59 protein-coding genes and 1 tRNA gene (1 of these 60 cut by a window edge) are annotated in these 55,051 nt (G+C 61.7%); 25 read left to right on the top strand and 35 right to left on the bottom strand.

What is annotated here, in order from left to right; genetic code table 11:
• Positions 1-735, top strand: the 3' portion of a protein-coding gene (locus LGQ03_RS13810; RefSeq protein ID WP_090158421.1) for a sulfite exporter TauE/SafE family protein. The gene continues 183 nt to the left of window position 1, outside the view; 735 of the gene's 918 nt are visible here — the last part of the coding sequence; its start codon lies beyond the left edge, outside the window; it ends in the stop codon at positions 733-735.
• On the top strand, positions 735-1,487 hold the full coding sequence (locus LGQ03_RS13805; protein WP_090158420.1) for a TIGR02186 family protein: 753 nt from the start codon (positions 735-737) through the stop codon (positions 1,485-1,487). Before LGQ03_RS13810 ends, LGQ03_RS13805 begins: the two co-directional genes overlap by 1 nt.
• Here LGQ03_RS13805 and LGQ03_RS13800 read toward each other — a convergent pair.
• The 3 genes from LGQ03_RS13800 to LGQ03_RS13790 form a co-directional block, all read right to left on the bottom strand.
• The gene (locus tag LGQ03_RS13800; protein WP_226748868.1) at positions 1,484-3,019 is read right to left on the bottom strand and encodes an ATP-dependent DNA helicase; all 1,536 of its coding nucleotides are present in this window, start codon (positions 3,017-3,019) and stop codon (positions 1,484-1,486) included. The two genes, LGQ03_RS13805 and LGQ03_RS13800, sit on opposite strands and share 4 nt — an antisense overlap.
• A 168-nt stretch (positions 3,020-3,187) precedes the next feature.
• A complete protein-coding gene (gene ccrA / locus LGQ03_RS13795; protein ID WP_056033191.1) occupies positions 3,188-4,468 on the bottom strand; it encodes a crotonyl-CoA carboxylase/reductase in 1,281 nt (426 codons plus the stop codon).
• Between the two features lie 116 nt (positions 4,469-4,584).
• The gene (locus tag LGQ03_RS13790) at positions 4,585-5,967 is read right to left on the bottom strand and encodes a 1-acyl-sn-glycerol-3-phosphate acyltransferase (RefSeq protein WP_226748867.1); all 1,383 of its coding nucleotides are present in this window, start codon (positions 5,965-5,967) and stop codon (positions 4,585-4,587) included.
• A 137-nt stretch (positions 5,968-6,104) separates the two neighbouring features.
• On the opposite strand from LGQ03_RS13790, the gene LGQ03_RS13785 reads away from it, so the two are divergent.
• Together LGQ03_RS13785 and LGQ03_RS13780 are read left to right on the top strand one after the other, a co-directional pair.
• Positions 6,105-8,072 carry a protein meaA gene (locus tag LGQ03_RS13785; RefSeq protein WP_226748866.1) on the top strand — a complete coding sequence of 656 codons (1,968 nt, stop codon included), beginning with the start codon at positions 6,105-6,107 and terminating at the stop codon, positions 8,070-8,072.
• An 84-nt stretch (positions 8,073-8,156) separates the two neighbouring features.
• On the top strand, positions 8,157-8,477 hold the full coding sequence (locus LGQ03_RS13780) for an H-NS histone family protein (RefSeq protein WP_090158417.1): 321 nt from the start codon (positions 8,157-8,159) through the stop codon (positions 8,475-8,477).
• 4 nt (positions 8,478-8,481) lie between these two features.
• Here the strand turns inward: LGQ03_RS13780 and LGQ03_RS13775 are convergent, their stop codons facing one another.
• The gene (locus tag LGQ03_RS13775) at positions 8,482-9,000 is read right to left on the bottom strand and encodes a DUF4329 domain-containing protein (protein ID WP_226748865.1); all 519 of its coding nucleotides are present in this window, start codon (positions 8,998-9,000) and stop codon (positions 8,482-8,484) included.
• 59 nt (positions 9,001-9,059) lie between these two features.
• On the opposite strand from LGQ03_RS13775, the gene deoD reads away from it, so the two are divergent.
• On the top strand, positions 9,060-9,764 hold the full coding sequence (gene deoD / locus LGQ03_RS13770; protein ID WP_090158415.1) for a purine-nucleoside phosphorylase: 705 nt from the start codon (positions 9,060-9,062) through the stop codon (positions 9,762-9,764).
• On the opposite strand, the gene LGQ03_RS13765 is transcribed toward deoD, so the two are convergent.
• The 10 genes from LGQ03_RS13765 to LGQ03_RS13720 form a co-directional block, all read right to left on the bottom strand.
• Positions 9,761-10,606, bottom strand: a complete 846-nt coding sequence (locus LGQ03_RS13765) for an urea carboxylase-associated family protein (protein ID WP_226748864.1) — start codon at positions 10,604-10,606, stop codon at positions 9,761-9,763. The two genes, deoD and LGQ03_RS13765, sit on opposite strands and share 4 nt — an antisense overlap.
• A gap of 89 nt (positions 10,607-10,695) precedes the next feature.
• The gene (locus tag LGQ03_RS13760; protein WP_056032330.1) at positions 10,696-11,475 is read right to left on the bottom strand and encodes a succinate dehydrogenase iron-sulfur subunit; all 780 of its coding nucleotides are present in this window, start codon (positions 11,473-11,475) and stop codon (positions 10,696-10,698) included.
• Between the two features lie 47 nt (positions 11,476-11,522).
• The gene (locus tag LGQ03_RS13755; protein ID WP_090158412.1) at positions 11,523-11,816 is read right to left on the bottom strand and encodes a hypothetical protein; all 294 of its coding nucleotides are present in this window, start codon (positions 11,814-11,816) and stop codon (positions 11,523-11,525) included.
• Positions 11,816-13,621 (bottom strand): succinate dehydrogenase flavoprotein subunit, encoded by a 1,806-nt coding sequence (gene sdhA, locus LGQ03_RS13750; RefSeq protein WP_226748863.1) that lies wholly within the window; start codon positions 13,619-13,621, stop codon positions 11,816-11,818. The genes LGQ03_RS13755 and sdhA overlap by 1 nt, the downstream gene beginning before the upstream one ends.
• 14 nt (positions 13,622-13,635) lie before the next feature.
• On the bottom strand, positions 13,636-14,007 hold the full coding sequence (gene sdhD, locus LGQ03_RS13745) for a succinate dehydrogenase, hydrophobic membrane anchor protein (protein WP_226748862.1): 372 nt from the start codon (positions 14,005-14,007) through the stop codon (positions 13,636-13,638).
• A 10-nt stretch (positions 14,008-14,017) separates the two neighbouring features.
• Positions 14,018-14,401, bottom strand: a complete 384-nt coding sequence (gene sdhC, locus LGQ03_RS13740) for a succinate dehydrogenase, cytochrome b556 subunit (RefSeq protein ID WP_090158409.1) — start codon at positions 14,399-14,401, stop codon at positions 14,018-14,020.
• 245 nt (positions 14,402-14,646) lie between these two features.
• Positions 14,647-15,672: a MaoC family dehydratase gene (locus LGQ03_RS13735; RefSeq protein WP_226748861.1), complete on the bottom strand. Its 1,026-nt coding sequence runs from the start codon at positions 15,670-15,672 to the stop codon at positions 14,647-14,649.
• Complete coding sequence (locus LGQ03_RS13730) at positions 15,669-15,875, bottom strand: DUF1737 domain-containing protein (RefSeq protein ID WP_090158407.1); 207 nt, start codon at positions 15,873-15,875, stop codon at positions 15,669-15,671. Before LGQ03_RS13730 ends, LGQ03_RS13735 begins: the two co-directional genes overlap by 4 nt.
• A gap of 3 nt (positions 15,876-15,878) precedes the next feature.
• A complete protein-coding gene (locus LGQ03_RS13725; RefSeq protein ID WP_226748860.1) occupies positions 15,879-16,439 on the bottom strand; it encodes an NnrU family protein in 561 nt (186 codons plus the stop codon).
• Positions 16,436-17,278, bottom strand: a complete 843-nt coding sequence (locus LGQ03_RS13720; RefSeq protein WP_090158405.1) for an HpcH/HpaI aldolase/citrate lyase family protein — start codon at positions 17,276-17,278, stop codon at positions 16,436-16,438. The genes LGQ03_RS13725 and LGQ03_RS13720 overlap by 4 nt, the downstream gene beginning before the upstream one ends.
• A gap of 242 nt (positions 17,279-17,520) precedes the next feature.
• Here LGQ03_RS13720 and LGQ03_RS13715 point away from each other — a divergent pair, with 242 nt between their 5' ends.
• Positions 17,521-18,183: a PRC-barrel domain-containing protein gene (locus tag LGQ03_RS13715; RefSeq protein WP_226748859.1), complete on the top strand. Its 663-nt coding sequence runs from the start codon at positions 17,521-17,523 to the stop codon at positions 18,181-18,183.
• 58 nt (positions 18,184-18,241) lie between these two features.
• On the opposite strand, the gene LGQ03_RS13710 is transcribed toward LGQ03_RS13715, so the two are convergent.
• Positions 18,242-18,997, bottom strand: coding sequence for a sulfite exporter TauE/SafE family protein (locus tag LGQ03_RS13710; protein ID WP_090158403.1), 756 nt, complete (start codon positions 18,995-18,997; stop codon positions 18,242-18,244).
• A gap of 136 nt (positions 18,998-19,133) precedes the next feature.
• Here LGQ03_RS13710 and mdh point away from each other — a divergent pair, with 136 nt between their 5' ends.
• From mdh to lpdA, 11 genes are all read left to right on the top strand, one after another.
• Complete coding sequence (mdh, locus tag LGQ03_RS13705; protein WP_090158402.1) at positions 19,134-20,096, top strand: malate dehydrogenase; 963 nt, start codon at positions 19,134-19,136, stop codon at positions 20,094-20,096.
• A gap of 213 nt (positions 20,097-20,309) precedes the next feature.
• Positions 20,310-21,503, top strand: coding sequence for an ADP-forming succinate--CoA ligase subunit beta (gene sucC, locus LGQ03_RS13700; RefSeq protein WP_226748858.1), 1,194 nt, complete (start codon positions 20,310-20,312; stop codon positions 21,501-21,503).
• 10 nt (positions 21,504-21,513) lie between these two features.
• Positions 21,514-22,461 (top strand): hypothetical protein, encoded by a 948-nt coding sequence (locus tag LGQ03_RS13695; RefSeq protein WP_226748857.1) that lies wholly within the window; start codon positions 21,514-21,516, stop codon positions 22,459-22,461.
• Positions 22,462-22,481: 20 nt separating this feature from the next.
• Positions 22,482-22,733, top strand: a complete 252-nt coding sequence (locus LGQ03_RS13690) for a hypothetical protein (RefSeq protein ID WP_090158399.1) — start codon at positions 22,482-22,484, stop codon at positions 22,731-22,733.
• Between the two features lie 55 nt (positions 22,734-22,788).
• Entirely contained in the window at positions 22,789-23,676 is an 888-nt protein-coding gene (sucD, locus tag LGQ03_RS13685) for a succinate--CoA ligase subunit alpha (protein WP_056032290.1), read from the top strand.
• A 74-nt stretch (positions 23,677-23,750) separates the two neighbouring features.
• On the top strand, positions 23,751-26,708 hold the full coding sequence (locus tag LGQ03_RS13680) for a 2-oxoglutarate dehydrogenase E1 component (RefSeq protein ID WP_226748856.1): 2,958 nt from the start codon (positions 23,751-23,753) through the stop codon (positions 26,706-26,708).
• The gene (gene odhB / locus LGQ03_RS13675; protein WP_226748855.1) at positions 26,708-27,949 is read left to right on the top strand and encodes a 2-oxoglutarate dehydrogenase complex dihydrolipoyllysine-residue succinyltransferase; all 1,242 of its coding nucleotides are present in this window, start codon (positions 26,708-26,710) and stop codon (positions 27,947-27,949) included. Before LGQ03_RS13680 ends, odhB begins: the two co-directional genes overlap by 1 nt.
• Before the next feature lie 42 nt (positions 27,950-27,991).
• A complete protein-coding gene (locus LGQ03_RS13670) occupies positions 27,992-28,234 on the top strand; it encodes a hypothetical protein (protein WP_226748854.1) in 243 nt (80 codons plus the stop codon).
• 10 nt (positions 28,235-28,244) lie between these two features.
• The gene (locus tag LGQ03_RS13665) at positions 28,245-28,622 is read left to right on the top strand and encodes an MAPEG family protein (RefSeq protein ID WP_226748853.1); all 378 of its coding nucleotides are present in this window, start codon (positions 28,245-28,247) and stop codon (positions 28,620-28,622) included.
• Complete coding sequence (locus LGQ03_RS13660; protein ID WP_226748852.1) at positions 28,619-29,032, top strand: MAPEG family protein; 414 nt, start codon at positions 28,619-28,621, stop codon at positions 29,030-29,032. Before LGQ03_RS13665 ends, LGQ03_RS13660 begins: the two co-directional genes overlap by 4 nt.
• A 30-nt stretch (positions 29,033-29,062) precedes the next feature.
• A complete protein-coding gene (gene lpdA / locus LGQ03_RS13655; protein ID WP_226748851.1) occupies positions 29,063-30,451 on the top strand; it encodes a dihydrolipoyl dehydrogenase in 1,389 nt (462 codons plus the stop codon).
• Between the two features lie 185 nt (positions 30,452-30,636).
• Here the strand turns inward: lpdA and LGQ03_RS13650 are convergent, their stop codons facing one another.
• A complete protein-coding gene (locus LGQ03_RS13650; RefSeq protein ID WP_226748850.1) occupies positions 30,637-31,284 on the bottom strand; it encodes a GntR family transcriptional regulator in 648 nt (215 codons plus the stop codon).
• Positions 31,281-31,970 (bottom strand): M48 family metallopeptidase, encoded by a 690-nt coding sequence (locus LGQ03_RS13645; protein WP_226748849.1) that lies wholly within the window; start codon positions 31,968-31,970, stop codon positions 31,281-31,283. Before LGQ03_RS13645 ends, LGQ03_RS13650 begins: the two co-directional genes overlap by 4 nt.
• Positions 31,971-32,079: 109 nt before the next feature.
• Between LGQ03_RS13645 and LGQ03_RS13640 the strand changes: the two genes are divergently transcribed.
• Together LGQ03_RS13640 and LGQ03_RS13635 are read left to right on the top strand one after the other, a co-directional pair.
• On the top strand, positions 32,080-32,406 hold the full coding sequence (locus LGQ03_RS13640; RefSeq protein ID WP_090158390.1) for a TIGR02300 family protein: 327 nt from the start codon (positions 32,080-32,082) through the stop codon (positions 32,404-32,406).
• Between the two features lie 68 nt (positions 32,407-32,474).
• Positions 32,475-32,550, top strand: a tRNA-Ala gene (locus LGQ03_RS13635).
• On the opposite strand, the gene LGQ03_RS13630 is transcribed toward LGQ03_RS13635, so the two are convergent.
• Positions 32,538-33,467: an MBL fold metallo-hydrolase gene (locus LGQ03_RS13630; protein ID WP_226748848.1), complete on the bottom strand. Its 930-nt coding sequence runs from the start codon at positions 33,465-33,467 to the stop codon at positions 32,538-32,540. The genes LGQ03_RS13635 and LGQ03_RS13630 overlap by 13 nt on opposite strands.
• A gap of 104 nt (positions 33,468-33,571) precedes the next feature.
• On the opposite strand from LGQ03_RS13630, the gene iolC reads away from it, so the two are divergent.
• Together iolC and LGQ03_RS13620 are read left to right on the top strand one after the other, a co-directional pair.
• Entirely contained in the window at positions 33,572-34,543 is a 972-nt protein-coding gene (iolC, locus tag LGQ03_RS13625) for a 5-dehydro-2-deoxygluconokinase (RefSeq protein WP_226748847.1), read from the top strand.
• A 90-nt stretch (positions 34,544-34,633) separates the two neighbouring features.
• A complete protein-coding gene (locus tag LGQ03_RS13620) occupies positions 34,634-35,866 on the top strand; it encodes a lytic murein transglycosylase (RefSeq protein WP_226748846.1) in 1,233 nt (410 codons plus the stop codon).
• A 36-nt stretch (positions 35,867-35,902) separates the two neighbouring features.
• Here LGQ03_RS13620 and LGQ03_RS13615 read toward each other — a convergent pair whose 3' ends face one another.
• Genes LGQ03_RS13615 through LGQ03_RS13585 form a run of 7 tightly spaced genes read right to left on the bottom strand, consistent with a single transcriptional unit; the run spans position 35,903 to position 42,251 of the window.
• Entirely contained in the window at positions 35,903-36,775 is an 873-nt protein-coding gene (locus tag LGQ03_RS13615) for an HpcH/HpaI aldolase/citrate lyase family protein (protein ID WP_226748845.1), read from the bottom strand.
• Positions 36,772-37,224 carry a MaoC family dehydratase gene (locus LGQ03_RS13610; protein ID WP_226748844.1) on the bottom strand — a complete coding sequence of 151 codons (453 nt, stop codon included), beginning with the start codon at positions 37,222-37,224 and terminating at the stop codon, positions 36,772-36,774. Before LGQ03_RS13610 ends, LGQ03_RS13615 begins: the two co-directional genes overlap by 4 nt.
• Positions 37,221-38,090, bottom strand: a complete 870-nt coding sequence (gene mmsB / locus LGQ03_RS13605; RefSeq protein WP_226748843.1) for a 3-hydroxyisobutyrate dehydrogenase — start codon at positions 38,088-38,090, stop codon at positions 37,221-37,223. Before mmsB ends, LGQ03_RS13610 begins: the two co-directional genes overlap by 4 nt.
• A 14-nt stretch (positions 38,091-38,104) precedes the next feature.
• A complete protein-coding gene (locus LGQ03_RS13600) occupies positions 38,105-39,136 on the bottom strand; it encodes an enoyl-CoA hydratase/isomerase family protein (RefSeq protein WP_226748842.1) in 1,032 nt (343 codons plus the stop codon).
• Positions 39,133-40,266 (bottom strand): acyl-CoA dehydrogenase family protein, encoded by a 1,134-nt coding sequence (locus tag LGQ03_RS13595; RefSeq protein ID WP_226748841.1) that lies wholly within the window; start codon positions 40,264-40,266, stop codon positions 39,133-39,135. The genes LGQ03_RS13600 and LGQ03_RS13595 overlap by 4 nt, the downstream gene beginning before the upstream one ends.
• A gap of 60 nt (positions 40,267-40,326) precedes the next feature.
• Positions 40,327-41,493, bottom strand: a complete 1,167-nt coding sequence (locus tag LGQ03_RS13590) for an acyl-CoA dehydrogenase family protein (RefSeq protein ID WP_226748840.1) — start codon at positions 41,491-41,493, stop codon at positions 40,327-40,329.
• Positions 41,490-42,251 carry an SDR family NAD(P)-dependent oxidoreductase gene (locus LGQ03_RS13585; RefSeq protein ID WP_226748839.1) on the bottom strand — a complete coding sequence of 254 codons (762 nt, stop codon included), beginning with the start codon at positions 42,249-42,251 and terminating at the stop codon, positions 41,490-41,492. Before LGQ03_RS13585 ends, LGQ03_RS13590 begins: the two co-directional genes overlap by 4 nt.
• A gap of 162 nt (positions 42,252-42,413) precedes the next feature.
• Between LGQ03_RS13585 and LGQ03_RS13580 the strand changes: the two genes are divergently transcribed.
• Together LGQ03_RS13580 and LGQ03_RS13575 are read left to right on the top strand one after the other, a co-directional pair.
• Complete coding sequence (locus tag LGQ03_RS13580) at positions 42,414-43,817, top strand: L-serine ammonia-lyase (protein ID WP_226748838.1); 1,404 nt, start codon at positions 42,414-42,416, stop codon at positions 43,815-43,817.
• 58 nt (positions 43,818-43,875) lie between these two features.
• Positions 43,876-45,063: an acetyl-CoA C-acyltransferase gene (locus LGQ03_RS13575; protein ID WP_226748837.1), complete on the top strand. Its 1,188-nt coding sequence runs from the start codon at positions 43,876-43,878 to the stop codon at positions 45,061-45,063.
• Here LGQ03_RS13575 and LGQ03_RS13570 read toward each other — a convergent pair.
• Genes LGQ03_RS13570 through LGQ03_RS13555 form a run of 4 tightly spaced genes read right to left on the bottom strand, consistent with a single transcriptional unit; the run spans position 45,060 to position 48,941 of the window.
• Positions 45,060-46,436: an NAD(P)/FAD-dependent oxidoreductase gene (locus LGQ03_RS13570; RefSeq protein WP_226748836.1), complete on the bottom strand. Its 1,377-nt coding sequence runs from the start codon at positions 46,434-46,436 to the stop codon at positions 45,060-45,062. The genes LGQ03_RS13575 and LGQ03_RS13570 overlap by 4 nt on opposite strands.
• Positions 46,433-47,191, bottom strand: coding sequence for a LamB/YcsF family protein (locus LGQ03_RS13565; protein WP_226748835.1), 759 nt, complete (start codon positions 47,189-47,191; stop codon positions 46,433-46,435). Before LGQ03_RS13565 ends, LGQ03_RS13570 begins: the two co-directional genes overlap by 4 nt.
• Positions 47,192-47,202: 11 nt before the next feature.
• Complete coding sequence (locus LGQ03_RS13560) at positions 47,203-48,225, bottom strand: 5-oxoprolinase subunit C family protein (protein ID WP_226748834.1); 1,023 nt, start codon at positions 48,223-48,225, stop codon at positions 47,203-47,205.
• On the bottom strand, positions 48,207-48,941 hold the full coding sequence (locus LGQ03_RS13555) for a 5-oxoprolinase subunit B family protein (RefSeq protein WP_226748833.1): 735 nt from the start codon (positions 48,939-48,941) through the stop codon (positions 48,207-48,209). Before LGQ03_RS13555 ends, LGQ03_RS13560 begins: the two co-directional genes overlap by 19 nt.
• A gap of 221 nt (positions 48,942-49,162) precedes the next feature.
• Here LGQ03_RS13555 and LGQ03_RS13550 point away from each other — a divergent pair, with 221 nt between their 5' ends.
• Together LGQ03_RS13550 and LGQ03_RS13545 are read left to right on the top strand one after the other, a co-directional pair.
• Complete coding sequence (locus LGQ03_RS13550) at positions 49,163-50,140, top strand: hypothetical protein (RefSeq protein ID WP_226748832.1); 978 nt, start codon at positions 49,163-49,165, stop codon at positions 50,138-50,140.
• Positions 50,140-50,919, top strand: coding sequence for a hypothetical protein (locus LGQ03_RS13545; protein WP_226748831.1), 780 nt, complete (start codon positions 50,140-50,142; stop codon positions 50,917-50,919). Before LGQ03_RS13550 ends, LGQ03_RS13545 begins: the two co-directional genes overlap by 1 nt.
• 95 nt (positions 50,920-51,014) lie before the next feature.
• Here the strand turns inward: LGQ03_RS13545 and LGQ03_RS13540 are convergent, their stop codons facing one another.
• The 6 genes from LGQ03_RS13540 to LGQ03_RS13515 form a co-directional block, all read right to left on the bottom strand.
• Positions 51,015-51,311, bottom strand: a complete 297-nt coding sequence (locus LGQ03_RS13540; RefSeq protein WP_056032227.1) for a 50S ribosomal protein L23 — start codon at positions 51,309-51,311, stop codon at positions 51,015-51,017.
• Positions 51,308-51,928: a 50S ribosomal protein L4 gene (gene rplD, locus LGQ03_RS13535; RefSeq protein ID WP_056032224.1), complete on the bottom strand. Its 621-nt coding sequence runs from the start codon at positions 51,926-51,928 to the stop codon at positions 51,308-51,310. Before rplD ends, LGQ03_RS13540 begins: the two co-directional genes overlap by 4 nt.
• A complete protein-coding gene (rplC, locus tag LGQ03_RS13530) occupies positions 51,918-52,784 on the bottom strand; it encodes a 50S ribosomal protein L3 (RefSeq protein WP_056032220.1) in 867 nt (288 codons plus the stop codon). Before rplC ends, rplD begins: the two co-directional genes overlap by 11 nt.
• A gap of 15 nt (positions 52,785-52,799) precedes the next feature.
• Positions 52,800-53,111 (bottom strand): 30S ribosomal protein S10, encoded by a 312-nt coding sequence (gene rpsJ / locus LGQ03_RS13525; protein ID WP_056032218.1) that lies wholly within the window; start codon positions 53,109-53,111, stop codon positions 52,800-52,802.
• Positions 53,112-53,310: 199 nt separating this feature from the next.
• Complete coding sequence (locus tag LGQ03_RS13520) at positions 53,311-54,225, bottom strand: nickel/cobalt transporter (protein WP_226748830.1); 915 nt, start codon at positions 54,223-54,225, stop codon at positions 53,311-53,313.
• Complete coding sequence (locus LGQ03_RS13515) at positions 54,213-54,860, bottom strand: DUF1007 family protein (protein WP_226748829.1); 648 nt, start codon at positions 54,858-54,860, stop codon at positions 54,213-54,215. The genes LGQ03_RS13520 and LGQ03_RS13515 overlap by 13 nt, the downstream gene beginning before the upstream one ends.
• Between the last annotated feature and the right edge of the window lie 191 nt (positions 54,861-55,051).

The raw sequence follows: 55,051 nt of genomic DNA, 5'->3' as shown, positions 1-55,051 counted from the left end.
GTTGCCTCCAGCTTTTCTGCGTTGCTGGCCCATGTGAAACGCAAGACGGTCGATTTCCGCATGGGCACCGTGCTGCTGATCGGCGGCCTGATCGGGTCGTCGCTGGGCCTGGTCGTGTTCAACTACCTGCGCGCACTAGGTCAGGTCGATCTGTTGGTGAACCTGTTCTACGTGGTATTTCTGGGCACCATCGGGTCGCTGATGATGATCGAGAGTCTGAACGCCATGCGCCGGGCGCGTAACCCGTCGGGTCCGCGTCGCGCACGTCGTCAGCACAACTGGGTGCACAAGCTGCCGCTGAAGGTCAAATTCCGGGTATCGGGGTTGTATATTTCGGTCGTGCCGCCGCTGCTGGTCGGCGTGTTCGTCGGCATTTTGTCCGCGATCATGGGCGTGGGTGGCGGTTTCGTGATGGTGCCTGCGATGATCTATCTGCTGGGCATGCCGACCAAGGTGGTGATCGGCACATCGCTATTCCAGATCATCTTCGTGACCTCCTACACGACCATGCTGCACGCCACGACAAACTATACCGTCGACATCGTGCTCGCCCTGCTCTTGATCATCGGCGGCGTGATCGGTGCGCAATTCGGGGCGATCCTGGGGCTTCGGCTCAAGGCCGAACAGCTGCGCATCCTGCTGGCGTTGCTGGTGCTGCTGGTCTGCGGGAAACTGGCGCTGGATTTGCTGCTGCAACCGGCCGAACTTTACTCCGTTAGCGCAGGAGGGGTCTGATGTTCCGCATCATCCTGATCTTGCTTATTTTGACCGGTGCTGCCCGTGCAGAAACCATCGTTCTGGGACTAAGCCAGGATTCCGTTTCGATCACCGCGACCTTTGACGGGGATGATATCCTGATCTTTGGTGCTGTCCGCCGCGACGCACCCGCCCCGACGGACGACGGTGATCTGGGCGTCATCGTCACCGTCGCCGGCCCTGACCAGCGCGTGTCGGTCTATCGCAAGGCCCGCCGCTATGGCATCTGGATCAACACCGACGAGGTCGAGGTCGACAATGCCCCCTCATTCTATGCAGTGGCGACATCCGGCCCCTTGCAAGAGGTGCTGCGAGACACGTCAGACCTGCGCCAAGAGATCACGATCCCTCGCGCGATCCGGTCGGTTGGCGCAACCGTGCAGGACAGCGCCGCATTCACCGAGGCACTGATCCGCATCCGCGAGGCTGATAACCTGTATCAGACCCAGATCAACGGCGTCGATCTGGAACAGGATACGCTGTTCATGGCGTCATTCGCCCTGCCTGCCAATCTGACCGAAGGCGATTATGTGGCGCGTATTTTCCTGACCCGCGACGGTCGCCCTATCGACGAGGCCAGCACCGTCATTCCCGTGCAAAAGGTTGGACTGGAACGATGGCTCTACAACCTCGCGCATTCCGATCCGCTGATCTACGGGATGCTGTCTCTGGTCCTGGCGGCGGCTGCGGGTTGGGCGGCATCGGCCGGATTTGCAGCACTGCGCCGCTAGCTGTCGTCGGTTTCGGCCTGCAAGACCAAAGGCGCAGGTCCGGGTTTCAGATCATCGACCCGCAAGACCGGTTCCGCCGGTTTGCCCAGACGGTTCCGCACGACCCAGCGCAACTGCGTTTCCGCCCGCGTGATGGCAACATAGGCCAGCCGTTTCCACAGCGGCTGGCCAGCCTCGACCCGGCCCATGCGGGACGCCATTTCGATATCGGGAGCAAAGACCTGCACCGTGTCCCACTGACTCCCTTGGGCCTTGTGGATGGTGACAGCGGCCCCGTGCAGGAAGGTCGCCCCCATCTTCGCGGCAAAGGGGATAAAGGGTTCGGCGTCGCCCTCGTGTTCGATCTTGACGATACTGGCCGCCGACATCTGCGGGTCCAGTGCGCCGATCAGGTGCAAACGGCTGAAACCGGGCCGCTTGCCCGGCCCGAGGTAGATGACCTGTGCGCCCTTGATCAGGCCGCGCGCCTCGAGGTCGAGCCGTTTCTTGCGGTGCTTCATCGGTAGTTCGATGCCGTCGCAGATCAGCGGCTCGCCTTCCAGCAGGCTGTCGGGCGGTGCATCAAAGGCCGCGCGAAAGGCGTGGATCAACCTAATGCGCGTCTTGTTCGTCCAGACCAGAACCGGCGACCGCGCCATCAGATCGGATTCGACCCTCTGGGCCATGACCACACGTTCGTCGCGCGCAGCGGCCTCTGCGATCATCCGCTCGAAATGATAGAAATCCAGCATCGGGTCTGCCAGCGCATGCGCCAGATCAAGGATCGGGTTGTCTGCGTCCTGACGATGGATACGGTTCAGCGTCTGCACCCGGCTCTCTGGTAGCGTCTCGAAAACCATGCCACCGCTGGACTGGACCGGCGGCAACTGGGCCGGATCACCGAACAACAGCAAGGTGGGAAAGATCTCGCGTAGATCTTCGAATTGTTTTTGATCCAGCATCGAGGATTCATCGACGAACCCGATATCCAGTGGTTCCTCGCGGCGTTTCCAGCCGGTGATGAAATCACTGCCGCGCAGACCGGCGGCGGCCAGTGCTGCGGGAATGGATTTGTGCAGTTCATAGGACGCGGCGGCGCGGTCCAGAGACAGGTCGGTCAGGCCCTCGATTTCAGGTCGTTCGCCCTGCCCTGCCAGCCATTCGGCCACCCGTTCGTATTCGGGATCATAGACGGGCGTGTACAGGATGCGGTGGATCGTCGTCGCAGGCACGCCACGATTGCGCAAGACGCTGGCGGCCTTGTTCGTCGGTGCCAAGATCGCCAGCGTACGGCGGTTGGGACGCTTTTTGCTCTCGTAGTCGCCTGACACGATATCGACGCCAGCACCCTCCAGCGCGCGATACAGTTCCGCCAGCAACATGGTCTTGCCGCTGCCCGCCTTGCCGATCACGGCCATCACGTCGGATTCGTCCGTTTGCGGCGGTTGCAGCAGGTCGCCATCAAGGTCGATGCCCGCCTGTCGCAGGATAACGGCAACATTGTCCCAGGCTTGCGACTGGTCATCGGAAAAGGTGATCGCGGGGGTATTCATGGCCGCGACACTACCTGCGGTGGCCCGGCCCTGCCAGCGCTAACCGGGCCTGCGCGCCGGGTTCATGCGGTGCCGTGTTCAGTTCCGCAGACGCGCACCGCTGCGGTAGGACCGCAGACGAAAAAGGGCCCGCCAAACCGGCGGACCCTTTGCCTCGTTCTGCAATCCTTACCCGCGCTGTTCGGCGCGTGCATCCTCGACCGTGCGCAGGCCAGCGCGCGGGCTTTGAACCAGAACGGCCATGTTGCCGGGCTTGTGTTCGTTCTTGCGCATCTTGGTGTGGGCGGCGGGGATGTCGTCCCAGCCAAACACCTCTGACATGCACGGATCCAGCCTGCGTTCGATCATCAACTGGTTCGCAGCCGATGCCTGCTTGAGGTTGGCAAAGTGGCTGCCTTGCAGACGTTTCTGGTGCATCCACATGTAGCGCACATCGAATGTCAGGTTATAGCCGGTGGTGCCTGCGCAGATCACGACCATGCCGCCACGTTTGCACACAAAGGTGGACACGGGGAACGTCGCCTCGCCGGGGTGTTCGAACACCATGTCGACGTTCACGCCCTTGCCGGTGATGTCCCAGATCGCCTTGCCGAACTTGCGCGTCTCGGCGAACCATTCCTTGTATTCGGGCGTGTTGACCGTGGGCATCTGGCCCCAGCAGTTGAAATCATTGCGGTTCAGCACGCCCTTTGCACCCAGCGACATGACGAAATCACGTTTGGATTCGTCTGAAATCACGCCGATTGCGTTGGCACCTGCCGTATTGATCAACTGGATCGCATAGGACCCCAGACCGCCCGAGGCCCCCCAGACCAGAACGTTCTGACCGGGCTTCAACTCGTGCGGGTGGTGGCCGAACAGCATTCGGTATGCGGTGGCCAGCGTCAGCGTATAGCAGGCGGCCTCTTCCCATGTCAGATGCTTGGGGCGCAGCATCAGCTGCTGCGATTGCACGCAGGTGAACTGGGCAAAGCTGCCGTCAGGTGTCTCGTAGCCCCAAATGCGCTGGCTTGGGCTGTCCATCGGATCGCCGCCGTTGCAATGTTCGTCGTCGCCGTCGTCCTGATTGCAATGAATCACGACCTCGTCGCCGACTTTCCAGCGTTTCACCTTGTCGCCCACGGCCCAGACGATCCCCGAGGCGTCGGACCCCGCGATGTGATAATCCGCCTTGTGCACGTCGAACGGGCTGAGGGGAATGCCGAGGCCGGCCCAGATCCCGTTGTAGTTGACGCCTGCCGCCATCACCATGACCAGCACTTCGTTGCTGTCAGGCTTGGGCACGTCGACGACTTCGATCTCGAATGCCTTGTCGGGTTCGCCGTGACGCTCGCGCCGGATCGTCCATGCATACATCTGGTCCGGCACATGGCCGAGAGGCGGCAGCTGGCCGACCTCGTAGAGTGTCTTTTCCGCCGCCGCTTCGGTTGCGCTTCGATCTAGGGCCATGTCCGTCTCCATCGCGATGATCCACCAATTCGCTGCACCGCAGTACCGGCGCAGGAATTGTTTATGCGGTTGCAGCGTAACTATGCAACCCCAATATAGCTATTTTTGTAATTTAATTACGTGACGGATTCCTGCGGTTCCTCGGTCGGAAAGTGATGTGCGATGCTGGCGGCATAATATGGCAGGACCTCTTGCCCCGCCGGCGTGATCTCGATGCGGCCACCAATCTCTTGCAACAGGCCGCGACTACCCAGTCGACGCAGCGTATCCTCGACCAGTTCCTCAGCAGACCGGCGGGGCAGCGGCATGTCCTGCTCTGCCAAGGCCGCAAGGCAGTCCCGTGCCCGGCCCAGTAGCGCCTCACGATCCAATCCCGGTGTTTCCAGCAAAAGGCGCGCGACCAGCGGCGTTGCCAGAACAGGAACCACCTGACGCACACGTTCCATCAGTTCGTTGGCAACCGCCTCGGTCGGATCGCCTGTCACCTCTTTTAGAAACAACGACAGCTCCAACGGCTGCCCGAACCCGACGGATGCTGTCCCGAATGTATCAAACCGCCGCGTCAGCCGCGCCCACAGATGCGATGACACGCCGCGCAGCACCGTCGATGCAGGCGGACGAAACCTGCGATTGCCCCTCTTGTGGGCGCGAATCAGAAACTGATCCTCGATGGTGCGGTCATAGTTCAGGCCGACCGGGATAAAGATCACGTCCCGCCCACCGGGTTTGTAATTGGTGACGATATAGCTCAGCAGGCCCAGCTTTGCTGGCCGCACCTCGCCTGTCAAGGACAGGCCGCCCTCGGGGAACATCGCCTGTGTCACACCGTTATCCGTCGCCATCTGCACATAGCGCGCCAGCACCCGGCGATACAGATTGCCCCGCGACCTGCGCCGGATGAAATATGCCCCCAGCGCGCGGATCAGGGCCGACAGCGGCCAGACACGCGCCCATTCGCCCACCGCATAGGACAATGCACCGGCCCTGCTGACCAGATAGGTGACCAGCACATAATCCATGTTCGACCGATGGTTCATGACAAAGATGATGGTCGCGTTTGGGTCGAGCGTTTCAAGTTCCTGACGCGGGAATGTCGCGATCCGCACGCGGTAGAGAGAGTTCGACAGCCAGCGTGCGATCCGCATCCCGAAGCTGAAATAGGCCGTGGCGGAAAACCCCGGCACGATTTCGCGCGCGTATCTCTGCGCCTTTTCAAAGGCGACGTTTTCGGGCGTGTTTTCTTCGCGGGCGTATTCGACGATCGCGGCCGTCACTTCTGGATCATAGATCAGACGCTGGATCATGTCGTGCCGCCGGGCCAGTTTGAACGGCTCGATCGGACGGGCAAGCCGCTGGTTCAGTCGCGCGATGACGCGTTCGGCCCGCTTGCGGAAAAACCAGCGCACCGAAGGGAACAGAAAGTGGGACGCAAAGGTGACCCCGGCAAAAATCAGGATTAGCCCAAAAGCCCAGAATGGTAATGTCACCGGTTGCGTCATGCGCCATTGGTGGCAGGGAATCCGGCTCACGACAATGGGAACACGGTACATGCTGCGACGCGGCATCTTGACGTTGTAGCAAAGTGTCCTCTATTCAGTTCATGACGAAACATTGTTGCGCGATGATCGGAGCCGTGATGACCGAGACCACGAAAGACCGCCCCTGGCTATTCCGGACCTATGCGGGTCATTCCACGGCCAAGGCATCAAATGCGCTGTATCGCGGCAACCTGGCAAAGGGTCAGACGGGCCTGTCCGTCGCATTCGACCTGCCGACCCAGACCGGATACGACAGCGACCATGAATTGAGCCAAGGCGAGGTCGGCAAGGTCGGCGTGCCTGTCTGCCATCTGGGCGACATGCGCGCATTGTTCGACGCTATTCCGCTGGAACAGATGAACACCTCGATGACGATCAACGCGACGGCCCCTTGGTTGCTGGCGCTGTATATCGCGGTCGCCGAAGAACAGGGCGCCGATATCAGCGCGCTGCAGGGGACCGTGCAGAACGACATCATCAAGGAATACTTGTCGCGCGGAACCTACATCTGTCCACCAGAGGCGTCGCTGCGCATGATTACCGATGTGGCGGCCTACACGCGCGCGCATTTGCCGAAATGGAATCCGATGAATATCTGTTCCTATCATTTGCAAGAGGCCGGCGCGACACCAGAAGAGGAATTGTCATTCGCTCTCGCAACCGCAACGGCAGTGCTGGACGATTTGCGCGACAAGGTGTCCGAAGCAGACTTTCCGGAAATGGTCGGGCGAATCTCGTTTTTCGTGAATGCTGGAATCCGGTTCGTGACAGAGTTGTGCAAGATGCGCGCCTTTGTCGAACTGTGGGACGAAATCTGTCGTGACCGCTATGGGGTCGAGGATGCGAAATATCGCAGGTTCCGTTATGGCGTGCAGGTAAACTCACTTGGCCTGACCGAACAGCAGCCCGAAAACAACGTTTATCGGATTCTGATCGAAATGCTGGCCGTGACATTGTCCAAGAACGCCAGGGCGCGCGCTGTCCAATTGCCGGCCTGGAATGAGGCCCTGGGCCTGCCCCGGCCGTGGGACCAGCAGTGGTCGTTGCGGATGCAGCAGATCCTCGCCTATGAAACCGATCTCTTGGAATACGAGGATCTGTTCGACGGAAACCCCGCAATCGAACGCAAGGTCGAAACCCTCAAGCAGGGCGCACGGGCAGAGCTTGCGCAGATCGACGCGATGGGCGGCGCGGTCAAGGCGATCGGCTACATGAAAAACCGTTTGGTCGAAAGCAATGCAGCGCGGATTCGTGGCATCGAAAGCGGTGACACCACAGTCGTCGGCGTGAACAAATGGCAGGCGGGCGAACCGTCACCTCTGACCGCCGGCGAAGACGCGATCATGGTTGCGGATGCCGCGGCAGAGGCGGATCAACTGACGCGGCTGGCGGCCTGGAAACAGGACCGTGACCCTGCCGCTGTGAAAGAAGCTATCGCCGCACTTCGGGCCGCCGCCCGCGATGGCAGCAACATGATGCCGCCGTCGATCCAAGCTGCAAAAGCTGGTGTCACAACCGGCGAATGGGCAGGTATCCTGCGCGAGGTTTTCGGCCAGTTCCGCGGTCCGACGGGGGTCGCGCGTGCGCCTTCCAACCAGACCGAAGGATTGGACGACCTGCGCGCCCGCGTCGATGCGGTGTCATCCACCCTCGGGCGGCGTTTGAAATTCATGATTGGCAAGCCTGGTCTGGATGGTCATTCCAACGGGGCTGAACAGATTGCCGCACGCGCCCGCGATTGTGGAATGGATATCGCCTACGAAGGTATTCGCCTGTCCCCCGACGCACTGGTCGACGCGGCAAAGCAGGACGATCCGCATGTGATCGGACTGTCAATTCTTTCGGGTTCGCACATCCCACTGATTGCGACATTCATGGATAAGATGCGGGAAAACGGCCTGTCCCACATTCCGGTCGTCGCCGGGGGCATTATTCCGGACGAGGACGCAGTGCGGCTATTGGAAATGGGCATCGCAAAAGTCTATACGCCCAAGGATTTCGAATTGAACCGAATAATGGACGATATCGTCACGCTGGTTAATCCCACGGCAGTCGCTGCCGAATAATACAACTTGATTTCGTCCCCTCGTTAATGCGAATGCTCTGCGATACCGCGTTTGGAAAACAAACGTTTGCATAGGAGTGTCTTCATGACCATTAACCTGAACGAAATGTCGCGCAAGGAACTCGAAAAACTGCGCAAGGATGTCGACAAGGCCCTCAAATCCATCGAAGGCCGCGAGTTGAAAATGGCCCAGGAAGCCGCTGCCAAGGCCGCTGCGGAATACGGTTTCACGCTGGCCGACCTGTCGAATTTGCCGGGTGCGAAACGCGCGGCAGCAACGAAATCGGCACCGAAATATCGCAACCCGAACGATGCGACACAAACCTGGACCGGCAAAGGCCGTCAGCCAGACTGGTTCAAGACCGCAATCGCGGCCGGAACTGATCCGTCCACGTTGGAAATCTGATTTTTCAGCGTTGCAACGCGCGTTGGAGATCCTCGTAGGTATAGCCATCGAGGATCTCGCCGCTTGATCCCTTGCGGAAATCGGGTGCAACGGGCAGACAGCCCAGCCCGCACATCAGATGCACGCTGCGGTTACGACCAGACACATACCACAGTCGCCCGCCGGGGGTTGAGACATAGCCGTCCAGATAAAAGTCGGCGTCCCCATCGACGTCCATCAGACTGGGCAATTCGTTGAAATAGCCCGGATCATAGGCCCCGTGCGTGTGATAGGATGCTGTCACCGCCAGATCAGGTGGAAATGGGGCTGAACAGCTATCAATCGTCCCTTTTTCCGGTCGGCTGGCAACCAGATCGCCGTCGGCATTGTAGCCCAGAAATCCACAGTATTCGCGCCGCTCAGCAAAAGACAGCGCTTGCAGGTCGCCAAGGGTGCGTTCGGCCAGGGCCAGCTCATCAAGGTCCTGGGCTGCGAGCGAGGTCAGCGGCAGGCCCATCAAAATGATCTTTAGGATGTGCCGCATCGCTTTTCTTTCGCCCCGGTTTCGACCAATACTAGCGTCAAATTGCAAAGGAAGAACCCATGACACCTCACATTGCCGCCAAGCCTGGCGATATCGCTGAAACGGTCTTGATGCCCGGCGATCCCTACCGCGCGAAATGGGCGGCAGAAACCTATCTGACCGACGCCGTCTGCATCAACGAGGTCCGGGGCATGTTGGGCTTTACCGGGATGTGGAACGGAAACCGCGTGACGATCATGGGGTCCGGCATGGGCATGCCATCCATGTCGATCTACGCCAATGAACTGATGAAAGACTACGGCGCGCAAACCATCATCCGCATCGGCAGCTGCGGCGGCATGCAGGACGACGTCAAGGTCCGCGACGTCGTGCTTGCCATGACGGCCACGTCGACCGGCACGCCATCATCGACGATCTTTCGCGAAATCGACTATGCGCCTGTCTGCGATTTTGGGCTGTTGCAGGCCGCCTATGCCGCGTCGCAAAAGCGTGACACGCCGACCCACGTCGGCAGCATCTATTCGTCCGACACGTTCTATGCGGAACGCAACGACCTGACCGAACAGATGATCCGCCACGGCGTTCTGGCCGTCGAAATGGAAGCGGCTGAGCTGTACATTCTGGCAGCCCGCTACAAGCGCCGTGCGCTGGCTGTCATGACCGTGTCCGACCACATCATCACGGGCGAATCACTGCCCAGCGACCAGCGGGAACGCACGTTCGGCGATATGGTTGAAATCGCGCTCGAAGCCGCCTTCGCCTAACGCCCGTGACTGCGGTCGTATGAATTCAGCGGCGGCTCCGACCAAGGGGCCGCCTCTTTTGCGTCCAGGACCTGCATATCAAGCGGATAGCAGACCGCCACGTCGGAAGAATGCTGCGCGCTGCAATCGCCACCCGGACAGGCGGACAACACCGCCAGCAGGTCGATCTCGGCCAGCAGGTCCAGGTAATCGCCCGCGCGGACCGGGCTTGCCTTCATGAAATACTGACCAGTGTCTGCGGTGAAACCGGTGCACATGAACACGTTCAGCACATCATGGACATGCGGTTCGGCCTCGGTCAGAGGCAGACCGGATGCATCCGACAACGCGCGGGTCAGGTTCGAATGGCAGCAATGATGGTACTGCGCCCCGCCCAGCAGATTGGCCGTATAAGGATCACAGCGCGTGCCGATCACATCATGGACCGCGCCACCGAAGGCATCGCGCCCGTACCAGCCCAGACTGTCCGCCACGACGGTGGCCATGGGCCGCAAATACGGAAAACAGGACCAAAGCCGATCCCCGGTCGTCACATGCGACCCGTGCAGCGCCCGCGTCTTGCCTGAATAGAAACGTTCCGACAGGTCATGCGCGTTAAACAGGTTCAGATCGCCGACCTGCGGACCATCGGGACACAGGATGCGCAGCACCTGACCCGCGCGCACCCGCACAAAGCCTGCATCGCGCGGTGGCACCCGCACGGTTTCGATGACCTGCAGCGGCTGATGTGCGCGGTCCAATGCGGGTTGCGGCACGGGCAACGCATCATTGGGATAGCAAATCACCGGCAGCACCGCACGGCGTGCGTCGGCATCCTCTGGCGGCATGTCAGTCACAGTCATCTTTGCGCCTCTCAGTTGTCATCGCGCCAAACGAAAACGCCGTCCCAGTGATGGGACGGCGTTTCTGCACCTATGTCATACAGAGCAAATCAAACGATCCGCTCGACCATCATGTGTTTGATTTCCGCAATCGCCTTGGCGGGGTTCAGACCCTTGGGACAGGTTTTCGCACAGTTCATGATGGTGTGGCAGCGATACAGTTTGAACGGATCCTCGAGATCGTCCAGACGCTCGCCTGTTGCCTCGTCACGGCTGTCAACGATCCAGCGGTGCGCGGCCAGCAGCGCCGCCGGGCCGAGGTAGCGATCCGAATTCCACCAGTAGCTGGGGCAGGACGTCGAACAGCAGGCGCACATGATACATTCATACCGGCCGTCCAGTTTCTCGCGGTCCTCGATGGACTGTTTCCATTCCTTGGCGGGCGCGTTCGTCTTGGTTTCCAGCCACGGCATGATGCTGGCGTGCTGCGCATAGAAATGCGTGAGGTCCGGAATCAGGTCCTTGACCACGGGCATGTGGGGCAGCGGATAGATCTTGATGTCGCCCTTCGCCTCGTCGAGGCCCGAAATACAGGCCAGTGTGTTCACGCCGTCGATGTTCATCGCACAGGACCCGCAGATCCCCTCGCGGCAGGACCGGCGAAAGGTCAGCGTGGGGTCGATGTCCGTCTTGATCTTGATCAGGGCATCCAGGACCATCGGGCCACAGTTGTCCAGATCGACGTAGTAGGTATCCAGACGCGGGTTTTTGCCATCGTCGGGATTCCAGCGATAGACCTGCACCTTTTTGGTATTGGTGGCACCCTCGGGCTTGGGCCATGTCTTGCCCGTCACCATGCGGCTGTTCTTGGGAAGCGTCAGTTCGACCATGTCTCAGACCTTTCGTCGGTGGGCGGATCGCCCGTCAAAGCGTGCCCTCAGCGGGCGGAATAGGGCGTCAGCGGTGCAGCACCGCTGAGCCGTGTGTAACATTCGGCATAGACCGTCGCAGGATCACGGCCGCGCAGGAAATCATCCGTCACGCCAATGGCGATACCTGTCTGTACGCCGCGCGAACTGGACACGCCGATCGCGACCTGTCCCGTTGGCCCCGCGGCCGAGGCCGCCTGATCGGCACAGCGCGCCTCGATCTGCTGGATCGTCAGCGGTGCCGGTGGCCCGCAAGCCACCAGCACCGACAGTGCGATCAGGCTGATCCCGCGCAGCACCATCAGTAGACGCGCTTTTTCGGCGCGATCTTGGCCATGTCGATCCCGCCTTCGTCCTGCGTCGTCAGCGGATCAAGGTGGACCGGACGGTAATACAGGTCAGTCTTATTGCCCGTAACCTTTGCCAGCGAGTGCTTGCGCCAGTTCGTATCGTCACGCTCGGGATAATCCTCGTGCGCATGTGCGCCGCGGCTTTCCTTGCGGGCCTCGGCGGAAACGATGGTCGCCAGCGCGTTCGGCATCAGGTTGGTCAGTTCCAGCGTTTCCATCAGGTCGCTGTTCCAGACCATGCTGCGGTCCGTGACGTGCAAATCGTCCAGTTTCGCGGCAATGCCGGTCATGGTTTCCACGCCTTCGGCCAATGTCTTGTCCGTGCGGAAAACGGCGGCATCGGCCTGCATGGCATTTTGCATTTCCAGACGTAGTTCCGCTGTGGGGGTGCCACCACTGGCGTGGCGCAGCCCGTCGAAACGATCGAACGCAGCATCGACCGATGCCTTGTTCAGGGGCGCATTCGGCGTGTTGGGATCGACAACCTTGCCCGCGCGGATGGCGGCGGCCCGGCCAAACACCACGAGGTCGATCAGGCTGTTGGACCCAAGGCGGTTCGCACCGTGGACCGACGCACAGCCCGCCTCGCCCACAGCCATCAGGCCGGGAACGATGGCATCGGGGTTGTCCTCGGTCGGGTGCAGCACCTCGCCCCAATAGTTCGTGGGGATACCGCCCATGTTGTAGTGCACGGTCGGCTGCACCGGGATCGGTTCCTTGGTCAGGTCGACGCCGGCAAAGATGCGCGCCGATTCTGTGATGCCCGGCAGGCGCAGATCCAGCGTTTCGGGCGGCAGGTGGTTCAGGTTCAGGTGAATGTGGTCCTTCTTCGGACCGACACCGCGGCCTTCGCGGATTTCCATCGTCATGCAGCGGCTGACCACGTCACGGGACGCAAGGTCCTTGTAGGTCGGCGCATAGCGTTCCATGAAACGCTCACCTTCGGAGTTGGTCAGGTAACCGCCCTCGCCACGCGCGCCTTCGGTGATCAGACAGCCCGCGCCGTAAATACCCGTGGGGTGAAACTGCACGAATTCCATGTCCTGCAGCGGCAGACCTTGACGGGCAACCATGCCGCCACCGTCACCGGTGCAGGTATGGGCTGATGTCGCGCTGAAATAGGCACGGCCGTAACCACCCGTCGCCAGAACCGTGGTTTTGGCGTTGAAGACATGCATCGTGCCGTCGTCAAGTTTCCACGCAACCACGCCCTGACACACACCATCTTCAGACATGATCAGATCGGTCGCGAAATACTCGATATAGAACTCGGCCTTTTGCTTGAGCGATTGACCATAAAGAGTGTGCAGGATCGCGTGGCCGGTGCGGTCGGCAGCAGCACAGGTGCGTTGCACGGGCGGGCCTTCACCAAATTCAGTCGTGTGACCGCCAAAGGGGCGTTGGTAGATTTCCCCCTTTTCGGTGCGCGAAAACGGCACGCCGTAGTGCTCCAGCTCGTAAACAGCCTTGGGTGCCTCACGCGCGAGGTATTCCATCGCGTCGGTATCGCCCAGCCAGTCGGATCCCTTGACGGTGTCGTACATGTGCCACTGCCAGTGGTCAGGGCCCATGTTGGATAGGGACGCGGCAATGCCACCCTGAGCCGCCACGGTGTGTGACCGCGTCGGAAACACCTTGGAAATACAGGCCGTTTTCAGGCCCTGTTCAGCCAGCCCCAGCGTCGCACGCAGGCCAGACCCACCAGCGCCGATGACGATGGCATCAAAGTTGTGGGTTTCGTAATCGTAAGCAGCCATTGGTCAGCTCCGGTTCAAAGTGCAAGGCGGACGACGGCGAAAACACCGGCGGCAGCAGCAGCATAGCAAAGACAGATCATCGCAATGATCAGCGGTGTTTTCAGTGCGCCATGGATGTAATCTTCGATCAGCGTCTGCACACCACCGCGAAAGTGAAGGAAACTGACCGCGATGGTCAGTGCCGCGATCACGGACGGGAACGGGCGCTGATAGTAGGCGACGACATCCGCGTAGGGTGCGCCGTAGATGGCGCCGAACGTGAATACGAAACACGGAATCAGGATGAGCAACGCGACGGACGATACCGTCATGAACCAGTGATGCTGGGTGCCGGATTTGGCGGAACCCATGCCGGTGGCGCGTTTACGGTCGGTCAAATATGCCATTGTTCGCCCCTTACAGCACGATGACGGTGAAGATGGTCAAAAGCACTGCAATCAGCACCATGGCCTGACCGGCGGTTTCGGCCTTGTCGATCTCCAGCAGATAACCCTGGTCCCAGATCAGGTGACGCACACCGGCCAGCGTGTGATACCACAGCGCCGCCATCGACAGGAACATGACCAGATCGCCGAACCAGCTGGTCATGAAACCGTCGGCCGTCGCGAATGCATCCGGGCCGGACGCGGCTGCAATGAACCACCAGACGATCATCAGGCTGGCGACAAGCAATGCGTTGCCTGTGATACGGGTAAAGATCGACGTCATCGACGTCCACTGCGGACGATAGATCGTCAAATGCGGTGAAAGCGGGCGGTTGCCCTGCTTGGCATCGGCCATAAGATTTCCCTTCGGTTCCCTTGGGCGCCGGGGCGAGCGGCGCATTTGTCCGTTATGTGCACCATTCCATACAGGAAGTCACGGGAATCATCCCCGGAATCACGCGTGAAATTGACGCGTCAGGCGAAATGCCACGTTTCGTGATCACAAAATTTAAAAGCGTGATCACATCATATCCCGCGTTGGTGTGACCTTGCGGAAACGGGGCAATTTCGGACGACCGAGTCGCCCGTGATCCCGGTCAGTCAGACTGGCATCAGCGCCCAGTAATCCAGATCCAGCAAGACATCGGTCAGGTATTTGCCCTCGGGATCGCGCAACGCATCTGCCGCACCTTTGGTGGCGACCAGACGCAGGCGGATGGCCCCGACACCCGGGGCCGCAGTGTCGGCAACGTCCAGCACCTCGGACCACGCACGAACGGTATCGCCGGCAAAGCAAGGGTTCGCATGGGCACCACCGTTCAGCGCGACGATCATCTGCGCGTTGGCCAATCCATTGAACGACAGCGCACGGGCCAGGCTGATGACATGCCCACCATAGATCAGACGCTTCCCATCCGGGCGGTTGGTGGCGTCGAAATGCACCTTGGCCGTGTTCTGCCACAGGCGCGAAGCCAGCATGTGTTCTGCCTCTTCGATGGTGACACCATCGACGTGGTCGATCACCTCGCCTATCGCATAATCGCGCAGGCGATGCGGCTCACCTGCCAGATCAAAGTCATAGGCGCTGAAATCCAGTCCGGCCGGGATCACCAGTTCATCGGCAGCCACAGCGTCCATCAGTTTCGGGATCACGGTTTCCGGCGCAGGCCCGTCACCGCGTTTGCGCACCATGACCCAGCGGACGTAGGACAGTAGGTCCTCGCCATACTGATTGCGCCCCGTGGTGCGGACCCAGACGACGCCGCTTTTGCCGTTGGAGTTTTGCTTGATCCCGATGACCTCTGACGTGGCGGTGATCGTGTCACCGGGCCAGAGCGGTGTCAGCCAGCGACCTTCGGCATAACCGAGATTGGCAACCGCATTCAGCGACACATCCGGCACCGTCTTGCCAAAGACGGTGTGAAAGGTAACCAGATCGTCCAGCGGACTAAACGGCAGACCGCAGGATTGCGCAAATGTATCGGCCGAATGCAGCGCGTGCCGGGCGGGATAAAGCGCGTGATACAACGCGCGTTCACCCATCTTGATGGTGCGCGGAACCGCATGGGTGATGACGTCACCCACGCGATAATCCTCGAAAAACCGCCCGGCGTTGGTTTTGGTCATTGCTGGCCCAGCTTCATGTCGGGGTCGTAATCGGCGGGGATGTCCTTGGTCACGGCCTGACCACAGCGCATCACGCCGTTGGCATGATCAAAGGCATAGGTCGGCGTTCCGTATAGTTCCCATCCCTTGGACAGGGCATCGGAGACCTTGTGGCAGAACGCGGATGTGTCGTCTTCGGTCAGCAGGCGATAAAGTTTTGTCATGTCTTATCCGAACGGGTTGTAGCCAAGCAGGATGTGGATTGCCGCAACGATCGCATAGATGACGATGGCGGCGACGATGGGAATGAATTCCTTGCGCGCGCTGCGGTGCGGTGGCGGGGTCCATTCCGGTTCGGCCCTGTTGATCAGAACGATTTCGGCCAGCGCCCAGACCAGCAGCCCGCCGAACAATACGAACGACGGCACATCACCATTCACCAGCAGATGCGCCACCGCCCAGATCGAAAAACCGATCAGCTGCGGATGGCGGATCTTGCGACCCAGCCAGACCCGCGGCTTGCCGGGTTTGGGCGCGCCGACTGCATAGATATAGAATGCCACCAGCATCAGCAGGTTGTTCACGCCGGTGGACCAGCCAGCCCGCCCCCAATAGACCGCGCCGTCGGCAGCCCGGTAGCCGATCACCATCAAGACGACGGACGCGATGATCGCCAGGGCCGCAAACAGACGCCCACGGTCGCCCATATCTGCCCGTGTTCCCGGGCTGATCCGTTTCCACGTATGCGCCGCAACCCACAGCAGCAGGCCCAGAATAAGTAATGTCATGTCGTCTCCAATGCGGTGATGGCCTCTGCCTTGGCCAAGGTCGCCCGCGCGGTGACGATATGCAAGTTCTCAACGATGCGACCATCAACGACGGCGACGCCCTGTCCAGCGGCAGCAGCCGCGTCAAATGCAGCGATCTGGCGCCGGGCCAGATCAATATCAGCCTCTGACGGACCAAAGATCCGGTTGGCGATGTCCAGCTGCGCAGGATGGATCAGGGATTTGCCATCGAACCCCATGGCGCGACCGTCGGTGCATTCTGCCTGCAGCCCGTCGTCATCCTTGAACGCGTTGAACACACCGTCAATCGCGGTGATGCCCGCGGCACGCGCAGCCAGCAGGCAATGTTGCAGCGCCGTGCGCATGCCATCGCGGGTTTGCGCGCCCAGATCCTTGGCCAGATCATTGGTACCCATCACGATCCCGGCCAGCCGGGGATGCGCGCAGATCGTTTGCGCATTCAAGACACCCAAAGGTGTTTCCATCATCGCCCAAAGCGGCACATCACCCACGACATCCGCAACCGCGTCCAGATCGGCAGGGCCGTCAACCTTGGGGATCAGGACACCATCGCAGGGCATGGCGGCTGCGGCGCGGGCATCATCCTGCCCCCATTCGGTGTCAAAGCCATTGATCCGCACCAGTGTCATCCGTGCGCCGTATCCGCCCTGTTCCAATGCGGCGCGCAGCGTGTCGCGCGCGGCGATCTTGGCGTCGGGTGAGACTGCATCCTCGAGGTCGAACAGGATCACGTCGCAGGTCAGGTCACGCGCCTTGTCCAGCGCGCGCGGCTTGGACCCGGGAATATAAAGTGCGGAACGGGTGGGGCGATGGCGCATGCGACCTCCATGTAACAATGTTGCGCGCACAAGGCCAAATCCAGACGAATTGTTCAAGTCGTTTTTCGGCCCATGGAACTGCGCCGGTTCCCGCACATGCCATGGGCCAGAACCGGCGGAAGTCGGCGCGCAGCGAAAATATTGTGACCGATCGACGCAACCAAATCGGCCCTGCGCAGTTGAGTGACCAGAGGCGGATGGAGCAACCGACCGCCAAGTTAAACTAAAGCAAGGTACTGAAAATGAAAAAGTTTCTCGCAACTACCGCTATCGCTCTGGTCGTGTCCAACGGTGCATTCGCAGCCAGCCACGAGACAGAAACAGACACTATGGAACCGGCCGCCGAAGGCACCATGAATGACGAGATGCAGTCCGGCGACACGATGATGGACACCGATTCGACCACCGAAATGGACACCGCAGAGCCCGTTGAGGACGCCGCGGAAGAAACCATGGACGCAGCCGACGAAACGATGGATGCCGCAGGCGAAACCATGGACGAGACCATGGATGAAGCCGAACAGACCATGGAAGACACCGCTGACAACGTCGATGCGACCATGGAAGAGACAGCAGATGACATGACAGCCATGTCGCCGCTGGACGGCTACACGCAGCTGATGAACGCGGACGTCACAGCCGAGCAGCTGACAGATGCAGCCGTCTTTGGCACCAACGACGAGGAAATCGGCGAGATCAGTGACCTGATCCTCAGCGACGACGGCATGATCCAGCAGGTCATCATCGAAGTCGGCGGCTTCCTTGGTCTGGGCGAAAAGGCCGTCGCGGTCGATTTTGCCGACGTGACCATCATGCAGGAAACCGATGGCGACGATATCCGCGCGTCGATCCCGCAGACCGAAGAGCAGCTGGAAGAACTGCCCGAGTACGAAGCCGAGATGTAATCTCTTTTTCTGCCGGAACACGGGCCGCTCCCTTTTGGGGGCGGCCTTTTTCGTGTCGTCAGGTCAGCGAAAGCCAGATCAGTCTGATACCTGTCACTGTCAGCGCGACATAAGTGAAGGCGAAAAACAGTCTTTCGGATACGAAATAATGCGCCTTCACACCCAGCCACGCCCCAAGCAGTGCAACAGGGGCCAGGATCAGGTCGGCCAGCAGGCTTTGCGCGGTAAAAATGCCCAGAAATCCATAGGGCACGAACTTCATCAGGTTGATGGCCCAGAACACGATCACGCTGGTCGCCTGATACCGCGTCTTGTCCATGCCCATACCCAGCGTGAACACCGCCACCGGCGGCCCGCCTGCGTGACTGACGAAACTGGTAAAACCCGCGACCGATCCCGCCACCCAGGCCCACCCCCGCGAAAATGCGAAATTCGGAAAGTTCAGCACCCCAGCAGAACGGGCCCATTGATAGGCTACAAAGGCTAGGCAGATTACCCCGATCAAGATGCGGAAACTGTCCGCGTTCACGAATGAATAGACCAGTGCACCCAACGCCACACCTGGCACGGCCCCGACAATCAGCCCCCACGCCGACGGACCATCCCACTTGCGCCAGTAGGGGCGCAGCGACGCAGCATCGATCAACATCAGCAAGGGCAACATCACGCCCAGCGCCACGCCCGGATCGACCAGCAGTGCCAATACGGCTGCCGAAATAAAGGCGGCACCCGATCCGAACCCTGCCTTGGAAATTCCGGCGAACAGCACGGCAGGCACTGCAACGACATAAAACATCGGGTCGAGCGGGGTCATGAAGCGCTTTCACATAGGGGATTTTCAAATTGTTAGCGACGAAAGCACGCATTGACCATGACCGTCGCACTTGCAGGCTGACCATCAAAGGACTAACCCAACGCCCAAGTTTAACTTGCTAGACAGGAACCATTCCATGGCCAGACCCAAGATTGCACTGATCGGCGCCGGACAGATCGGCGGCACACTCGCCCACCTCGCAGCGGTTAAGGAACTGGGCGACGTCGTCCTGTTCGACATCGCCGAGGGCGCACCGCAGGGCAAGGCGCTGGATATCGCCGAATCCGGTCCCTCGGGCAAATTTGACGGTTCCTTCAAGGGCACGAATGATTATGCCGATATCGCTGGCGCAGATGTCTGCATCGTGACCGCCGGCGTGCCGCGCAAGCCGGGCATGAGCCGTGACGACCTGCTGGGCATCAACCTCAAGGTCATGAAGGCCGTCGGCGAAGGCATCAAGGAACACGCCCCCGATGCATTCGTCATCTGCATCACCAACCCGCTGGATGCGATGGTCTGGGCACTGCGAGAATTCAGCGGCCTGCCCCACAACAAGGTCTGCGGCATGGCCGGTGTGCTGGACAGCGCCCGCTTTCGCCACTTCCTCGCCGAGGAATTCAAGGTCTCGATGCGCGATGTGACTGCATTCGTGCTGGGTGGCCACGGCGACACGATGGTGCCGCTGACCCGCTATTCCACCGTTGCCGGCATTCCCCTGCCCGATCTGGTCGACATGGGCTGGACCACCCAGGACAAGCTGGACGCCATCGTGCAGCGCACCCGTGACGGCGGCGCAGAAATCGTCGGCCTGCTGAAAACCGGTTCCGCGTTCTACGCGCCCGCCACATCCGCCATCGAAATGGCCGAATCGTTCCTCAAGGACCAAAAGCGCGTCCTGCCCTGTGCGGCGCATGTGGATGGTGCTTACGGCCTCGACGGGTTCTACGTCGGCGTGCCGACCGTGATCGGTGCCGGCGGCGTCGAGCGCGTGGTGGAAATCAAGATGAACAAGGACGAGCAGGCGATGTTCGACAAATCGGTCGACGCGGTGAAAGGCCTCGTGTCCGCGTGCAAGGAAATCGATCCTTCGCTCGCCTGATCACGGACGAATGCACAGTTGAAAAAGGGCGCCCTGTGGGGCGCCCTTTGTCGTTTCAGGACGGATCACCGTGAACAAAATGTGTCTTGTGATCACACGCGATATTACTGTGATCACAAATGTCGGTTTTCCGCTGCATCCCGGCAAGTGTTCTTTTTTTCAACCCCGAAATATGCAATCCCGCTGCAAACTGATCCACACGAAGGACGCGCCATGAATATCCACGAATACCAGGCCAAGGCCCTGCTGCGCCAATACGGTGCCCCGATCAGCGACGGCCGCGCCGTCACCCGCGCCGAAGAGGCGAAAACCGCCGCAGGCGAACTGGACGGACCGCTGTGGGTCGTCAAGGCGCAGATCCACGCAGGTGGTCGCGGCAAGGGTAAATTCAAGGAATCCGATGCCGGTGATGCCGGCGGCGTGCGTCTTGCCAAATCCGTCGAAGAAGCCGCCGAACAGGCCAAGAAAATGCTGGGCCGCACGCTGGTCACTCACCAGACCGGCCCTGCAGGCAAGGTCGTGAACCGCATCTACATCGAGGACGGCTCTGGCATCGAGACCGAACTTTACCTTGCGCTGCTGGTTGACCGCCAGACCAGCCGCATCGGGTTCGTCTGCTCCACCGAAGGTGGCATGGACATCGAAGAAGTGGCCGAGAACACCCCCGACAAGATCCTGAATTTCACCGTCGATCCTGCAACCGGCTATCAGCCGTTCCACGGCCGTCGCGTTGCATTCGCGCTGGGACTGACCGGTGGTCAGGTCAAGCAGTGCGTTCAACTGATGGGTCAGTTGTACAAGGCATTCGTCGAAAAAGACATGGAAATGCTGGAAATCAACCCGCTGATCGTGACCGACAAGGGCGATCTGAAGGTGCTGGATGCCAAGGTCAGCTTTGACGGGAACGCCGTATACCGCCACGCGGACATCGCCGCCTTGCGCGACGAAACCGAAGAAGACCCCAAGGAACTGGCCGCCAGCAAATACGACCTGAACTATATCGCGCTGGACGGTGAGATCGGCTGCATGGTCAACGGCGCCGGCCTTGCGATGGCGACGATGGACATCATCAAGCTGTATGGCGCAGAGCCTGCGAACTTTCTCGACGTGGGCGGCGGTGCGACCAAGGAAAAGGTCACCGAGGCCTTCAAGATCATCACCTCTGACCCCAACGTCAAAGGCATCCTGGTCAACATCTTTGGCGGCATCATGCGCTGCGATGTCATTGCAGAGGGCGTTGTATCCGCAGTCAAGGAAGTGGGCCTCAAGGTTCCGCTGGTCGTCCGTCTCGAAGGCACCAACGTCGAAAAGGGCAAGGAGATCATCAACAACTCCGGCCTTGACGTGATTGCCGCCGACGACCTCAAGGACGGCGCGCAAAAGATCGTCAAAGCGGTCAAGGGCTGAGGCAATAACGATGGACGTTGTCGCCCACATCGGCATCCCCAAGACTGGATCGTCCGCGATCCAGTCGATGCTGCGCAGCAATCGCGCGGCATTGGAACGCCAGGGCGTCGTCTATCGCAATTTCTCGTCCCAACTCAGCCATGCGGAATTTCTGGTTGCGGCCCATCATCAGGTCGGCGTTGCGATCAAGGATCAGGGTATCCGTGCCCTGTTCAACTTGCGCGGGCAAGATGACTATGCGCGTGTCACACACCAGCTCGAGGCCGATCTGGACAAGGTGATCGCCGACCACCCCGACAAGCAATTGCTGATCTCTTGCGAGATGCTGGGCTGGCCGATGCGAGGGCAAAAGTTCATCGAGACCTTTGCTAAATGGCTCAAGGCACGGTTCACGACAGTGCGGGTCATCGTCTACCTGCGGGCGCAGGACAGCTGGATTTTGTCGAACTATTCGCAGCAGTTGAAAAACGGCAGCGCAGAGAGGTTCGACGATTATCTGGCACGGCAAAAGGTGCCCGATTACGCCGTGTTCCTGACGCGCTGGGAACGGGCGGTGGGTGCTGATGCTGTCACCGTACGCCTGTTTGATCGCGCACGGCTGCGGGGCGGTGACCTGGGTCAGGATTTCTGCGCTGCCTTGGGCGTCACCCTGCCCGACACCCAAGAAGCCCCGACACGCAATGCAACCTTGTCAGCGCGTGGCAGCCGCTGGATGCGCAGGCTGAACGCCGTGTCCGGTGGATTGGGCAACAGCCGTCCGGGGTTCGCGATCATGCGCGTGTTGCGGCGCGGCCTGATTGCCTGCGATCTGGGCGATGGTGGGCGCTTGCGCCTGACCGATGCACAGCGTGAAACGCTGCTGGCCCAGACCGGTCCCGGCAATGCCGCAGTCCGCAATCGCTGGTTCCCGCAGCTTGACAGTCTGTTCGCGACCATGCCCGAAACAGTGACGCCATGACCTACCCCGAAAGGACGACCATGACGAAAATCCTTGCCCCGATATGTGCGATTGCACTTTTGTCGGCGTGCAGCGGTGCGGGCCTTGATGTTCGGACCGGGCCGCAGGCGGCCGCACCATCCGGCGACACCGGAGGGTTTGCGGCCACAACTGACATGACCGCGCCGACGCAAGTCACCATCGCAGCGCCGTTGACCGCAATGCGATCACCGTCCGAAACCCCAGCCGATATGACGGACGGACAGATCCCGGCCGCGACGGCGTTCAACTAACTTTCAACACGACAGACCAGATGGCGAAGCCTTCGTCATGCTAAAGAGGTAAAAAATGGCCATTCTCGTAGACGAAAACACCCGCGTGATCTGCCAGGGCCTGACCGGCTCTCAGGGGACGTTCCACACCGAACAGGCCATCGCCTACGGCACCAAGATGGTCGGCGGCGTCACCCCCGGCAAAGGCGGCCAGACACATCTGGACCTGCCCGTGTTCGATTCCGTGCACGAGGCGCGGGCCCGCACCGAAGCCAACGCATCGGTGATCTATGTCCCGCCGCCCTTTGCGGCCGATTCCATCCTCGAGGCGATCGACGCCGAAATGGAACTGATCATCTGCATCACCGAAGGCATCCCGGTGCTGGACATGATGCGTGTGAAAAAGGCGCTGGAAGGGTCGAAATCCCGTCTGATCGGGCCGAACTGCCCCGGCGTGATCACGCCTGACGCCTGCAAGATCGGCATCATGCCCGGTCACATCCACAAACGTGGGTCCGTCGGTGTTGTGTCGCGCTCGGGTACACTTACATACGAAGCAGTGAAACAGACATCCGACAGCGGCCTTGGCCAGTCCACAGCAGTGGGCATCGGCGGTGACCCCATCAAGGGCACCGAGCATATCGACGTGCTGGAAATGTTCCTGGCGGACCCCGAAACCCATTCGATCATCATGATCGGTGAAATCGGCGGTTCCGCCGAAGAGGAAGCGGCACAGTTCCTTGCAGACGAGCGCAAGGCCGGTCGCTGGAAACCCACCGCCGGTTTTATCGCCGGGCGCACCGCACCTCCGGGTCGTCGCATGGGCCATGCCGGTGCCATCGTCGCGGGCGGCAAGGGTGATGCGGAATCCAAGATCGAAGCGATGAAATCCGCTGGCATCGTGGTTGCCGACAGCCCCGCCACGCTGGGTGAGGCCGTCTTGGCCGCAATCGACAAGAACTAAATTTAGCCGGGCAGGCCAGCGGGCCTGCCCATCCAACTGTGGCGGGTTCGCCCGTCCGACCGTCAGGTGATCAGATGAACGACCAGTCCCCCAACGACGTTTTCCACGGGTCCAGCTTCTTGCAGGGTCACAATGCCGAATATGTCGAACAGCTGTACGCACGCTATGCCGACAATCCGGCGGCGGTCGACGAAAGCTGGCACGCGTTTTTCAAGTCACTTGGCGACTCTCCCGCCGATGCCAAGGCCGAGGCCGCCGGCGCAAGCTGGAACCGCATGGACTGGCCGCCGGTGCCGAACGATGACCTGACGGCCGCACTTGATGGTCAGTGGGCACAGGAGCCAGCCGCCGCCGCCAAAAAGATCGAGGCAAAGGCCGCTGAAAAGGGTGTGGGCCTGTCCGAGGCACAGGTCCGCAATGCCGTGCTGGACAGCCTGCGCGCCCTGATGCTGATCCGCGCATACCGTATTCGTGGCCACCTGATCGCCGATCTGGACCCGCTGGGCATGCGTGAGCAGACGCCGCATCCCGAACTCGATCCCGAATCCTACGGCTTTACCAAGGCTGACATGGATCGCCCGATCTTCATCGACAACGTTCTGGGCCTCGAAGTGGCTACCATGAACGAGATCATGGCAATCGTGAAACGCACCTATTGCGGCACCTTTGCGCTGCAGTACATGCATATCTCGAACCCGGACGAGGCCGCATGGCTGAAGGAACGGATCGAAGGTCTGGGTAAGGAAATCACCTTTACCCAGAACGGCCGCAAGGCGATCCTGAACAAGCTGGTCGAGGCCGAGGGGTTCGAAAAATTCCTGCACGTCAAATACATGGGCACCAAGCGGTTCGGTCTGGACGGCGGTGAATCCCTGATCCCCGCGATGGAACAGATCATCAAGCGTGGCGGTCAGCTGGGGCTGGAGGAAATCGTCATCGGCATGCCGCACCGCGGCCGCCTGTCCGTCCTCGCCAACGTCATGAGCAAGCCCTACCGCGCGATTTTCAACGAATTCCAGGGCGGCAGCTTCAAACCCGAAGAGGTCGAAGGCTCTGGTGACGTGAAATATCACCTCGGCGCATCCAGCGACCGTGAATTCGACGGGAATTCGGTTCACCTGTCGTTGACCGCAAACCCCAGCCACCTGGAGGCGGTGAACCCCGTCGTGCTGGGCAAGGTCCGCGCCAAGCAAGACGAAAAGAATGACACCGAACGGACCAAAGTCATGGCCGTGCTGCTGCATGGTGACGCGGCTTTTGCCGGACAGGGTGTCGTAGCCGAGGGTTTCCAGCTGTCAGGCATTCGCGGTCACCGCACGGGCGGCACCATGCATATCGTCGTGAACAACCAGATCGGTTTCACGACGTCACCGCATTTCTCGCGCACCTCACCCTATCCCACCGACATCGCGCTGATGGTCGAGGCCCCGATTTTCCACGTTAATGGGGATGACCCCGAGGCCGTGGTCCATGCCGCCCGCGTCGCAACCGAATTCCGTCAGAAATTCCACAAAGACGTGGTGCTGGACATCATCTGCTACCGCCGGTTCGGTCACAACGAAGGCGACGAGCCGATGTTCACCAACCCGGTGATGTACAAGAAAATCAAGAAGCAAAAGACGACGCTGACGCTCTACACGGATCGGCTGGTCAAGGACGGCCTGATCCCCGAGGGCGAGATCGACGAGATGAAGGCTGCATTCCAGGCCACGCTGAACGAAGAGTTCGAGGCCGGCAAGGAATACAAGCCCAACAAGGCCGACTGGCTGGACGGCCGCTGGTCGGGTCTCGCGCGTGACAAGGACAACTATCAGCGCGGTCAGACTGCAATCGCGCCAGAAACAATGGCGGAAATCGGCGATGCCCTGATCACGGCACCCGATGGATTTGCCACGCACAAGACGATCGACCGTCTGCTCAAGGCAAAGGCCGAAATGTTCGAGACCGGCAAAGGGTTCGACTGGGCCACCGGCGAGGCGCTGGCCTTCGGTTCGTTGCTGACCGAAGGCTACCCCGTGCGTCTGGCCGGTCAGGACAGCACGCGCGGCACGTTCAGCCAGCGCCATTCCGCGTTGATCGATCAAAATACCGAAGACCGCTACTACCCCCTCAACAACATCCGTGACGGTCAGGCCAACTACGAAGTCATCGATTCCATGCTGTCGGAATATGCTGTGCTTGGTTTCGAATACGGCTATTCGCTGGCCGAACCGAACACGCTGACCCTGTGGGAGGCACAGTTCGGTGATTTCGCCAACGGCGCACAGATCATGTTCGACCAATTCATCAGTTCCGGCGAGGCGAAATGGCTGCGGATGTCGGGGCTCGTCTGTCTGATGCCGCACGGTTACGAAGGTCAGGGACCGGAACATTCCAGCGCGCGTCTGGAACGGTTCCTGCAAATGTGCGGCAACGACAACTGGATCGTCGCAAACTGCACGACGCCTGCGAACTATTTCCACCTGCTGCGCCGCCAGATTCATCGTAGTTTCCGCAAGCCGCTGATGCTGATGACGCCGAAATCGCTATTGCGGCACAAAATGGCCGTGTCCGACGCCGAGGATTTCACGACAGGATCGTCGTTCCACCGCGTCTTGTGGGATGACGCCGAAAAGGGTCATTCCGACACGCAACTGGTGGCAGACGACAAGATCAAGCGCGTCGTGATGTGTTCCGGCAAGGTCTACTACGATCTGCTCGAGGCACGCGACGAAGCCGGGATCGACGACGTCTATCTGCTGCGGTTCGAACAGTTCTACCCCTTCCCCGCGCAATCGGCGGTCAAGGAACTGGAACGGTTCAAGGATGCCGAAATGATCTGGTGCCAAGAAGAACCCAAGAACCAGGGGGCATGGACCTTTATGGAACCCAACCTCGACTGGTGCCTGACGCGCATCAACGCCAAGCATACGCGCCCGACCTACGTGGGCCGCGCCACATCCGCCAGCCCGGCCACGGGTCTGGCCAGCCAGCACAAATCGACACAGGCGGCGCTTGTCGCCGAAGCCCTGAACATCAAAGGAGCCAAGTAATGAGCACCGAAGTCCGCGTCCCCACCCTTGGCGAATCCGTCACCGAAGCGACTGTCGCCACGTGGTTCAAGCAACCCGGCGATGCCGTGGCTGTCGACGAGATGCTGTGCGAGCTGGAAACCGACAAGGTCACGGTCGAGGTCCCCTCGCCCGTCGCCGGAACCCTTTCTGAAATCGTTGCCGCCGAAGGCGACACCGTCGGTGTCGACGCCCTGCTGGCCCAGATCAGCGAAGGTGAAGCCGCCAGCACCAAATCGGATGCCCCGAAAGCTGACGCCAAGGCCGAAAAGGCCCCGGAAAAGGTTGATCAGGTCGATGATAGCTACAAGAACGACGCCGCCAAAACCGACAGCAACCGTAGCGACACCGAGGACGCGCCATCGGCAAAGAAGCTGATGGCTGAGAACAACCTGTCGTCAGATGATGTCAAAGGCACCGGCAAGGACGGCCGCGTGATGAAAGGCGACGTGCTGGACGCGCTGTCCAAGCCCAAGGATGCGCCCAAGGCCGCACCCGCAGCGCCGCGCAGTTCTGATCAGGCCGACCGCGAGGAACGGGTCAAAATGACCCGTCTGCGCCAGACGATCGCCCGCCGCCTGAAAGAGGCGCAGAACACTGCGGCCATGCTGACGACCTACAACGAGGTCGACATGACGGCGGTCATGGATCTGCGCAACGAATACAAGGATCTGTTCCTGAAAAAGCACGGCGTAAAGCTGGGTTTCATGTCCTTCTTTACCAAGGCCTGCGTTCATGCGCTGCATGAGGTGCCCGAGGTCAACGCCGAGATCGACGGCGACCACGTCGTCTACAAGAACTACGTCAACATGGGCATCGCGGCAGGCACGCCCACCGGCCTCGTCGTGCCGGTCATCAACGACGCCGACCAGATGTCCTTTGCAGCCATCGAAAAGGCGATTGCCGAAAAGGGTGCAAAGGCGCGCGACGGCAAACTGTCGATGGCCGAAATGCAGGGCGGCACATTCACCATCTCCAACGGCGGTGTCTACGGGTCGCTCATGTCCTCGCCCATCCTGAACCCCCCGCAGTCCGGCATCCTAGGCATGCATACGATCCAGGACCGCCCGATGGCGATCAACGGTCAGGTCGTGATCCGTCCGATGATGTATCTGGCGCTGTCCTATGACCACCGCATCGTCGACGGCAAGGGCGCTGTGACCTTCCTCGTCCGCGTCAAAGAGGCGCTCGAGGATCCCCGTCGCCTGCTGATGGACCTGTAAGCGGGACTCGTACCGCTCTGCACCAGATTGAAAGTCACGCACATGCAACTGTTGACGACGACTAAAACCGACGACTTCGCATCGTTCAAAACCGCTTTTGATACCGAGACGGAAAAGCGGATGAATGCTGGGCTGACCCTGATGCAGATGTGGCGCGACGCGGATGACGCAGAAACGGTCTTGTGTCTGTTCGATGTCAATGATCGTGGCCGCGCGCAAGACTGGCTGCAAACGGAACAGCAGACCGGGACGCAAGTGTCCGGTCGCTTTTTGAAAACAGCATAAGGGGACGCCGGTGTCGGATATTCAGACGATCCTGATCCTGAGCGGTCTGTGGGTCTTGGTCTTGTTGAACGCCCAAGCCACCTGGGGCATCGTGCAAAAGGGGTTTGGCGCGATGCTTGGGCCCCGCGATAATGTGGGACCGCTGTCGGGACGTGCCGCGCGGCTGGACCGGGCCAAGGATAATACCATTGTCGCCTTTGCGCTGTTTGCCCCGGCAGCCTTGCTGAACCTGGACGCGACCGGTTCGGCCTTGCTGTCCGCGCAGATCTTTCTGATCGCGCGGGTGATCTATCCTTTCATTTACGTTGCGGGCTGGCCCGGTGTTCGGACAATCGTCTGGACCGCCGGTATGCTTTCCACTGCCTGGCTCTATGTTGCGGCTCTATGACACCTGAATTAACCGTTCTCGCCCTCGCGGGCCTGCTACAGGCGTTGCAATTCGCAACTGTTTCAATCCGCGCAAACCTTGAACTGCCAGCGGGCAAGTTGATGGGACCACGCGATCCGCAGCGCCTTGGTGCGCCCTTGCTGGAACAGGTCAGCCCGAAAACAGGCCGCCTGTTTCGCGCCCTCAACAACCATTTCGAGGGGCTGATTCTGCTCACGCTCGCGGTGGTCGTCGTCACTCTCGCCGACCGCGCCACCGGATTTTCGGCAATCTGCGCCTGGACCTATCTTGTTGCGCGCATCGCCTATGTTCCCGCCTATTTCTTTGGATGGACGCCGTGGCGGTCGATCATCTGGATGATCGGCTTTCTGGCCACGATCCTCATGCTACTGTCTGTTTTCGTCGTCTAGACGCAAACCCCACAACCTACGGAGGCCCCCATGGCCAGCTATGACGTCATCATCATCGGTTCCGGCCCCGGCGGCTATGTCTCGGCCATTCGCTGCGCGCAGCTCGGTCTGAAAACGGCCTGCGTCGAAGGCCGCGACACGCTGGGCGGCACCTGCCTGAACGTCGGTTGCATCCCGTCCAAGGCACTGCTGCACGCGACCCACATGCTGCACGAGGCAGAACACAACTTTGCCGATATGGGACTCAAGGGCAAAACCCCGTCCGTCGATTGGGATGCCATGCTGGCCTACAAGGACAAGACCGTGGGCCAGAACACCGGCGGTATCGAGTTTCTGTTCAAGAAAAACAAGGTCGACTGGCTCAAGGGCTGGGGCAGCATTCCAGAGGCCGGCAAGGTCAAGGTCGGTGACGAGGTCCACGAGGCCAAGCACATCATCATTGCCACCGGGTCAGAGCCTGCCCCGCTCAAGGGTGTCGAAGTTGACGAGGAAACGGTCGTGACCTCGACCGGCGCACTGAAGCTGAAGAAAATCCCCAAGTCGCTGGTCGTGATCGGTGGTGGCGTGATCGGACTCGAGCTGGGCAGCGTCTATGCGCGCCTGGGGTCCGAAGTGACGGTCGTTGAATACCTCGACGCCATCACCCCCGGCCAAGATGCAGAGGTCGCCCGCCAGTTCCAGAAACTGCTGACCAAGCAGGGGATCAAGTTCGTGTTGGGCGCCGCCGTCCAGGGCGTCAGCGTCAAGAACAAGAAAGCGACCGTCAGCTACAAGATGCGCAAGGACGACGCAGAGGCTGAAATCACCGCGGACACGGTGCTGCTGGCGACAGGCAGACGCCCCTTTACCGACGGTCTGGGACTGTCGGATCTGGGTGTCGCCCTGTCGGATCGCGGCCAGATCGAGGTCGACGGCAGCTACAAGACAAACGTCGACGGCATCTACGCCATCGGTGATGCGATCAAGGGCCCGATGCTGGCCCACAAGGCCGAAGACGAAGGCATGGCAGTTGCCGAAATGCTGGCCGGTCAAAAGCCGCATGTAAACTACAACGTGATCCCCGGCGTGATCTACACCCACCCCGAGGTCGGGAGTGTCGGCGAAACCGAGGAAACCCTGAAAAAGGCCGGGCGCGCCTACAAGGTCGGCAAATTTCCGTTTCTGGGCAACGCACGGGCCAAGGCGAACCACGCAGGCGACGGTTTCGTGAAGATCTTGGCGGACAAGGAAACGGACCGCATCCTTGGCGCACATATCATCGGCCCGATGGCCGGTGATCTGATCCACGAAATCTGTGTCGCCATGGAATTCGGCGCCGCAGCCGAGGATCTGGCCCGTACCTGCCACGCGCACCCGACCTATTCGGAAGCCGTGCGCGAGGCAGCACTCGCCTGTGGCGATGGTGCCATCCACGCCTGAAACGCCTGTCGGCCCCCGGACCATATCCGGGGGCCGCGCTGTTTGCGGTCATCGGCATCCCTGCCTGTACCGCCCCTTCAGTCTGCGCAAACACAGTTAAATTTGCGTCAACGCACACAATCGCTGTTTTCCAAATATCCTCGGGGGACGGCGCGTCCCGCGCCGGGGGGCAGACAGCCCCCCTGCTACGCCTTAAGCAGGCGCAGGCCCTTGGTCACATCGGACCGGACGGCCAGCCGCAGACCCGGCTCGTCACCCGCGCGCAAGGCCGCGATGATGTGACGGTGATCGACCGGCGGTGACGTGCGGTTCAGACGGCCATACAACGCCCGCATCGTCGGACCCAATTGCAGCCAGACCGTTTCCGTCATCGCAAGGATCGCCGGTGCCTGAGCCCGCAAATACAGCGTGCGGTGGAATTCCAGGTTCATGCGGATATAGCCGGATGCATCGTGCCGCGCGACCATCTGGCTGACGCCCGCGTTGATGGCCTCCAGCCGGTCGATCAGCGCAAAATGCGCGCGCGGCAAGGCGCGCGATGCCAGCTCTGGTTCCAGCAAGGCACGCAGGGTGGCCAGTTCCTCGATTCGCTCGTTTGTCAGGGCGGGGGTCGTCACGCGCCCGGTCGCCGACATCGAAAGAGCACCCTCGGACACCAGACGCCTGACAGCCTCGCGTGCGGGGGTCATGGATACATCATGATCCCGTGCGATACCGCGCAAGGTCAGCGTTGTGCCGGGGTCGATGTGCCCGTGCAGGATCTGCGCCCGCAATGCGCGGAACACCCGGTCGTGGGCGGCCCCCGACCCAGCGGCTGGACGCACCGGGATCATCCCGCGTCAAACCGGACTGCGTGCAGCCGGTCTCCGTGCTCGCGCAACCAGCGGCGGTGGGCTGCATAATCAGGGTCCAGTCGCGCCACGATGGCCCAGAACGCGTCTGAATGGTTCATCTGTTCAAGATGCGCGACCTCATGCGCTGCGACGTAATCCAGCACGGCAGGGGGGGCCATGATCAGTCGCCAGGAATACATCAGTCCGCCCGTGCTGGTGCAGGATCCCCAACGCGACCGCGTATCGCGCAGCGTCAGCTTGGTATAGTTGCGACCGATCAGACCCGCGTAATGGTCGGACGCGCTCGCCAGCCGGTCGCGGGCACGTGCCTTGAGATAGGCCCGAATCGCAGGTGCACCTGCGCCGGGCGGCAGCAGCAATGCGCCGTCATTGACCGTCACGCGCCGCACATCAGCAACCCGCACCATGATGTCACGCCCCATATAGGGCAACGCCACGCCCGGTCCTGCCGTTACGGCGGGGCGAATGTCGTCCAGATGCCCGCGCAACCAATCTTCGCGTTCGGTCAGGAAATCCAATGCCTGACGTTCCGGCGCACGTGGCGGCATGGTCAGCGTCACCTTGCCATCCAGCCGCGACACGCGCAGCGACAGACGACGCGCCCGCGCGGACCGCCGCAGGTCGACCTCAATCGGGGGGTTGCCAATACGCAGGGCGCGGCCCATATGCATCCTTTGATTACAGCTGTACGCGTCGGCTCTCGACACCGTCCCGCCCTTATGGCAGTGGACCGGGAACCGCCGCAAGGCCAGCCATGCAACCGAAGGAATACCCATGCCGAAGGAAGAGTGGGGCACCAAGCGCCTGTGCCCCGAAACAGGCAAGCGATTCTACGATCTCAACAAGGATCCGATCATCAGCCCCTACACGGGCAATGTGGTGACGATTGATACATCAAAGACTCGCACGATGGTCGCCGATGCCGCCGACGCGCAATCCGCCAAGGTCAAGGAAAGCGACGAGGACGATGATCTGGTTCTCGATGATGACGAGGACGACGATGACGTCGATCTGGGCGATGATGTGCTCGAGGACGATGACGACGACGATACCGTCAGCCTCGACGACATCGCTGACGTGTCCAAGCCGGACGACGAATAAAATACCTGACCCGTGGCGTGATTTTAGCTCTTGATCTCGCCACGGGGGCTGCATAGACAGCCGCCAATGGGGCCTTAGCTCAGATGGGAGAGCGCTTGCATGGCATGCAAGAGGTCAGGGGTTCGATCCCCCTAGGCTCCACCATTTTCCTGTTCTGACAGTGTTGTATTCGGGCGTTTCAGGTCGATTCGCATTCCGTCCTTGCCGATGATCAGCGGCCCTCCCCATGTCTTGCGGGTCAATGCGATAAAGTCGTCATCGGTGAACCCGGCCAGACCGTCTGGCACGAAATGGGTCAGCGCCAGACAGCCCACCCCCGCATCCTGCGCGATCCGTCCCACGTCATCCGCCGCCGTGTGGCTGCGCAACAGATGTTGTCGCAACCGATCATCCCCGTTGCCCGTTGCCGCGACCAAGGCATCGACACCAGAGGGGAGCAGCGCCTCGTGGACCAGCAGATCGACGCCCCTCGCAAATTCTGCGAGCGCAGGCAGATAGGCCGTGTCGCCGGACAGGCATAGGGTGCCACCCCCGCCATCAAATCGCAGCGCGAAACTGTCGACCAGCGGCGGATGGTCATTGCGCATCGCGCGCATGCAGACATCGCCCAAGTCGACATCATGCGCCGCGTCCAGCACGCGGATCTGGACTAGGCTTGCGAGGTCGACGCGACCCTCGTCCATGATACGCAGTGCGATATCATCCCGCATCGCATCCAGAAACGCCTGCCAATAGCGACCGAGCCCCGCCGGCCCGTAGACCGTCACCTGTGTTTTCAGACCCGCCGTCCAAGCGGTGTGCAGGAGCGGTCCCAGTTCGAGGTAGTGATCCGAATGCAGATGCGTGATGACGATGGTTTGCAGCGTCGCCAGATGAACACCTTGATCGCATAGCGCGCGTGTCACACCCAAACCGGCATCCACCACGATCCGCTGACCGCCCAGCACGACCAGTTGCGCGGTCGGCATCTGTGACCCCGGACGGATCGCCGGACCACCTTTTACACCCAACAGAACGATGTGATCGCCCCCGACTGTAATGGCATCTACGGTCATCCCCATGGCCACGGTTGCATCTTCGACCCTCCTTGTCTGCACATGCCAACCTTGGCCACGGCGCGTAAATTCGACAAGATCAAAGCCACATGATCGGGAGGAGCCTCAACGTGAATATTCTGGACGGTATCCGTGCAAAACGGTTTGTGGTGGTTGGTCGGGTCGGCATGGACCTCTTTACCGCCCCCGGCGTCACGACCGAGGATGCAACTGAATTTCAGGCTGACATGGGCGGGTCATCCGCCAATATTGCAGCAGGCCTGGTCAAGCTGGGGGCAAAGGCGGCACTGGTGACCTGCGTATCGGATGATGCGGTTGGCAGCTTCTGCCTCCGGAAACTGCGCGACTACGGAATTGATTCATCCTACGTGAAAAAGGTGGCAGGAGAGCCGCGCACCTCTCTGGCGATTTACGAATCGCGTACCGAAAACCATCGCAATGTCATCTATCGCAACAACGCGGCCGACTTTCAGATGACAGTTGCAGATGTCGAGGCCGTCGATTGGTCCGCCTATTCCGCGCTTGTCACCGCGGGAACGGTTTTCGCCGCTGAACCATCCCGCAGCGCTGCATTCCACGCGTTCGCATTGGCGCAGGCCGCAGGCCTGCCCATCATCTTTGACGTGGACTATCGCCCCTACAGCTGGTCGTCGGCCCAAGACGCATCCGACGTGTTGTCGCGCGCTGGGGCCATGTCTGACGTGATCGTCGGCAATGACGACGAATTCGGATTCATGGCCGGGGACAAGGCCCGGGGTCTGGACATGGCCCGCAGTCTCGTTGCCGGGCGCGCGCAGATCGCCATCTATAAAATGGGTGAAAACGGTGCCGTCACCATCACACCCACAGGAGAGGACAGGACCGGCATCTACCGGGTCGATGCGCTGAAACCCACCGGCGCGGGTGACAGTTTCATGGCCGGGTTGCTTGCCTCGCTCGCCGATGGGTACGACCTGCGCGACGCTGTCCTGCGCGGATCGGCCTGTGCAGCGATCGTGGTGGCGGAACCCGGTTGCGCGCCTGCGATGCCGGATGCTGCCGCCCTGTCTGCGTTCCTGTCGGATCACCCTGGCCCCGGCTAGATCCCGCACACATGGCAAAACGGCAGGTTCGCCGCTGGTCCCATGGTCCAAGCGCAGCTAGGCTGGCAAACAACCACACAGGAAAATCCCATGTTTCGTTTCTGCGCAGTGATCCTGATCCTCTTGGCCGGGCCAGCCCTTGCCCAGTCACGCGCACAGATCGAGACACAGTTTCGCAGCTGGCAAGAAACGACGCTCTGGCCGCAGGTCAGCCGGGCGGGTGTCTCGCGGGCGGTCTTTGATGCGGCGCTGAACGGTGTGACGCTGGACTGGGACCTGCCCGATCTGGTCGCCCCCGGTTCCGCCCCCGCGCCGCGCGGTGTGCCGCGTCAGGCTGAATTTCGCGCGCCTGCCCGCTATTTCGCGCCCAGCACGGTCAACGGGACGGCCAGCACCGGGAGACAGATGGCACAGCGCCATGCCGCGACACTGGCGGCGACGACCCGTGCAACGGGCGTGCCCGCGCATATCATCCTCGCCATTTGGGGCCGCGAGAGCGCCTACGGCCGCGCCGCGATCCCGCATGACGCCGTTCGCGTTCTGGGAACCAAGGCGTTCATGAGCACCCGCGCCGATTATTTCACCGCGGAACTTGTCGCTGCCATGCAGATCATGCAGGCGGGCCACGTGTCACCGCGCGCAATGAAATCCAGTTGGGCCGGCGCATTGGGCCAGCCGCAATTCATGCCATCGAATTTTCTGCGCTATGCAGCGGATGGCAATGGTGACGGCCGCGCCGATATCTGGGGATCAGAGGCGGATACCATCGCCAGCATCGGCACCTATCTCGTACAGCATGGCTGGGTGGCAGGCCGCGACTGGGGGTTCGAGGTGACGCTGCCCGGCAATCTGTCCTGCGCACTGGAAGGCCCGGATCAGGGCCGCCGCATCGCGGACTGGGAGGCAGCCGGCGTCACGCGCGTCGGCAATCGCGCCTTTCCGGCGCATGAACGCGGACAAGTCGGATACCTGCTGATGCCCGCCGGACGCGGTGGTCCGGCGTTCATTGTCACACCGAATTTCTATGTGCTGAAGGAATACAACGAAAGCGACCTCTATGCGCTGTTCGTAGGCCACGTCGGAGACAAGATCGCCTATGGTGTCGGTCCGTTCACCGCCGGCTGGGACAGCATCGACACGCTCACACGCGGACAGGTCGCCGCCATGCAGACCAGCCTGATGCGGATGGGGCTGGATACCGGCGGCGCTGATGGTCTGGCTGGATTCCGCACGCGCCGCAGCATCGGGCAGTGGCAACAGGCGACGGGTCAGGCACCGACCTGTTTTCCGGACCGCGCCATTCTGCGCGCCTTGGGCAGATGATCACGGGGGCCTTGCCCCCGTACCCCCAGGATATTTTCAACCAGAAGAAGGCAGGCCTGCCAGCAAGCGTTTTGCCTGTTTCAGGTGCGGCATGTCATACATCTTGCCGTCGATGCCGATGGTTCCGACGTCAGGCTGATCCGCAAAGGCCTGCACGACGCGGCGTGCCAGTGCGATCTGTGCGTCGGTCGGCGTGAAATCGGCGTGGATCACGTCGACCTGTGCGGGATGTATCGCCAACCGTCCGACAAATCCGTCGCGGCGGGCGGCGCGGCCCGTTTGCTGAAAACCATCGGTGTCGCGAAAATCAGCGTGTAATGTCTCGATCGCGGCAACGCCTGCATGAGCCGCGCCCAGAAGGCACAGATCGCGCACCATCCGGTAGGGCGTGGTCAAGATGCCATTCTCGTCACGGTTGCTGGTCGCGCCAAGCTCGGCCGCGAGATCCTCTGCCCCCCAGGTCATGGCAACGAGGCGCGGATGTGCCGGGGCATAGCTGCCCAGCGCAAAGACAGCCGCAGGCGTTTCGGTCGCGATCACCATGATCTTGACGCTGTTTGCCGACATGCCTGCCGCCTGTTCCAGTGGGGCAATCATGTCCGCGAGATGGGCAACGTCGGCACCGCCATTGGCCTTTGGCAGAACGATACCATCGAGCCCGGGGCGGATCACGGCCCGCAGATCGTCCTGCGTCAGCCCACTGTCCAGCGGATTGATACGCACAAAGAACGCCCAATCACGGGGTTCCGGGGTAATCCATCCGGACAGACCGTCGCGCGCCGCAGCCTTGTGATCGGCGGCAACCGAATCCTCGAGGTCAAGGATCAGCACATCGGCACCGATGCCCTGTGCCTTGGCAAACTTGCGTTCGGAATCGGCAGGCACGAACAGCCAGGACCGCATCCTCATGCGGGTGCCTTGCGCATCAGCGCGTTGCGGGTCGCCTCGCAGACCAGCTGGTCACGCTGGTTCAGGCCGCGATGCACAAAGGTGACGATGCCCTGAGTCGGGCGCGATTGGCTTTCGCGCATGGCCAGCACCTCGGTTTCGACCCGGATCGTGTCGCCGTAGAACACCGGCGACGGAAAGGTCGTGCGCTCGAACCCCAGATTGCCAACCGTGGTGCCCAGTGTGGTTTCATGCACCGAAATGCCCACCACGAGGCCCAGCGTGAACAGAGAATTGACCAGCGGTTGACCAAACTCTGTTTCAGCGGCAGCGGCATAATCCAGATGCAGCGCGGCGGGATTCATCGTGGCCGTGGTAAAGGTGATGTTGTCAGCCTCTGTCACCGTGCGTCGGATGGCATGGGTGATCACCTGCCCCACGCTGAACTGGTCATACCAAAGACCGCTCATGCGCGGCCACGTGCGGCAAAGCGCGGCAGCATCGCGGAAAAGTCGCGGCCGGCACCGTCCTCATCCTCGACAAAGCGGCGATAGAGATCGGTCGCGACCTGGCCCAATGGCGTATCGGCGTCCGCACCCACTGCCGCCTGCTGCGACAGACGCAAGTCCTTGAGCATCAGGTCTGCGGCAAACCCGGGTCTGTAATCATTGTCGGCAGGTGAAGTCGGACCAACGCCGGGTGCCGGGCAATAGGCGTTCATCGACCACGACGATCCCGAGGACGTGCTGACCACGTCGAACATCGCCTGACGATCCAGCCCCAGCTTGTCCGCGAGGGCAAAGGCCTCGCAGGTGGCGATCATCGTGACGCCGAGGATCATGTTGTTGCAGATCTTGGCCGCCTGCCCGTTGCCTGACGGGCCGCAATGCACGGCCTTTTGCCCCATGATGTCGAACAGCGGTTTGGCGCGGGCAAAGGCATCGGCGTCACCGCCGACCATGAACGTCAGCGTGCCACCCTGCGCGCCGCCGATGCCGCCGGAGACCGGCGCGTCCAGCGCCCCCAGACCCGCGGCCTGCGCATCGGCCGCGACAGCGCGGGCGCTGTCCACATCGACGGTCGAACAATCCAAGAGCACCGCACCCGCCGTCAGGGCCGGGATGACCTCTGCCGCGACCTGGCGCAGGATTGTGCCGTTGGGCAGCATTGTGATCGCCACATCCGCACCAGCACAGGCCGCGGCAGCACTGTCTGCCATCCGCAGGCCGTCAGGACGTGCGGTCAGATCGAAACCTGTCACGTCATGGCCTGCCGCCATCAGGTTGGCCGCCATCGGACCGCCCATATTGCCCAAACCAATAAATGCGATTTTCATAGTTGTTCCTTTGTTCATAACATCAGCGCGTCATCGCCCAAGGGGGCGAGCATTGCGTCGATCTGTGCCTTGGTGACCTCTGCTGCCGTGCTGTGCCTCCACGCCGGATTGCGGTCGCGGTCGATGATCGCGGCACGGATCCCTTCGAGAAAGTCGCCCTGCTGCTGCGCGCGAAAGGTGTAGCGAAATTCGTGGCGCAAGGCTTCTGTCAATCCGGTCCCGGTGCGCGCCGCGCGGATCAGACGCAAGGCGCAGGCCATGGCGAGCGGCGCATTGCGCGACAGCGCCTTGGTCGCGGCTTCGGCAACAGCGCCCTCTGCCGCGCCACAGGCCACGACGATACTGCCAAGCGCGTCATGGGCAAAAAGCGTGTCGATCTCGACCGCGTCCTTGGCCATTTGCGATGGTGGCGCGGTGTCTGTGACCTGATGAACCGCCGCCACATCACCGGTCCGTTGCAGCGTGTTTATCATGTCAGCCCAGCGGTCGCGCGGCACGTAATGATCGGCAAAGCCTGCGTGGATCGCGTCGCCCGGTCCCATCCGCGCGGCCGTCAGGCCAAGGTATTCGCCCAGATGCCCCGGTGCGCGGCCCAGTAAGTGCGAGCCGCCCACGTCGGGCACCAACCCGATGCTACATTCCGGCATGGCGATCTGGCTGTTTTCGCAGACGATCCGGTCACTGGCGTGGCAGCCGACACCAACACCGCCGCCCATCGTGAATCCCTGCAAAAGCGTCACGATCGGTTTCCCATAGCCCGCAACCTGCGCGTTCATCCGGTATTCCTGCCGCCAGAAATCCTGACCAAAGCCGAATTGCCCAGCCGTGCCTTGCGCATAGAGGTCGGCAATATCGCCGCCTGCACAGAATGCCTTGTCTCCGGTGGCATCGATCACGACCAGCTTGATCGCCGGGTCGCTGGCCCAGCGGTTCAGCGCGTCCTCGATTGCCACGCTCATGCCCGCGGTCAACGCGTTCAGCGCATCGGGTCGGTTCAGCGTGATCCGTCCGGCTGTGCCGATATGGCGAATGTCGATCTCGCTCATGTCTGGGCCAAGAGTTGCCGCGCCACGATCAGACGCATGATTTCGTTCGTACCTTCGAGGATCTGATGCACGCGCAAATCACGGACAATCTTTTCGATTCCGTAGTCTGCAAGATAGCCATAACCGCCATGCAATTGCAGGCACTGGTCCGCGACGCGTGACGCAGCCTCGGTCACATGCTTTTTCGCCATCGCGCAGAACATCGTGGCATCGGGCGCGCCGGTATCCAGTTTCCACGCAGCCTGCCGCAGAAAGGTGCGCGCGGCCTGCAATTCGATTTCCATCTCGGCCAGCCGAAACTGAAGCGCCTGAAAATCCGTCAGCGCCTGACCGAAAGCCTTGCGGTCGCGCATATAGGCGATCGTGGCATCCATCGCGGCCTGTGCGCCGCCCAGCGCGCTGGCGGCGATATTCAGGCGGCCACCGTCCAGTCCCTTCATCGCATAGGCGAAACCGCGCCCTTCCTCGCCCAGCAAGGTGGCAGGGCAATCGTCCAGCTGGACCTGGCGGGTAGGTTGCGACCGCCAGCCCATCTTGTCCTCGAGACCGCCGAACGACAAACCCTGCGCGCCGTCGTCGACCATATAGGCGCTGATACCGCGCGGACCTGCGTCGCCGCTGCGGGCCATCACGATATACAGATCGGAATAGCCACCGCCGGAAATGAACGCCTTGGTCCCCGTCAGCGCCCAGCCGTTGCCGGTCTGGACGGCCTTGGATTTCATCGCAGCGGCATCCGATCCGGACCCCGGTTCGGTCAGGCAATAGCTGGCAAAGCGTTTCATCGCGATCAGGTCAGGCAGCAGCGCCGCCCGTGTCGCATCGTCCGCAAAGCTGTCGATCATCGCAGCGCACATGTTGTGAATCGACAGGAAGCTGGCGACCGACGGGCAGGCCATCGACAGCGCCTCGAACACCAGTGTGGCGTCCAGCCGCGACAGGCCCGCACCGCCCGATTCCTCGCGCACATACAGCCCGCCAAACCCAAGTTCGCCGACCTCTGGCCAGAGGTCCTTGGGGATGGTGCCCGCGGCCTCCCAGTCGCGGGCATGCGGTGCGATGCGGTCCTGCCCAAAGGCATGGGCCATATCGTAAATGGCCGATTGTTCATCGGTCAGTGCAAAATCCATGGTCGTCCTCCCTGAGGGTAGACGATACCGAAACGCAGGCTGTGGGCAAGGCTTGCGGCGTCAGGCGCCCTGCGACTTTTCCCAGTGCCTCTTGATCCCCTTGGCCAGCGACCAACGGTGCACCTCTGACGGGCCGTCGTAGATACGGAACGCCCGGATTTCGCGGAACACCTGTTCCACGATGGTCGCATCACTGACACCCGTGCCGCCCATGACCTGCACGCAGCGGTCAGCCACGCGCATCAGCGCCTCGCTGACGGCGACCTTGGTCATCGAACTTTCGCGGCCGGCCCGTTCGCCGCGGTCCAGCGCATCGGCGGTCCAGTCGATCATCAGGCGCGCCTGTTGCAGATCGATCAGGTTGTCGGCCAGCATGAACCCCACGCCCTCGTGGTCGATCAGATGTTTGCCAAAGGCCTGCCTGCGATTTGCGTAGTCCGTCGCAATCTCGTTGCAGCGGATGCAGGCCCCCAGCCAGCGCATGCAATGGGTCAGGCGCGCGGGTGCCAGACGCACCTGTGCGTATTTGAACCCCTCGCCCGGCTCGCCCAGCATCTGATCTGCGGGGATGCGCAGGTTTTCGATTTCGACGGTGCAGTGCCCGCCCGGCAGGCTGTTGTCGATCGTTTTGGGCTGGTGCACGATGCGGATCGCGGGGTTCGGCAAGTCTACGAGGAACATGCAGGCCCCCTGTTCGGCCTTGGCCATGACGATCCCGATTTGCGCCTGTGCCGCACCCGTGATCCAGCATTTGCGCCCGTTCACGACCCAATGATTGCCATCGGGTTTGCAGGTCGTCTGCATCATCGACGGGTCTGATCCGGAACCGCCGTCCTCCCACGGCTCTGACATGAAAAATGCGGACCGCGCCGTGCCTGCCACCAGCGGGTCAAGAAAGCGGCGTTTCAGATCCTCTGACCCGACCTTGCCCAGCAGATAGATATTGCCCTCGTCCGGGGCGGCTGTGTTGCAGGCCAGAGGCCCAAGCGGTGACAGACCCGATGCGATCAACACCTGCGCCGTTTCGCGGTGCGTCAGGTGGCTGCCATCCGCGCGGATATGCGGCGTCATGACGTCTGCCTTGCGGGCCAGAACACGCAGATCCGCGATCACGTCCTCGGTCGGGCAGTTGTGGTCATCGCGGCGTGGGTCCTTTTCAAAAGGTGCAACGATGTCGCGGACGAATGCCTCGACGCGGGCGGCGATTTCTGTGGCGGATTCGGTCATTTCGGGGCCATGCGGATCGCGCCGTCCAGACGGATCACCTCGCCGTTCAGCATGGGGTTTTCAGCAATCGACTGCACCAGCCGCGCGTATTCGTCCGGATCACCCAGACGGTTCGGGAACGGGACCTGCGCACCCAGACTGTCCTGCGCCTCTTGTGGCAGGCTTTCCATCAGGGGGGTCAGGAACAGACCTGGTGCGATGGTCATGACCCGGATGCTGAACCGCGCCATTTCGCGCGCGGCAGGCAGGGTCAGGGCCGCGACACCGCCCTTGGATGCGGCATAGGCGGGCTGGCCGATCTGACCGTCGAATGCCGCGACGGAGGCCGTGTTGATGATCGCGCCACGCTCCTCGCCCAGGGGATCCAGTTTTTGCAGTTGGGCCGCGAATTTGGACATCACGTTGAATGTGCCGATCAGGTTGATGGTCACGATGCGGGTGAATTCCGCCAGCGGCAGGGGCGTGCCATCGCGGTTCACGATCTTGGCCGGTGGACCGATGCCCGCGCAGTTCACGCACAGGCGCGGCGGTGTCGGCCCGGCAAAGGCTGCGTCAATTGCCTGCGTCACGGCTGCATCATCTGTTACGTCAGCCTGAGCAAAGGTTCCGCCAATCTCGGCCGCCAGCGGCTGACCAAGGGCGGCATTCATGTCGATGATCGTGACCTGCGCGCCTGCTGTCGCCAGCCGCCGCGCAGTCGCAGCCCCCAGCCCCGAGGCACCCCCAGCCACGATGACTCCGATTCCCTGAATATCCATCACACCCTCCCACGATTGAATTGCCGCCACCCTAGCAGCGCCCGCCGCCTGCGCCACCCATAACGCGCCGTGACGCATCCGGCGGGTCGAGCGGCGATCTTGGCCTATCGTGGCAGAGCAGAGCACGCGATAAGGGGGTAATTCGCCGCGAAAGGGCTGCATATGTTCCTGTCCATCACCGACGTGTTCAAAATCGGGGTCGGCCCGTCGTCGTCCCACACGATGGGGCCGATGACCGCGGCAGCGCTGTTCTTGGCGGACCTGCGTGGTGGAGCGGAACGCATTCCCGGCGCGGGCGATCTGGGTGCTGTCACCGTCACGCTGCACGGCAGCCTGGCGTTTACCGGCAAGGGCCACGCGACGGACCGCGCCGTGCGTCTGGGTTTGCTGGGCATGGAACCGGCAACCTTTGATGCGGACATTGCCGAAGCACTGGATGCAGAGCTGCATGCGAAAAAAACGATTCTGGCCGACGGCCTGCCGCCGCTCCGGTTCGACCCCGACAAGGACGTAATTTTCGACTATGGCCCTGCGCTGGATCTGCACGCCAATGCGCTGGTGTTCCGCGCGTTCGATACCGGCGGACGCCCCTATTACACCCAGACCTATTATTCCGTCGGCGGCGGTTTCGTGATGACAGAGGCCGAACTGCGGGCCGAACGCGACGGCGGCACGACAGCCCGCACACCGGAACACGCCTACCCCTACGCCTTTGCCACCGCGCGCGAGATGCTGGCGATGGGCGAGGCCTCGAGCAAGAGCATCGCCCAGATGAAACGCGCCAACGAGGCGCTGATCCACGGGGGCGATGTCGACGCAAAAATCGACGCAATCTGGGCCGCGATGGACGACTGCATCGACCGTGGGCTGGCCACCGACGGCATTTTGCCCGGCGGGTTGAACGTGCGCCGCAGGGCCCGCGCGATCCATGACAAACTGCTGGCAGAACGTGGCACGAACCAAGCCCAGCCGCATGTCGCCAACGACTGGATGAGCGTTTACGCCATGGCCGTGAACGAGGAGAACGCCGCCGGTGGCAAGGTCGTGACATCCCCCACGAACGGGGCCGCCGGTGTAGTACCTGCGGTGGGGCGATATTACCGCGACCATTGCGTCGGGGCCACGTCACAGGGCCTGCGCGATCTGCTGCTGACGGCGGCCGCCATTGGCGGGTTGATCAAGCATAACGCCAGCATTTCAGGCGCAGAGGTCGGCTGTCAGGGCGAGGTGGGGTCAGCCGCCGCCATGGCTGCCGCCGGGTTATGCGCGGCCCTTGGCGGGACCAACGCGCAGATCGAGAACGCGGCCGAGATTGCGCTGGAACACCACCTTGGGATGACCTGCGACCCGGCGGCGGGGTTGGTGCAGGTGCCTTGCATCGAACGCAACGCGCTGGGCGCGATCAAGGCCGTCAGTGCGGCCAGCCTCGCCCTGCGCGGCGACGGCGCGCATTTCATGCCGCTGGATAACTGCGTGCAGGTGATGCTGGAAACCGGGCGCGAAATGGACGCCAAGTACAAGGAAACCTCGACCGGCGGCATCGCGGTCAACTTACCCGAATGCTGACGGTTGCAACGCGCAGCGCAGCGCGGCACGATCGCACCATCTGCAAGGGGGGAACAGCATGACCGAGACCTATATCTTTGGTGCCGCGCGCACGCCGATGGGCGCATTCATGGGCGAATTGGCCGGGGTCGAGGCCACGCAACTGGGTGCCACGGCGATCACTGCAGCCCTGTCGCAGTCGGGCATTGCTGCCGATCAGATCGACGAGGTTTTCATGGGCAATGTCCTGCCAGCTGGACTGGGACAGGCCCCCGCGCGGCAGGCCGCGATCCATGCAGGCATCCCGCAGCGCACACCGTGCACCACCGTGTCAAAGGTCTGTGGTTCAGGCATGCGCGCCGCGATGTTTGCGCAGGACGCCGTTGTCTTGGGCCATGCGGAACTGGTCGTCGCGGGCGGCATGGAAAGCATGTCCAACGCCCCATACCTGCTACCCAAGGCGCGGGGCGGCTACCGCATTGGCCATGGACAGACGCTGGATCACATGATGCTGGACGGGCTGGAGGACGCCTATGACATCGCCCCGGACGGCACCCGCCGGGCGATGGGCACGTTTGGCGAGGATTGCGCCGCGCACTACGACTTTACGCGCCAGCAGCAGGATGATTTCGCCATCGCCAGCGTCTCGCGCGCGCAGCAGGCGGCGGCATCAGGCGCATTCGACTGGGAGCTGTCCCCCGTGACGGTCAAGACCCGCAAGGGCGATCAGGTCATCGACAGTGACGAAGGTCCGCGCCGGATCGACCCCGCGAAAATCCCCGGCCTGCGCGCAGCGTTCAAAAAGGACGGCACCATCACGGCGGCATCGTCATCGTCCATCAACGATGGTGCGGCAGCACTGATCATCGGCGGTGCGACCGCGGCCAAGGCGCATCAGCCCATCGCGCGGATCGTGGGCCAAGCGGCCTTTGCTGCGGCACCGGGCTGGTTCACTACCGCCCCCATTCACGCGATGGACCGGTTGTTCGACCGCATCGGCTGGACCTACGCGAACGTCGACCTGTTCGAGATCAACGAGGCTTTTGCCGTGGTGCCCATGGCCGCCATGAAGGACCGCGACATCCCCCACGACAGGGTCAACGTCCACGGCGGGGCCTGTGCGTTGGGGCATCCCATCGGCGCATCGGGCGCGCGGATCATCGTAACCCTGCTGGGAGCCCTGCGCGCGCGGGGCCTGACACGCGGTGTCGCATCCATCTGCATTGGCGGCGGCGAAGGCACCGCCATCGCGATCGAGCTGATCTAAAGCGGAAAGCCAAGGCGATGGACAAGGTTGAGCCATGCCTTGCGCCAACCACCCTTGGTGTCGACCTCGTTCAGCGCGTGCATCGTCAGCGCGGCCCCCAGCCAGCGGAACGGTTCGCGCGGGATGCTACCCGGAAGGGTGCTGGCCAGCGCAAGGTCCAGATCGGGCGATCCGGTCCGGTCCAGCGCCTCTAGCCCCAGCCGCGCGCCGAAACGCGATCCGGTGACACCGAACCCCGAATAGCCGCCCGCATAGATGCCCTTGCCGCCATAATAGGGTTGCAGATGCACCGCCATGCGGGTGGTCAGGTCAATCGGGCCGGACCACGCGTGCGAGAATTTCACGTCGCCCAGTTGCGGAAAGGTCTGCGCGAAATAGCCCGCTAGGCGTTCGTAGACCTGCGGTTGCCGGTCGCCAGCCGGGTCGGTCGCGTCGTTGAAATAGTATCCGATCCGCCCGCCATAGACGATCCGGTTATCGCGGGTCAGCCGCATGTAGTTCAGCTGTGTGCGGGTGTCGTAGATCCCCTGCCGGTTGGACCAGCCAATGCGGTCCATCTGTTCGGGTGTCAGCGGTTCCGTTGCCAGAACCCGGTCACGCATGGCCACGACATAGCGTTTGATGTTCTTGTGCCCCGCGCCCCAGGCATTGGTGGCAAACAGCACCCGCCGCGCGTCGATGCGTCCGTCGTGGGTGGTAATGCGCAGTTGCGCCCCCAGATCCGTGACCGACAGCATCGGCGTGTGTTCATGAATCCGCACACCCAGCGTCAGTGCAATCGCCTTGAGTCCCCAGGCCAGTTTCGCAGGCTGCACCGTTCCGGTCCGCTGCCGCGACCAGATCGCACCCTCGAACAATGGTGACGCGACCTGCGCCTGTGTCGCGGCACGGTCCAGCATCACCGCGTCGTGGCCGTGCTGCTGATGCAGGGCGTATTCCTCTTTCAGGTCCGGCAGATGCGCAGGATCGACAGCCACCGTCATTTCGCCACCCCATTCAAGGTCAGCGTCAATGCCATAGCCTTCGATGGTATCGCGCCAGGCGTCCAGGTTTTCGACGCCCAGACGTTCAAGCACATCCATGTCACCCGGAAAAACCCGTTTGGCATTACCCAGCCCGTGAATGACGGATGTGGACACAATCCCACCGGGTCGCCCTGATGCCCCATGCGCGACCTTGCCTGCCTCGATCACCATCACGTCGCGTTGGGGGTCACGCTGTTTGGCGATAATCGCAGCCCACAGACCGGTGAATCCTCCACCGACGATCAGCAGATCGGTTTCCGCCGGTCCGATCAGGTTCGGACAGCTGTCAGGTGCCTGTCCGTCATCCAGCCAGAACGGATAAAATGTAACGTCCGACAACGCGGTCATGGGGCTGCGATCTTGTAACCTGCGGCATCCAGCGACGCCGCCAACTGCCGTGCAATTGCCAGCGCTGCGTCACCGTCGCCGTGCACGCAGATCGTATCGATGGGCACGCGCAACAGCTTGCCTCCCGTCGTGGTGATACCGCCGTCACGCAACATCGCCACGATCCGGTCGGCGGCCACCTGCGGGTCGTGGATCATGGCCCCCCGCTGGCTGCGGTCGGTCAGCGTGCCGTCATCGTTATAACTGCGATCGGCAAAGACTTCGGACGCCGTAGCAGCCCCCAGATCGCGGGCGGCCTGTTCCAGCGCCGTTTGCGGCATGACCACGAGGGTCAGATCAGGCTGCACGGCCAGCGCTGCACGGTAGCAGGTTGTCGCCATCTCGAGGTTCTCTGACGCCATGTTGGACAGCGCGCCATGCAGTTTGACGTGCGCCAGACGCGCGCCGCGCGCCTGTGCAAGCGCCATCGCCGCCCCCAGCTGATATTGGATCATATGGGTCAATTCCGGTCCCGACAGCGGGATGCGGCGACGGCCGAACCCTTGCAGGTCGGCAAAGCCGGGGTGTGCGCCGATGGCGACACCTGCCGCCAGTGCAAGATCCATCGTCCGCCCCATGGTGACCGGATCGCCCGCATGAAATCCGCAGGCAATGTTGGCGGAACTGACGATGTCCAGCAGTGCCGCGTCATTGCCCATCGGCCAGGGGCCGAACCCTTCGCCCATGTCGGCGTTCAGATCGACGGAACGGGTCATGTCGTTAGCTCCTATGGGTCACCGGCGGTCACGCCGTCGATCAGTTGATATGACAGCAGGTCGGGAATGTCAGCGGGGTCACGCACCAGCGGCCTGACCTGCGCCGCGGCCTCGCGCAGGCGTTGTCCGACGCTGCGATAGGCCGCATCAGCCTGTGCAATGGTGACCCATTCAAACCGCAGCGGCGCGCCGCTGGCTGCCTGTGCGACACGCAAGAGGTCGTCTGCGATCACCGTACCGATGCGGGGGTAGCCGCCGACGGTCTGGCATTCGGCCAGCATCACAAACGGCGTCCCGTCACCGGTGATCTGCACATCACCCACCCGGATAAAATCCGACACCGGCCCCCGCGACCCTGATGGCCCAAGGCGGTTTCCATCGTAGTCAAGCGGTGATCCCGTGCGACTGCTGCGGGCACCGCGCCCAAAGGTGATCTGCGTCAGACGCTGGCGCATGGCCGGATCGAACATCTGCGTTTGCGGGCCGGGCATGATCCGCAGCAATCCGCCTGACAGGCGGTCCTCGGGCGTGATGATCTGTGGCGGGCGGTCGCGCTGCGGGTCCTGCCCGATCACCAGCGTATCACCTGCCGCAAGAGGTGCGCCCAGACCGACCGACAGATGCGCTGACCGGCTGTCCAGCACGCCCTCGCCCCTGACGCCACCCGCCGGAACCAGATAGCCGTAGGCCCCGGCCAGCACACCGCCGATCCGCAGGTCCTGTCCCGGATGCAGCACGTGCGATGCATTCCAGCGCAGCGGCTGGCCATCGATCTGCGCATCCATTCGGGCCCCTGTCAGCGCAAAGCGCATCGGCGCATCGGTGCGGAATGTGCCACCCAACCCGGCCATCTCGATGCCGGCAACAATCTCGCTCAGCCCCAGCAGCGCGGCCCCCTCGATCAAGGCAGCGCGGTCCATTGCGCCACCCGGCGACAACCCGACACCGATGCGTCCCGGCCGGCCCATGTCCTGCACCGTCATCAGCGGGCCAGCCTGGTCGATGTGCAGGATCGTCATGTCAGCGTCGCGCATGTGGCACCGCCCAGCCCATCGGGCTGGTTCCGACGTAATTGGTCGATGGTTCCGGCATCGGTCGCAGCAAACTGCACGCAGTCGCCCGCCTGCAATGCAAAGGGATCGGGGCGGTCAGGCTGGAACGGGACAAAGGCACAGCGACCGATCCAGCGCCACCCGGTCGGGCTGGGATTGGCAAACAGCACAAGCTGGCGCAGGGCCGTCACCAGCGCACCCGCTGGCACCTGCGGCGTGAGGTCGGTCTGGCGCGGCATGTCCCATGCATCCGGCAAATACCCCAGATAGGGCTGCCCAGGGGCAAAGCCGATGGCCAGCACCGAGAGCTGCGCATCGGTCAATGCGGTTATCGCTGCCGTTTCCGTCAGACCGGCGTGGCGCGCCACATCAGCCAATTGCGGGCCGTCGAAAACGGCCGGAATCGTCCAAAGGCGCCTCGGCCCGTCATCCGCGTCAACGGATGGCTGCAACAGCACCTCACGCAGACGATCTGCCAGTTGTGCCCGCGAAATCCGGTCCGGCGCGAAACGCACCAGCACAGAGGCAAGCGCGGTCGCAATCTCGACCACGCCTTCGATCCTCGCGTGCTCAATCACCCTAGCAGCGGTCAGGGCGGGTTGCGTGGCGACCTCGAACCCATCGCCGAACCGCACCAGAATACCGTCCTGTCCCATCGGGTGCAGGTCCATCTGCGGGGCTGTTGTCAGCTGTGACACCTGGGGATCCTCTCTCGGGCACATCGCAGGGCAATGGTCACTGCCGTCCAGACAGCCACCATGCCGTCATCGTTCTGCACCGACAGCATTGCCGTTTCCAGCCGAACACACAAGAAATCGCCACGAGGGTAGTCGACATGATACCAACTCCGGGGCAAGGTTCGTGATGCGCGCTGGGGTTGCACCGCGCCATTCAAGGAGGTGAGCGACGCAAGATGAAGATGCTGACGAACAGACGGCGTATTCTGGGTTGGGGGGGTGCCGCACTGGTTGCGCTGGCCGGGGCCACAGCAGCTGTTGCGCAAACCGTCGACCTCGATTCGCTCGAATACGATCTGGTCCAGCTCGAACCCAACTTCGTCTTTCTGTTTCCGATGGATGGTCTGGTCGTGGTGGGTGCCGACGGCCCCCCCGCCAATCCGCAGGGATTGCTGACAGAACCTACCCATGTGCTGACGCTGGAATGGCAAGGGCGGCGGGTCTACATCGACCGTGTCGACATTACCTTTGACCTGTTCCACATTGACTGGCTGCTGGTGCAGAGCAAGTTTGACCGCGTCGATATGTTCGAAAACCAGATGTTCGCCAATCAGCAGGGCCTCGAGGTTGGGCGTCAGGTCATTTCGGACCCGTTCGCACCGGGCCAACGCCTGATCCGTTACTTTGCCATCGTAGGGAACAATGGCTATCTGGTCAGCCCCGCAGATAGCAGTGCCAACGCGTTTTCCGATCTGATCGCGGGCAGCATGACCTACCTGGGTAGCGATGCGCCATGGGGGCAACTAACGCCGACACAACCGGTCACGTTTGGCGATTTCAGCGTGATGGTCGATCGCGCCTTGACCGTCGATAATGGCCCCGACGGCAACCTGATCGTGCGCAACGCCGGATCGCTGGATGACAGCAGCGTCGTGCTGCGTGTCGCCGACACTGCCGGACTGGATGACCCGCGGCAGGACTTTGTCGATCGACTGGTCGCAGAGGGATACACCCCGCAGGACACGACCCGCGAATTCAACCGCCTGTCCATGATCATGACCCGCCCCGATGAAAGCCGATACATCGCCTATATGACGGTTGGCGAAAACGGGACGACCGTATCGCTGGTCACCCCGTCCTACATCGACAACGCGCCGCTTTGGCTGGCGGCACACAAGCTTTATATTGATGCAACCAACGCACTCGAGGACATGCCCTGATGCAGAATTTGAAAACAGTCACACTTTGCGCCGCGATCGTGGGGGCCGGGCCTGCCGTGGGTCAGATTGTCGATACCTCTGAAAACGGTGAATGGCGCACGATCGAGAGCGAGACCGTTCTGGAAATCCCGGATTGGCCCGAGGTACGCGACCGCGTCCTGTCGCTGTGGGGACCAGACGATCTGGTCGAGATTCCGCTGTCACCTGACAATATTCTGGGCGCGCCTGATCTGCCTGAAACCTACACATCCAGCGTTGACGGGGTCGAGGTCGTCCACCTCGAGGGGGCACCCGATGATCCACAGGCGCTTGTGTTTCTCGCCCAGCTCTTTCCCGATATCGGTGCAGAAGATCTGACCGAATTTCAGGATGGCGTGCGCATGGAAACGATCAACCTCTATGCAGACCGCTACGAGGTGACCGTGCTCTTTCTTGACCGCGTTGATGACGTGACCGAACCCGCAGCCCCGGCGACGGCGCCCGGCACGCTGGGCGATGCGCTTGAAACCGCGATGCGCGACACTGGCGCGCTGGACGATGATCTGCCCGGATTCAGCATGTCCAACCCGTTCATCTTTGTCGAATTGCCGGTCGCGCAGGTCACGCCGCTGGTACAGGACGTCATTTCCGGGCGCGGTATCGACGTCACGGCGACCGAAATCCCCGGCAGCGGCACACAGTTCATGGGCGTGAGCGCAGGTGGTGCGACCCTCGTGAATGTCAGCGCGGTCGAGGACGGCGTCACGATGATCACGCTGGTGTCACAGCCCGAAGGCTGAGGCACAGACTGACCGAAAAGGTCAGCGAGAAAGCCCTGAAATGCAAAAAGCCCCCGCATCGCTGCGGGGGCTTTCGTTTTGTAGCGAGGGTCTGATTACAGACCGGTGCTGACGTCGATCGTGTTGCCTTCTTCGAGCGTCACGTAGGCCTTCTTGACGTCCTTACGGGTGCCCAGCGAACCGCGGAAGCGTTTCACTTTGCCCTTGGTGATCGTCGTGTTGACGGCCTTGACCTTTACACCGAACAGGGCCTCGACGGCCTGTTTGATCTGCGGCTTGTTGGCGTCAATGGCGACCTCGAAAACAACACCGTTGTTTTCGGATGCCAGCGTGGCCTTTTCCGTGATGATCGGCTTGCGGATCACGTCGTAGTGTTCTGCCTTGGCGCTCATTTCAAACGGGCCTCCAGTGCTTCGATACCGGCCTTGGTGATGACCAGCGTATCGCTTTTCAGGATGTCATAGACGTTGGCACCCTGGCTGGGCAGCACGTCAATGTTGGCGAGGTTCTGTGCCGCACGGCTGAAGTCGGCGTTGACCTCGGCACCGTCGATGATCAGCGCACGCTTCCAGCCACGCTCGGACACGTGCTTGGACAGTGTGGACGTCTTGGCGTTCTCGATTGCCAGAGCGTCGATGATGACCAGCTCACCGGCCGCCTGCTTGGCGGACAGCGCGTGGCGCAAACCCAGCTTGCGGAACTTCTTGGTCAGCTCGTGACCGTGGCTACGGGGCACCGGGCCCTTGTAGACACCACCGTGACGGAAGATCGGCGCGCCCTTGGACCCGTGACGTGCGCCACCGGTGCCTTTTTGGCGATAGATCTTCTTGGTCGAGTAGGACACTTCGGACCGACCCAGCGTGGAGTGCGTACCAGCCTGCGCCTTGTTACGCTGCCAGCGCACGACACGGTGCAGGATGTCCTTGCGGGGCTCCAGACCAAAGATGGCGTCGTCCAGGTCCACGGACCCTGCGGATGCGCCGTCAAGTTTGATTGCATCAGCTTTCATTGTTGTCACCACCTTCAGCAGCGTTGGTTTCGTCCGTCGTCGGCGCATCTGCAGCAAGTTCGGCCTCGGCAGCTTCCAGAGCTTCCTGTTCGGCTTTTGCTGCTGCTTCTGCTGCGGCGGCTTCAGCGGCTGCGGCTTCTGCTGCTGCTTCTTCGGCCAGACGCTTGGCTTCGTCGTCCAGCGACTTCAGACCGGCGGGATAGATGACGTTCTCGGGTGTCGGCTTTTTCACCGCATCCTTGATCGTGACCCAACCGCCCTTGGAACCGGGAACGGCACCCTTGACCATGATCAGGCCACGGTCGGCGTCGGTACGGATGACCTGCAGGTTCTGGGTCGTCACGCGGGCAGAACCCATGTGACCGGCCATTTTCTTGCCCTTGAAGATCTTGCCCGGGTCCTGACACTGACCGACCGAACCGTGCGAACGGTGCGACACGGACACACCGTGCGAGGCACGCAGACCGCCAAAGTTGTGACGCTTCATCGCGCCGGCAAAACCTTTACCAATGGATGTGCCACAGACGTCGACGTACTGGCCTTCGAAATAATGGTTCGCGGTCAGCTCTTCGCCGACGTTGATCATGTTTTCTTCGGCAACGCGGAATTCGGCGACCTTGCGCTTGGGCTCGACGTTTGCAGCGGCAAAGTGGCCACGCATGGCTTGGGAAACGCGCTTGACCTTGGCTGTGCCTGCGCCCAGCTGGACAGCAGTGTAGCCATGCTTGTCGGCGGTGCGCTGAGACACGACCTGAAGCTTGTCAAGTTGCAGAACGGTCACCGGAATCTGGCGGCCGTCTTCCATGAACAGACGGGTCATGCCCATCTTTTTTGCGATAAGTCCTGTGCGGAGCATATTGATCACTCCCCCTTACACGCTGATCTGCACGTCAACGCCAGCGGCGAGGTCGAGCTTCATCAGGGCGTCAACGGTCTGCGGCGTCGGATCGACGATGTCCAGCAAGCGCTTGTGCGTGCGGATCTCGAACTGGTCGCGCGACTTCTTGTCGATGTGCGGACCGCGCAGAACGGTGAATTTTTCAATCTTGTTCGGCAGCGGGATCGGGCCACGCACGGATGCGCCGGTGCGCTTTGCAGTGGAAACGATCTCTGCGGTGGAGGCGTCGAGGACGCGGTAGTCAAACGCCTTCAGGCGAATGCGGATGTTCTGGCTGGCTGCCATGTGACATCACCCCTATTTGCAGGGCTCTAACGGAGAGGAAGATGCAGGCTCATCCGGCACCCTCGTCGCGTCTTATGGTCCAACGGAAAAGGGCGCGCACAGCGCACCCCGGTTGGATTTGGCCGCTATAGGGCGTCACTTGGGGGGAGTCTACCCCGTTTTCTGGCGAACACGGTATTTTCGGCGGATTATCGACCGCCTACAGACTGCCCAGCAAAAGTTGCATCGCCAGCAGTGCGATGACGCCACCGACCAGGATCTCGACTGCAACCAGAATCCGGGCGGTGGCCGCGCCAGATGCGACCTGGGACAACACGCTTTCACGCAGGCCGACGGCCGTCAGTGCAACCAGTCCCGTCAGGCTGGCGGTACCGATCCCCATGATGAAAACGCCGACGATACCAGCCCAGACCAGCCCAAGCGCATATGTCAGGATCAACAAGAACAGCGCACCCGTGCACGGACGGATTGCAATCGCACCGACGATCACGACCGCATCCCTGACGGAACGGATCCCGGCTGCCTGCGCGGGGGTCGGTGCATGCGCATGGCCGCAACTTGCACAGACGCCGTCATGATGATCGTGGGCGTGGTGATCGACGTGACCGGAGACAGGCTTGCGGAAAGCCAGCGCCTTGCGGCCCCCGCGCAGGAACAGCCACAGGCCAACACCCGCGATCATTGCATAGCTCATCGGTGCCATGACACCATCCGCGACGCCGCCGACCTGTTCGCGCCCCCATCCAAAAACCCAGATTGCGAGGTAGACCAGAACGACTGCCGACAGGGCCTGCGCGAGTGAGGACACAACTGCGAGGCCCATCAACCGCCCCACTGGAACGCGCGCACCCAAGCCATAACCACCGATCACCAGCTTGCCATGTCCAGGGCCTGCGGCATGCACAAAACCATAGGTGAAACACAGCGTCCACAAACCGGCCAGCGCACCGGGCTGCCCGCCCCTGAGGGCGCGCAGACTGGCGGCCATCGCATTCTGGACATCCCGTTGTGTCGCACTGGCCCACTGCCCTATCGCACCCGCCAGCGCCCCCCAAACGGCCCAGCCCACAGCCAGGACGCCGATCGCGATGGCAATCCAGACTACGTTTCGCATGTGATCGTGATGGTTGCGGCAAATTCCACACCGACAGCGGGGAATTCCTCGTCAGGACCGACATCGCTGGCGGGCCGACCGTAAAGCAGTTCTTCGACCAATGCGTAGGCGTTGTGCAGATCGGGCGGTGTCACCGCGCTGGAACACTGGTCCGTGCCGGTGATGTTGACGGGTTCTAACAAGTCGTAGGCGACATAATAATATGGGTCATAGACCCGCACCGTCAGCGGATCACCCGTCAGACCGGGATCAAGCGGGCGGGTATGTACCTCTCGTACAAGACCGTTTTCAAAGACCATGCGGTGATCCTGCTTGGGCAGAAGCCTGACAACATCGTCATTCTGCATGACCTCTAGGTCCCCGTTGAAATCGGCGGGCCATTCCGTCACGGCCTGCGCCAGGATCGCTTCTTCTTGCGGGGTCAGGACCAGATCACCGTCCAGATCGATTCCCAGATCGGACGTCAGCAAGAGCGAGAAATAATCATCATACAGCCAGCTGAGTTCGACAGCCGTCGGCACACCATCGGTATAGACGACAGTCACAGAGGCCGTGACGAAAACATGCGGATGCGCCACGGCGGAAACCGTGGGGAAACAACAGGCAACAGCAGTGGCAAACAGTCTAGGACGCATGTCCATCGCATAAGGTATCGCGGCTGTGCTGACAATCTGACGGCAATGACGTGGCGGTGATATGCCGATTCCGACGCAAGCCCACCGCCAAGCAAAAGGCCGCCTCCTTTCGGGGGCGGCCTTTCGGATGTGTGTCGTCGCTGCGGGCGATGCCCGCGGTGCGGCTTATTCGACGATCTTGGACACCACGC

Source organism: Loktanella gaetbuli, from assembly GCF_020531945.1.
Taxonomy (GTDB): Bacteria; Pseudomonadota; Alphaproteobacteria; order Rhodobacterales; family Rhodobacteraceae; genus Loktanella; species Loktanella gaetbuli.
The sequence above is the reverse complement of the archived record's forward strand: the minus strand, read 5'-3'. Positions and strand labels throughout refer to the sequence as shown.

Excerpts from the sequence above, each read along its gene's own strand:
- LGQ03_RS13805 (WP_090158420.1), top strand. The coding sequence starts at position 735 with ATGTTCCGCATCATCCTGATCTTGCTTATTTTGACCGGTGCTGCCCGT.
- LGQ03_RS13800 (WP_226748868.1), bottom strand. The coding sequence starts at position 3,019 with ATGAATACCCCCGCGATCACCTTTTCCGATGACCAGTCGCAAGCCTGG.
- ccrA (WP_056033191.1), bottom strand. The coding sequence starts at position 4,468 with ATGGCCCTAGATCGAAGCGCAACCGAAGCGGCGGCGGAAAAGACACTC.
- LGQ03_RS13790 (WP_226748867.1), bottom strand. The coding sequence starts at position 5,967 with ATGACGCAACCGGTGACATTACCATTCTGGGCTTTTGGGCTAATCCTG.
- LGQ03_RS13785 (WP_226748866.1), top strand. The coding sequence starts at position 6,105 with ATGACCGAGACCACGAAAGACCGCCCCTGGCTATTCCGGACCTATGCG.
- LGQ03_RS13780 (WP_090158417.1), top strand. The coding sequence starts at position 8,157 with ATGACCATTAACCTGAACGAAATGTCGCGCAAGGAACTCGAAAAACTG.
- LGQ03_RS13775 (WP_226748865.1), bottom strand. The coding sequence starts at position 9,000 with ATGCGGCACATCCTAAAGATCATTTTGATGGGCCTGCCGCTGACCTCG.
- deoD (WP_090158415.1), top strand. The coding sequence starts at position 9,060 with ATGACACCTCACATTGCCGCCAAGCCTGGCGATATCGCTGAAACGGTC.
- LGQ03_RS13765 (WP_226748864.1), bottom strand. The coding sequence starts at position 10,606 with ATGACTGTGACTGACATGCCGCCAGAGGATGCCGACGCACGCCGTGCG.
- LGQ03_RS13760 (WP_056032330.1), bottom strand. The coding sequence starts at position 11,475 with ATGGTCGAACTGACGCTTCCCAAGAACAGCCGCATGGTGACGGGCAAG.
- LGQ03_RS13755 (WP_090158412.1), bottom strand. The coding sequence starts at position 11,816 with ATGGTGCTGCGCGGGATCAGCCTGATCGCACTGTCGGTGCTGGTGGCT.
- sdhA (WP_226748863.1), bottom strand. The coding sequence starts at position 13,621 with ATGGCTGCTTACGATTACGAAACCCACAACTTTGATGCCATCGTCATC.
- sdhD (WP_226748862.1), bottom strand. The coding sequence starts at position 14,007 with ATGGCATATTTGACCGACCGTAAACGCGCCACCGGCATGGGTTCCGCC.
- sdhC (WP_090158409.1), bottom strand. The coding sequence starts at position 14,401 with ATGGCCGATGCCAAGCAGGGCAACCGCCCGCTTTCACCGCATTTGACG.
- LGQ03_RS13735 (WP_226748861.1), bottom strand. The coding sequence starts at position 15,672 with ATGACCAAAACCAACGCCGGGCGGTTTTTCGAGGATTATCGCGTGGGT.
- LGQ03_RS13730 (WP_090158407.1), bottom strand. The coding sequence starts at position 15,875 with ATGACAAAACTTTATCGCCTGCTGACCGAAGACGACACATCCGCGTTC.
- LGQ03_RS13725 (WP_226748860.1), bottom strand. The coding sequence starts at position 16,439 with ATGACATTACTTATTCTGGGCCTGCTGCTGTGGGTTGCGGCGCATACG.
- LGQ03_RS13720 (WP_090158405.1), bottom strand. The coding sequence starts at position 17,278 with ATGCGCCATCGCCCCACCCGTTCCGCACTTTATATTCCCGGGTCCAAG.
- LGQ03_RS13715 (WP_226748859.1), top strand. The coding sequence starts at position 17,521 with ATGAAAAAGTTTCTCGCAACTACCGCTATCGCTCTGGTCGTGTCCAAC.
- LGQ03_RS13710 (WP_090158403.1), bottom strand. The coding sequence starts at position 18,997 with ATGACCCCGCTCGACCCGATGTTTTATGTCGTTGCAGTGCCTGCCGTG.
- mdh (WP_090158402.1), top strand. The coding sequence starts at position 19,134 with ATGGCCAGACCCAAGATTGCACTGATCGGCGCCGGACAGATCGGCGGC.
- sucC (WP_226748858.1), top strand. The coding sequence starts at position 20,310 with ATGAATATCCACGAATACCAGGCCAAGGCCCTGCTGCGCCAATACGGT.
- LGQ03_RS13695 (WP_226748857.1), top strand. The coding sequence starts at position 21,514 with ATGGACGTTGTCGCCCACATCGGCATCCCCAAGACTGGATCGTCCGCG.
- LGQ03_RS13690 (WP_090158399.1), top strand. The coding sequence starts at position 22,482 with ATGACGAAAATCCTTGCCCCGATATGTGCGATTGCACTTTTGTCGGCG.
- sucD (WP_056032290.1), top strand. The coding sequence starts at position 22,789 with ATGGCCATTCTCGTAGACGAAAACACCCGCGTGATCTGCCAGGGCCTG.
- LGQ03_RS13680 (WP_226748856.1), top strand. The coding sequence starts at position 23,751 with ATGAACGACCAGTCCCCCAACGACGTTTTCCACGGGTCCAGCTTCTTG.
- odhB (WP_226748855.1), top strand. The coding sequence starts at position 26,708 with ATGAGCACCGAAGTCCGCGTCCCCACCCTTGGCGAATCCGTCACCGAA.
- LGQ03_RS13670 (WP_226748854.1), top strand. The coding sequence starts at position 27,992 with ATGCAACTGTTGACGACGACTAAAACCGACGACTTCGCATCGTTCAAA.
- LGQ03_RS13660 (WP_226748852.1), top strand. The coding sequence starts at position 28,619 with ATGACACCTGAATTAACCGTTCTCGCCCTCGCGGGCCTGCTACAGGCG.
- lpdA (WP_226748851.1), top strand. The coding sequence starts at position 29,063 with ATGGCCAGCTATGACGTCATCATCATCGGTTCCGGCCCCGGCGGCTAT.
- LGQ03_RS13650 (WP_226748850.1), bottom strand. The coding sequence starts at position 31,284 with ATGATCCCGGTGCGTCCAGCCGCTGGGTCGGGGGCCGCCCACGACCGG.
- LGQ03_RS13645 (WP_226748849.1), bottom strand. The coding sequence starts at position 31,970 with ATGGGCCGCGCCCTGCGTATTGGCAACCCCCCGATTGAGGTCGACCTG.
- LGQ03_RS13640 (WP_090158390.1), top strand. The coding sequence starts at position 32,080 with ATGCCGAAGGAAGAGTGGGGCACCAAGCGCCTGTGCCCCGAAACAGGC.
- LGQ03_RS13630 (WP_226748848.1), bottom strand. The coding sequence starts at position 33,467 with ATGGGGATGACCGTAGATGCCATTACAGTCGGGGGCGATCACATCGTT.
- LGQ03_RS13620 (WP_226748846.1), top strand. The coding sequence starts at position 34,634 with ATGTTTCGTTTCTGCGCAGTGATCCTGATCCTCTTGGCCGGGCCAGCC.
- LGQ03_RS13615 (WP_226748845.1), bottom strand. The coding sequence starts at position 36,775 with ATGAGGATGCGGTCCTGGCTGTTCGTGCCTGCCGATTCCGAACGCAAG.
- LGQ03_RS13610 (WP_226748844.1), bottom strand. The coding sequence starts at position 37,224 with ATGAGCGGTCTTTGGTATGACCAGTTCAGCGTGGGGCAGGTGATCACC.
- mmsB (WP_226748843.1), bottom strand. The coding sequence starts at position 38,090 with ATGAAAATCGCATTTATTGGTTTGGGCAATATGGGCGGTCCGATGGCG.
- LGQ03_RS13600 (WP_226748842.1), bottom strand. The coding sequence starts at position 39,136 with ATGAGCGAGATCGACATTCGCCATATCGGCACAGCCGGACGGATCACG.
- LGQ03_RS13595 (WP_226748841.1), bottom strand. The coding sequence starts at position 40,266 with ATGGATTTTGCACTGACCGATGAACAATCGGCCATTTACGATATGGCC.
- LGQ03_RS13590 (WP_226748840.1), bottom strand. The coding sequence starts at position 41,493 with ATGACCGAATCCGCCACAGAAATCGCCGCCCGCGTCGAGGCATTCGTC.
- LGQ03_RS13585 (WP_226748839.1), bottom strand. The coding sequence starts at position 42,251 with ATGGATATTCAGGGAATCGGAGTCATCGTGGCTGGGGGTGCCTCGGGG.
- LGQ03_RS13580 (WP_226748838.1), top strand. The coding sequence starts at position 42,414 with ATGTTCCTGTCCATCACCGACGTGTTCAAAATCGGGGTCGGCCCGTCG.
- LGQ03_RS13575 (WP_226748837.1), top strand. The coding sequence starts at position 43,876 with ATGACCGAGACCTATATCTTTGGTGCCGCGCGCACGCCGATGGGCGCA.
- LGQ03_RS13570 (WP_226748836.1), bottom strand. The coding sequence starts at position 46,436 with ATGACCGCGTTGTCGGACGTTACATTTTATCCGTTCTGGCTGGATGAC.
- LGQ03_RS13565 (WP_226748835.1), bottom strand. The coding sequence starts at position 47,191 with ATGACCCGTTCCGTCGATCTGAACGCCGACATGGGCGAAGGGTTCGGC.
- LGQ03_RS13560 (WP_226748834.1), bottom strand. The coding sequence starts at position 48,225 with ATGCGCGACGCTGACATGACGATCCTGCACATCGACCAGGCTGGCCCG.
- LGQ03_RS13550 (WP_226748832.1), top strand. The coding sequence starts at position 49,163 with ATGCTGACGAACAGACGGCGTATTCTGGGTTGGGGGGGTGCCGCACTG.
- LGQ03_RS13545 (WP_226748831.1), top strand. The coding sequence starts at position 50,140 with ATGCAGAATTTGAAAACAGTCACACTTTGCGCCGCGATCGTGGGGGCC.
- LGQ03_RS13540 (WP_056032227.1), bottom strand. The coding sequence starts at position 51,311 with ATGAGCGCCAAGGCAGAACACTACGACGTGATCCGCAAGCCGATCATC.
- rplD (WP_056032224.1), bottom strand. The coding sequence starts at position 51,928 with ATGAAAGCTGATGCAATCAAACTTGACGGCGCATCCGCAGGGTCCGTG.
- rplC (WP_056032220.1), bottom strand. The coding sequence starts at position 52,784 with ATGCTCCGCACAGGACTTATCGCAAAAAAGATGGGCATGACCCGTCTG.
- rpsJ (WP_056032218.1), bottom strand. The coding sequence starts at position 53,111 with ATGGCAGCCAGCCAGAACATCCGCATTCGCCTGAAGGCGTTTGACTAC.
- LGQ03_RS13520 (WP_226748830.1), bottom strand. The coding sequence starts at position 54,225 with ATGCGAAACGTAGTCTGGATTGCCATCGCGATCGGCGTCCTGGCTGTG.
- LGQ03_RS13515 (WP_226748829.1), bottom strand. The coding sequence starts at position 54,860 with ATGCGTCCTAGACTGTTTGCCACTGCTGTTGCCTGTTGTTTCCCCACG.